Origin of the sequence: Hymenobacter psychrophilus, assembly GCF_900107135.1 — a bacterium.
Taxonomy (GTDB): Bacteria; Bacteroidota; Bacteroidia; order Cytophagales; family Hymenobacteraceae; genus Hymenobacter; species Hymenobacter psychrophilus.
Map to the genome: position 1 here is coordinate 126,619 of NZ_FNOV01000007.1, position 56,397 is coordinate 183,015.

Consider the following 56,397-nt stretch of genomic DNA (forward strand, 5'->3'; position numbering starts at 1 on the left):
ATAACGGCTGAAGGTTTCCAAACCCTGCCAGGTAGCAGCATAAAGGCCCTCTATATCCCTAAAAACTGCCAGACCAGTTCTGCTGAGTTCACGCAGTTGCTGGAACTACTGCAAGTACAGTGCATAAAGGAATTCACCCCCTTAATTGAAGGCGAAAAGCCTAACCCAACGCTTAAAAATAAATTACTGCAAACACTGCCTTATCTGGCGCTGGTTGTTCATAAACGGCAGTACAAGTCTGCCGAGGCTGAGTTCAACCGTATGCGTAAGCTAGTAGAGGCAACCTCTTTCTACTCTGCTACTGCTATATGTCTGTCCTTCGTTTACCGCGGCGAAACCGTTGCCGGCCAGCCCCTGCCTGTCTTGCGTGGTGCCGACAGTAGCTTCTATCTAAAAGGCGACTGGCGTAGCCCTCGTACTGCCTACCAGCTACTACGCGAGCTGGACAGCCTGCTGGGTGTAAAACACGTCGATAATGAGTTGCGGCTCCTATTAGAGCTGCCCATCGCTGAGGCGGCCCAATGGCTACTAGAGGACATTGGAGTTGCTGGTGCTGATTTAGCCGCGGCCCAAAACTGGTCGTCTGTAAGCGAGGTAATCTTAGATAGCAGTGCAGTGCCTAGCTTGATATCTGCCGCTGCTGAGCCTCTTTCACGTGTCGACGATAATGGGTTCGAAGAACTTTCCACTGGAGTAGATTGGGCAGACACTCCATTCGAACCTACAATTTCCGCCGATGCAATTAATCCAGCGGCTGTTTCGGTCAGCAGGCATCTCTCCAGTATACCAATTGCCACTGCTCCGCCGAGCAGTTATAGCACAATAGCTAATCTTGATACCCGACTCGACGTTGGCCGCTGGTGCGAGGAGCTAGTGTACAAACTTCTGTGTGCCGACTCTACCGAGTTCACCCAGGTACAATGGGTAAACCAACACGCGGAGAGCCGTCTGCCCTATGATTTTCAAGTAGTTCAAAATGGGCAAACACGCTTTTTAGAAGTTAAGGGAACCCCTTCGCGCACCAAGGATAGCATTTACCTTTCTCAAGCCGAATGGAAAGTCATGTTTGACCAGGGAGCCCAGTATTCCATATACCGAGTTTTAGGCGCCGGCAATACTGACCCTAGAGTCATAGTTACTGACCATCCTAGCAGTCAAATTCAACAAGGACTGTTATTGCCCAACCCAATTGAATTGATAATTTGATGAAAGGCAGTGCAGACCGTAATGCAATAGGTGCAGCGCTCATTGTGTCTACTTTTATTATCTTGTCCACATAAAGTAGACAAGCGGATAAAAGTAGACAAAAGATGATGGACGCTTCTGTAGTTAGAGAGGTCAAAGCTGCTTTAAAGAGGGCGTTAGGCAAACGCCTGCCCGTTCAAGTAATCGAGGGTACTCCACATCAGCACATCCTCACTATCGGCCAACAAGCGGTATTCACGGTCGAGATAAGAGACGTCTTCCTCAAAAAAGTTACTCCCTTGCTGGCCTTTGCGCTGCACCCTCCCGGCCGACCATTTATCGTGTTCCTGCCCTACGTAACTGAGGAAGCCGGGCGCGAGATGCGTCGGCAGGGGCTCTGCTACGCCGATACCGCCGGCAACACCTTTCTGCACCACCCCGCGGCCGACCTGTTTGTATTGGTGCAAGGGCAGCCCAAACCCAAAAAGGATAAGCCCACTGCCGACCCCGCTCATGGCCGCGCCTTCCGCAAAAGCGGCCTGCGCGTACTCTTTCACCTGCTTACAGAGCCTGAACTGGTCCGCCAACCCTATCGGGCCATTGCCCCGCGCACCGCAACGCCCGTAGCGACGGTGGGCCTCATCATGCGCGACCTTACTCAGCAGGGCTACTTGCTCGACGAAGAGCCGCGACAGTTGCTGCGCTTCGATGACTTAGTTCGGCGCTGGGTAGAAGGCTACGGCGACACGCTCCGCCCTGGGTTGCCGGCTCAGCGCTACCGCTGGACTGCGCCGGATACTGCCGTCGGCGGCTGGCAGAACCTACTCCTGGGGGCCAATACCTATTGGGGTGGGGAGCCCGCCGCGGCCCTGCTGCTCAATGGCTACCTGCTGCCCGAATACTTCACCCTTTACAGCACTGCCACCCGCCCCGGCCTCATGCGCCAGCTGCGGCTCGTGCCCGACCCCACCGGCAACATCGAGGTGCTGCCACCCTTCGACGACCGCCTCAACTTCACCCAACCTACCAGCAATTGCGTCCCCCCGCTGCTGGTGTATGCCGACCTGCTTCTGAGCGGCGACGCCCGTAACCGCGAAGTCGCCCAGCAACTCTATGCTCGATATATCCGCCATTCCGCCTGAGCGCCTTTTCCCCACCGGTCTCGACCAGGTATTGCCTGCTCTCACCCGGGGCATGCAGCATGCTGGCTTGGAGTTCTTCCTGGTTGGGGCCGTTGCCCGCGACTTGTGGCTCGATGCCGCCTTGGAGTCCGGACCGCGCCGCCGCACCCAGGATATTGACCTGGCCGTGCTGGTAGCCAGCGAAGCGGAGTACCAGCAGCTCCGTACCTGGCTCGTAGCGCACGAGCACTTCCACGCCCCCGCCAGCAGCGCCTTCTGCCTGATTCACGAACCCACCGGCGTCCAAGTCGACCTAATGCCCTTCGGTGGCATTGCCGATGCCGACGACCGCGTGCAGGTGGCCGGCCAAGGCTTAACTTGCATCTCGGTGATCGGCTTGGCGGAAGTATTAACTCAAGCCGAACCGGTTAAAATCACCGAGCATATTACCTGGCAGGCTGTCACCTTGCCTGGGCTAGTGGGCCTTAAACTGCTGGCTTGGTCCGACCGCCCCGAGCAGCGCGGTAAGGATGGCACCGACCTGCGCCTCATTCTGCAGCACTTCCACGAGCTGATTACCGACGACATCTTCGCCCGCCACTACGATTTGCTGGAATCCATGGACGCTATTGCCGGCGCCGACCTGATGCGCCTGGTGGGCATCCGCGTGCTCGGGCAGGAGTTAGGCGCCCTGGTAGCCTCGTCGGCGGAACTGCACCAGCGCCTGCAAACCATTCTTAGCACCGAACAGCAGCAGCATACGGCCAGCCGCCTGGCGCTGGCCATGGCTCAGCCCCTGAGCGCCGCCGACCGTACCGCCCCCACCGTCACGCAAATCCTACACTGGCTGCAAGCCTTACTGCAGGGGTTACAGCCAGCAGATTAAATCAAGGAAAAAGGCCTGAAGACAATCTGGAGGGATAAAACTTAGCGTGCCAGTAGAAACCGAAACGTGCTCAGTTCCTCAGCGCGCAGGCGTTCCATCCAGCGCAGAGCATATTAGAATTAAGGTAAAACACACACTAAAAATGGGCCCTTCACAAGCTCAGCACGGTAGATTTCTCAAATTATTTACAACCTCAATCTTAAGGAATGATTAGTAGTTAATAAGCCGAATAGGAATTGCTTCCATCTGCTGTTTAATTGGTTTTCCCACTAGGCTTGGATCAATTAGGTGCTGTCGCACCCGCACCCGGATAGTGAGAAAGCCCGTAAATTTTGCGTGGCAGACCCGGTGATTGCCGCTCTGACATAGAATATATTCCTCTCCGTATTGTTTAACAGTAATGGGGTCTAAACCCTCCGAGTGGTCAGGGTTGTCACGCACCATAGCCACATACTTCTCGTTCGTGCTTTTTTTAAATAAGGTGTCTCGCATCTTTATCCAGTTGTCGGTATTGAAGGTGCTGTGGTCTGTACCTACAATTTTGCCCAAGTCCACTTCGGCTATAAACATGGGTAAAGGTGACTGGTGATACAAGTGATAGTTTATTACTTCATCTTCACGCTTTATTTTTTCGAACTGCCAGCCTGCTTCAGGATACATAGTAAATTGGTTTGTGTTCAACAATGTAAATGATGAGTAAAAAATATTTTTGTCAGTAAAGAAAGATTGCTGACTGGTTGTCTGTTCACCGCTTCCGCCGCCGGCGACTCTCAAGTTGCTCTCAGCACGACACTGTCGGCTCAAAGGCCTTAGCCGTAAGCTGCACCACGGAATAACGAGCCCTGTCCCGCAAAATGAAGTCGTCCACAACATTCTGGTAACCAAGCCGGCGTAGCTTTGTTGCCTCGCCCGGTGCCAGCGCCCACCACGCCCCACCGGGTTTCCTACTGCTCCGGGCTGCCTGGTAGATGAGAGGATGGAAGAAGCGGCAGGAGGCGCGCTATGTGTATCAAGTAAAAGGATGTAAGTCGTAGTTACCGGATGGTAGCTAACAGGCAGAAAGAGTAACTACCAGCGGCTCTTACCCAATCAAGCTGCGGTGGGGGAGATAGGCTAATCATCTCACTCCTCCTGGTCAAGCGCCTCACTAAGAGCCGTCAGAATCAGTGCGTAAATCGTTTCCCATCCCAGCCGAATTCCTTCCTGCGGCATCTGGGTCAGGTACTGAGCCGTGACGTAGTCTGCCAGCGCCGGCGTTACCATGCCCTGGTCCATCTCCGCCGGTAGTGGCAGTTCCCACCGCTCTTTGCCGGGGCGCAGCAGCTCAATCAGGCGGCCGGTACCCGACCGGCCCCGAATCCGAACCTCCATCAAAAAACGCGCAGTAGCCATAACTGAATGCATAGGTTGAAGCAAGCCCCCGCCCAGCACCCGCGGGCCGCCAGATAGGGTAATGCTTGCCGCACCCGCCACCCGCCCCCGAGCCTATGCTGCTTCCACGGGAATTATGTTCCCCTGGAGAAGGCTAGCTCATGATGAGTTGTTGTCTTATAGGAGGATAAGAGCAGCTGAAGCCGCAGGCAATAAAATGAAAAGGAGTTGGCAATTATACGAACTTGCTAATCAAGTTAGTTACTATTTGGTTAAAATTATTAGTAAACAGGCCCCGGTTGTCTCCAAATGGCTTGCCTCTCTAGCACCCTAGCACACGCCAACTCACTACCCGTACTTGATGCTACCGGTACTTACCAAAAAAAGACCGGCTCACACCTCGAAGTGTGGCCGGTCCTTAAACTTGGGCCAGTAGCCGCCCCAGCGGATTGCGGGGTCGGCCAGTAGCATCAGCCGCGCGAAGCGCCCCAGCAACTCCGCCGACCAGCTTACCTGCCCGTTAGCCAGCAGCAAGGCTACGTCCAGCGCCCGCGCCGGCTGGGTATTGTGCTTCGACTCCCCACCCCGCTTATAGGTTACAATCAGCCCCGGCCGGGTGCGGCCCTGGGCATACAGTGCATCCTGCTCGGCGGCGCTCCGGTAGCCCTGTGTCACGATGGGCCGACCCAGTCGGGCTAGCTCCGGCGTATTGACCCACGCCAGCAGCGCCCGGGCAAAGGCCACCCGCAATGCCGGCCGTACCCCCGCCAGCCGGGTAGCTTGCCGACCAGCCTGGGCGCTACTGAGCCGAATCATCCGGCTCGGGCTTGGGTGCTTCCACCTGCATCAGCGGCAGTACCTCGGCCGGTACCCTTACCACCGTCTCCGGCCGTTGCAAAGCCTTGCGGATAGTGGCCCAGATAGTTACCACTGCCACCAGGGTCTGGATAATCAGATGCCCGTAGTTCTCAATGGTAGTTGGGTCCGGCGGCGTGAGCCCGTTGCCAACTGCCTGCCCCAACAGCGCCGTGGCAATGATGTGGGTGAAATGCCCTGTTTTCGTACTGCTGAACATGACAATAGTTTTTAGTTAATAAGTTTGATAAATATACGTTATTAAAATAAAATTGACTATTTGTTGTTCAATATGTGAGGATAAAAAATTGTTATATAAGAAGATGGACTTTTGGAATCATTCTCCAGCGAGCAAGAAGTTGCAGGAGAACTGACCGCTATGGTAGAGCCTTAGATGTATAAACAGCTTACTGCCAAGGCGACAAACTGGCCAGCTAAAGAAGGCAGGGATGATACCTATTCCTGACTGTAGCTGGTTCATCAATTCCAGTCAATGGCCAGCCGCATGGCCACAGAAAACAAAAGGAGAACCCCGACATCCAGCTCGCGCTCGGCTCCCGGCCCGCAAAGGCCTGAAAAAGGTCCTTTGCCGCCCGTCCGCGCCACCCCTGCCCGCCGCCCCGGTGCCAACGGCGGCCCATCTCCCGCACAAACTCTGCGCCGCGCCGCCGCCCGCACCTCTGCCCCCGCACCGATAAGGCCCGCTTCGCGGATAGTGTCATTGGGGAGTGCCCCAAACCCCCGCCATCATGCCCTGGCTGACGCCCGGTCATCAGCCTCGGGCTCCGCGGCCTCCCGCTGGTCGGCCGCTACTCCCTCACGAGGTGCCCTTCGGGCCGGTTTATTGGGGGCCTCAAGGCCAGCCCCCAAACCCCTGGCCAAGAGCATTCAAGTGGTTTGGCTAAGTCTTGCTGCCCGGTTAGCGGTTGGCCCAGGTAGCAACGAGTAGCCGGCAACTAGCCGGCTCCGTCCAGTGGTAGCAGCTCGCAGGGGCGGCCCAATCGTCGCGCGGCCCGCAGGGCGCTCAGCGTGCCCTTGCTACGCCCGTCCCATACTACCAGTACCAGGGTGGCCCGGCGCACTATTTCGGCATTGCGCACGTGGGGCGCGGCTGTGGGGCCGTGGGCCGCATAGTCGGGGCGTAGTTCCAGCAGCGGTACTCCATGCGCGCGGGCCCAAGCCGCCGCCAGCGCATCCACGCCCGCCGCACCCCCGCTTACCACCTGGGCCGGATGCAATTCGGCCAGCCGTCGGGCCAGGGCTGAGCAGGCTGTTACTGTCCGGCTACCCACTACGGCTACTACATAATTTTTGTACTTATCCATTGTTAAATATACGTAAAATATAGTTGATATACAAGTAAATTTATTTATCAAACATGTTTCTATAATGAAAATTAGTTTGTATATTTAGGTAGTAGTTCGGGAAAGGCCCGGACGCCACGCGCACCCCGGCGGGCCCCCGGCCGCGCACCCCACGGCTAACGTCTACAGCCATGTTCACTGCCTTACAATTCTCGCATCTAGCCGCTGCTGCCTGGTCTGGCCCCGCCGCCTGCATCTGGGCCACCGCCAGCTACTACCAGGCCCCCGGCGGCTACACTCAAACCCAGTATAGCACCTCCTACCACGTGGGCCAAGCCTGCTACTATGCCCAGGCTGCTTGTCCCTTTGAGGCCATAGCCGCCGCCGTGCGGGCCTTCGCCGCTGTCCAGCCCCAGCCCAGCCTGCCGGCGGTGCTGGCCGTGGCCCACGCCGCCCAGGTGTTGCGCGAGGCTGCCGCCGCGCTGGCCGGTCATCCACTGTCGCCCGCCCGCGCCGCCCGGCCCGGCTTTGCCGGCCGGGCCCGCGCCCGGCGCTGCTTCCCTCATTTCACGCCTTTGCGCCGTGCATAGCCCGGCTACCACCATAGCGCCGGCCCCAGCGGGGGCCGGCAGCTACAACCCGGCTCCTTTTACGGCCCGCATGGCAGAATTGCAGGCCCGTCTGGAGGCGCTGTGCGCCCGGCCATTACTCGATGAGCCATACATGAAGCCGTTTGCTGCCGTGTGCGCCGCCTTGGCAACCCCCGCCAAACCCTTATAACGGCCCGCCATGCAACGCCACATCAAAATAGAGCACCGCCACCGCCGCCGCGTGTATGGCTACGCCGCCACAGCCAAACTGCTGCTTTCCGGCCGCTGGCTGGAGGCCGCCGGCTTCGCCCCCGGCGCAGTAGCCCAGGTCGAGGTGCAGGCCGGCCGCCTCATCATCACGCCCGCCCTCCCAGTCCAGTAATCACCGGCCCGCGCCCTACCTCCGACGGCGCGGGCCCCTAGCTCCCCCAACTCATGCCCGCCACCGCTACCACGTACCAGCCCCAACTGCTCGACCCGCACAGCGCCGAGCCCCAGACTGTCAGCCCCGCCAACGGCCGTAGCTTCCGCCTGGCTGAACTCTACCAGCTACTCGACTGCCAGACCGTCGAAGTCGTGCGCCTCTCCGACGAGCTCATCCTCATTATCGACGAAGAGGGCAAGTTCCGCAACCCCGCCTACCTCAACCTGCTGGCCACCTACATCTGGTATCACCACCAGCCCCAGGCCCGCGGCCAGGATTCTATCGTTGGCCGCGCCCTACTCTGCCATGACAAGCAGTTCCGCTAACCCCCAAACGGCGACGGGGCCGGCCGCTCACGGGCCCCACTTTTTTCACCCTCTTACCCCTTTTCGTTATGGCTACTGCCACCAAAGCCCCTGCCACGCCGGCCGAACTCACTGCCGCCACCACCACCCCCAGCCGTGCCTACTTGACGGCCATGTTGGACGAGAACACCGGCGAAGTAACTGAAGCCAGCCGCTTCCGCTACCTGCCCGGCCACCCCCGCCAGATTCGTTTCGATGCCAAAGCCGGCCAGTTCAATATCAATGGCATCACCCAGCTGGGCCCCGCGCTGAGCTTCATTCCGCTGGCTTGGCGCATCTTCTCCGATGATATTCTCAACATGGGCCGCAAGCTCTGGGCCGAGCTATTCTACGCCGACGATAAAGGCGCCGTGTGCGCCGTGCTCTTCCACGGCTACTCGGTCGAGAACCTCTACCGCCTTATTGAGCCGCTGTTCTACGACGAGCTCACGCTGGCCGACGTAGTCGTGCACGTGCGGGCCATGAAGAAGGAAACGACCAAGGAAGGCAAGAAGGCCACTTACTACCTGGCCGAGTTCAGCTACGAGCCCGCCGAGCTATCCGAGATTCTAGCCCGCCGCGACTTTGCCCAGGACTTCCCCATCTGGCGCGAGGAAACCCACACCGGCGCAGCCGAAGTGCGCACCCACCACGGCTACAGCCCCCCATCGGCTCCCGCGCAGTTGGAGCCCGCCCCGGGAGATGCCGCCCCCGTCCCGCTGGCCGCCTGATGCCCACCGGCCCCCGACCTCACCAGGAAGGGGGCTGCTAAGGCCCCGTAGCGCTACCTCTTAGATGCAGTCCTTATGGTAATTTCCTTCGTCTCCCGCCCGCCCGCGCCAGACCTGTACCCGCCCCAGCTGCCCGAACTGGTAGTACACCAGCTGCCCACCGACGCGGCCGAAGCCGCCCGCCTTAACCAGCTCGCCCAACTGGTAACCGCCAGCTTGCCGCTGTCCGACTTGCGCGACCTGGCCCCGGCCATCCGTGGTCTGTTTCCGCCGCCGGCCTACCTGGTTGGTTGCGGCGGGGCCCACATCTGGCTCCACCGTACCGGCGAATCCCAACGCCTGGCTCTTGTCAGATGATAGTTCATCTGCCAGCCGGCAAGCTAACGACCATCCACTTCCGCAACTCCACCACTATGTTCCACCGCCTCACGACTCACCCCGGCCTCACCCAGCAGCAGCACCGCGACTTGCCCGGCCTCAGCAACACCGACCTATCCCAGCTCAAGGCCCAGGTACTGGGCCAGCTTCGCAACCTGAATCCCGCCGCCCTGGCCTACGGCACCGCCTTCCACGCCGCCACGCTGGAGCCGGCCACTTACCAGCGCACCGACGAGCGAGGCATTCGCTGGGCCGAGTTGGAGCAGCTGGCCCGTCAGGTGCGCCGCCAGCGCTTCTGCCGCGACCTGCTCTACCGTGGCACCCCCGAGCTCACCCACACCGCCTTGTACCTCGAAACGGGCTTGCTGGTCAAGGTGCGCCCCGACCTGCTCGTGCGCAGCCCCGCCGGCCGCCGCCTCACTTTGCTCGACTTCAAAACCACCAGCTGCCGCGACCAAACCCAGTTCCTGGCCGCCATCGAGCAGTACGACTACGACCGCCAGGCTGCCTTCTACCTCGACGTGCTCCAGGCCGACCGCTTCCTCATTGTTGGCGTCCAGAAGAAAGCGCCCCACGCCATCTGGGTATTCGAACTAACCACTGCCCCGCTGCTGCTCGAACAAGGCCGCAAGAAGTACCGCCGCCTATTACGGGCCCACGCGGCGCAATTACCTGCCCATCAGCCAGCTGCTTTGCCGCTGGCTGCTTAACTTCCCTCCACGCTTTCACCGCTTAACCCTCATCTTATGGCTGCCTTCCAGATTTTCCACAGCAGCAATCAGTACTGGTACCACCTGCGCGCCGGCAACGGCGAAATCGTCCAGTCGGGCGAGGGCTACACCACCAAGGCCAGTTGCCAGAACGGTATCCGCTCGGTGCAGGCGAATTGCCAGCCCCACCGCTTCGAATCCTATTTCGCCAGCAGCCAGTACGGCTTCAACCACGTCGCCGCCAACGGCGAAATCATCGGCCGCAGCGAGAAGTACACCACCGCCCAGTCCCGCGACCACGGCATCCAAGTAGTGCTGCGCGAGGCCCCCGAGGCCCCAGTTCAGGACCTAAGTTAATAATGATGTCGAGCGCAAAACGGCCCGTTGGTGAGCTGCCAGCGGGCTTTTTAGACTAAAAAATGTGGTGAGCTAATGAAAATTTTTATTGTTACCGAAGGAGCCGGAGTGTATGCTTAGCTTTTTTCTCTTCGCTTATAAGCTGAGACAAGTTTTTTGAAAGCGGTGTAATGAGGCTTTGCTTCGCTAATAATTTCCTCTATTAGCCTTGCTCGCTCCTCCTCACTATTCGCCATAATAAACAGCGTTTCAAGCGGCAAGGATTCAAAGGCAGTTGCTTTGATGAAATTCTTCCAGCCCAGCCACCAACCGTTATTCTTGAATTTTGGGTGTACTTCTTTTACAAGTGCAACAAAGGGTGCCAATGCTTTATCTCGGCAAATTTCTCTCATTTCACCTTTGCTGGCAGTAAAGCCGAAGTAGTTGTCTTGCTTTGAAAAAGTAATAGTGTATTTCTCAAGCGGACACAAGTCGCCCCTGAAGGCCCTATCCCATTTTTCATATAGTTCGCTGTTCAGTAATGCAACGGTTTCTGCTTTAACCTCTTGCAGCATCTCCGCTAAATAGGCGGCACTCTCGATGTTTGCTCGGTCATGTAATAACAAGCGCTTTACTTCCTCTTTCATAAAGTTGTCGGGCACGTTTCCAACTAAGCTGGAAATTAGATTCAAATATTGGCCAATCGTTTCGCGTACTGTTGGATAAGCGGCAGCTTCTTTATAACACTTCTCTAGCCACTGACTTATCTCAACCCGGTACGAGCAGACATTGTACTGCTCGGGCGCAAGTTGACCTAAACTCCAGTCGCTTGGCAAGTTTCCATCTAGTGTGAGATAAATGAGATGAGCCCGCGGCTCGTAATTATAATAGCGAGCCAGCTGATTTCGTTGGTCGCCAGCATAGATTTTGTTTTCAATGAAGATGAACTGGCCGTGTTGGCCTTTTAGATGAATGTCAATCCGTCCGCCCTCTAAGTAGTTATCATCGATTGGTCCAGCATACTTCTCAACTTGGACAGATGCAAGCTCCGCATGGAAATTCTCTATTCTTAGTGTTTCAAGGAATAGCTCTAGGAAACGACTTTTAAGACCATGGCAACCACGGGGATTGAGTAGCTCCCCAATAAAAGCTGAATGGGTACGAACTTCATTCGTTTGTAAGCCCAGTATTTTAAATACGTTGAATTCAGCTCCGCCCAGAAGATTTAACTTTTCTTGTGTTCGGTTTATAGCCGTGACTTGGTTCAATAATTTCCTAACAACTTGAATTTCCATACATGAGACAAATGTCCAAGCAAAGTAGGGCAAAAGCAGATAGGTAGTATGAGGGAGAACTGGAGAAGAAATAAAAAAGTCCGCCAGCAATTTGCTAGCGGACTTTTCTGCTTGATTCAACTGCTAAGTGCTCAGTCTGTTAGATGCAGTTGGTTCGATAGGTCCAACCATATCTGTTTCGGCAGCTAGTAGGTCATTCAGTACAGTGGACTCTTTCAGAGCCAATTCCTTTGCAGTCTGCACCGGGGGAATAATGGGCGGCCCCATCACCTCTTCCCCGAATAAAGGATTGGCTGGCAACTCCTGCCCACCGTTGCCGTCCGGTATCAGGTTGAACAGCTGCACTTCCTCGCCAGGCGTACTCTGGCCCAGCACGCCCGCGAGCTGCTCAGGTTGCAGCACGTCGAGCAAATCGTGCACGAGCAGCGTCTGGGTGCTCACGTCCACATTGTAGAGTTGGTTGAGCGTGTTCAGCTGGGCGGCCGCGTCCTGGCTGAGCCGAAGCGCGTCGGCCAGCAGCTGAGTGTAGCGCCGGGACTTCTGGTCCGACCGGGCCCGCTGACGGATGGCGCGCTTCATGCGGCGCTTGAATTGCAGTTGATAAGCCGAGAGTGCCATGGGTAGATAGAAAAGAGGTGTAAGAAATGAGATAGGAGGGGAGGTGCAAAGCGAAAGCGGTGAGCAGCGGGCGAGTATCGTAGCACGACACGCACTTCTCGCTGCTCACCGCTCGCTTCTTCCAATTACGCCACGTACTCGATGGCCAGTGGGTTGGTGCTGTTGTTGTTGAGCGGGTAGTTTTTGCCGTTCACCTGCTGGTAGAAATTGATGCCCACTACGCCCACTACCAACTCGGCCGAAGTCGGGGCCGTGGCAAACGTGGCTACCAGATTCTGCTCGGCCAGCGGCGTTGCATTGAGCGGCAGCACGCCCAGCGGAGCTGATACTGTGGCCCCCTTGAAGGTCAGCATTTCCATATCCAGCGCCGCCGCCGCGAAGACGACTTCGAAGTGCGTCGCGCCTTGCGGAGCGGCAATTTCGGCGGCCGGGTTCAGGCTGGCAATGCGCATCGTCACGTCCGCCCCATTGCCCGTTACTTCGAAGGGGAAGTACATGGTTTGGGCAATGCCCGCGCCGGCGTTGAAGTTGAAGCCCAGCAACGGGGCCGAATTGCCCGTGTCGAACACCCGCTGTCCCCGCTCGCTCGTGTCGTCAAGGCCGATAACCTCGCGCATCACTTTGGTGAGGCGGGCCGCTACCCGGCTGTCGCTGGCGGCCGCAATGGCCACTCGTAGCGAGTCGCGCAGCAGCTTGCCGTAGCTGGCGGCCAGGCCAAACTCGGCCGCGTTTTCTCGCGTCCGGGCCCGGCTCGGAGCCGAGGCAAACGCGGCTTTGTTGCTGGCCGGCTTTTGGGCCACCGAGCCGTCCTTGCGGAATACCAGCCCGCCCACTGTGCCCTGCAATCCCAGAATTCCAGTTTGTTGTGCCATGAGTGAAAATAAGTTGATGAAACGCTCCCAAATTGCCAGTAGTGGCTGACCCCGTCGCCGCGTTCAGGCAGCCAGCGCCATTGTGGAGGTGAAATACTTCAACTATATTTGACAAACCTAGCTCGGTGCCCCGTACCCGCCCCTTTGCGCCCACTATCCTTCATTATGCCGCGTATCTGCCTCTATCCTAAAGACGTGGCTGCTCTCACCGGCCGCAGCTACGACGCTGCCAAGCGGCTGCTACGTCAGGTGCGCCAAACCGCCGGCAAGCCCGCCGGGGCCCTCATCACGGTGCAGGATTTCTGCCGTTTCACCGGTCTCGATGCCAGCGAAGTTTCCGCTGCTCTTAACCACAAAGCCAAGTAAGCCCCAGCATACTCCGGGGCAGGACGAAGGCATCACCAACCCTACTCACTGCTTGGCCTATCTGCCCAGCCGGCCAGCTATCCGGCAGCCAGCTTTCCGAATGGAATGTCTCTAGCCCAGTAGAAGCCCCAGCCGGATATTTGACTGGGGCCTCAGCTTACGCGGCCATCACCGTGCAAACCGCCTCTTCTGGCGCCGGTCCAGCGTCGAGTCCACTCGGCCCGTCCCAGGCCGCTCGCATGGCTTGATGCTGCAGTTCCTCCACTACCTGAGCATAGCGCATAGTATTTTGAATTTTAGCGTGCCCCATCACCCGCTGCAACACCGTCACGGGCATCCCGCGTAGCAGGCTTTGCACGGCGAAGGTGTGGCGGGCCGTGTGCATGGTCACCAACTCGTGCAGCGGTACCGCCTGCTTTACCACCTGCCCCCCGGCAGTGCTCACCACTTCCACTAAGCGAGTGAGCCCTGCCAACTGCCCGATTTTCTTCAGGTATCGGTTCATGGGCTGATTAGCCAGCACCGGCAGGAGTCGGGCCCCGGCGTGCGCCCGCTCGGGTCCGGCGTAGCGGTCCAAAATCTGGGCTGCCAGCCGGCTCAGGTAGATGCTGACCGTGGCCCGCGTCTTGGTCTGCACCAGCCGCAGCACCCGTTCACCGGTGCCGTCCACCCCCAGCCCGTGCACATTTCCCGCGTGCAAAGCCGCCACATCGGAGTAGCGCAGGCCGGTGTAGCAGCAGAACAAAAACACGTCCCGCGCCGGCTCCAGCGTCTTCGGGAGCGACACCGCCACCAGCGCCGCTAAGTCAGCTCCGGTCAGGTAGGCTTTGGCTTGTTCGGTATAGCGTACTTCCAGCCGCGTCAGCTCCAGCCCCAAGGTCAGCCCCCGCTCATCTTGGGCGTGGCGCAGGAAGGTCTTTAAATCCTTGAGCATGGTGTACGCCCCGTTGGCCGATAAGCCGCAGGTGGTTCGCAGGTAGCGCACGAAATCGTCGTGCACTGCCGGCGTGTACCCCGCCAGTAACAACCCCTTGCGCCGCGTCTTTTCAAGGAAAGCTGTCAGGTGGTTGTACGCTGTTTTGTAGTGGCGCAGGGTGTGGAAAGCATAGCCCCGACCCACCAGCACCTCCCGAAACGCGGCGAATCGCGCCAACAGCGTAGGTTCTTCTGGCACCACTACCGCCGCCGGATTCACTACCTCCCGCAGCAGTGCTACGGTAGGGGCCACATTATCCGCCCGCAGGTCCCGGTATCGGTCCTCCAGCCGCCGCTCCAGCGCCTTCAGCCCCTCGTTGGCCGAATGGTACCCTGCAAAAGAGCGTCGGAACTCCTGGTCCCGCTCATTCCACTGCCGGGGCTCGCAACGCTCCTTGGTCGAGCAGCGCAGCCGCAGTCCATCAAAATACGCGGACACGTAAACCGGTACCGTGCCGGCCTTGTCCTGCTTGTCATGCCGCAACTCAAACAATACTTTCATAGGGCTTGAAAAAAGAGGTGGCGTAGGAGGTGGCGTAAAAGAGTCGGTAAGTCTGGGTATACCCATTGGTAAACCCGATTTGGCCAGAACGCAAAAAAGCCTCAAAAACTGCATCTGCGAACAGATTTACAGCTTTTGAGGCTTGCTCTAAGGGAGGAATCTAATCCTTCCTAGTACCCGGAGCCGGAATCGAACCGGCATATCTTTCGATATCGGTGTTTGAGACCGACGCGTCTACCAGTTCCGCCATCCGGGCGTTTCAAACCGTTCCGACAGGTAGCTTAAGAACGGGCTGCAAACTTAGTTAGAGATTCCCGAATGCGCAATAGGTAACGCTTTTTCAGGTAGTATGTCTGCACCTGCTGCAGGGCTGGTGGGCGGGCGTCGGTGGGCAGGCCTTCGTAGCCCGCCAGCACTGGCTCGATACCAGCATCGAGCGTGTCACTCAGCATATTGACTTCCGCTTCCACCTTGGATTCAGCCGCCGGATCGGGCTCAAATTCCAGCTCCATCAGCTGTTCATTCAGGTCCATTACCTCCATTAAAAAATCGGGTGGTAGTGCCTGTTTGCCCTCTTCCAGTAAGCCGTGGCGGCCCAGAATGTAGGCCATCCGCTGGTCGGGGTGGCTAAGGGTACGGTAGGCGTCGGTGTTGAGTGTGGCCAGGTGCAGGATTTCCTGCTGCTTCTCGGCGCTGGCCGTGGCATGGAAATCGGGGTGATACTCACGGCTCAGGGCGTAGTATTTGCGCTTGAGCCCTGCCTCGTCGGGGCGGAACGTTTCGGGCAGTTCGTAGAAGTCGAAGTAGTTGGGCGTTGCGGGCATGGGAGTAGGGAAGAAGGAGCGGGGTGGCTATCGTTGCCAGCCGGATGCAGCAGGGCTCCCGGGTTCAACCCGCGGCTGGCCCGTTAGGTTGCGGTGTCGGAGGCCAGGCTAGCTACCAACCGGGGCGGAAAGCGTAGCTGGCTGTACCGAAAATGCCAGGGGCGGGGCCGCAAACAGGGCCTTGGTAGCCGGCCAAACCTGCCCGAACAGGGCCGAGCGCCGATACGCGTTCAACGCCTCGGCCGATTCCCAGTGGCTGTGGGTGCAGTATACCCGCGGGTCGTCGGCGTCCTGCCACAGCTCCAGGTGGCGGCAGCCCGGCATCTGCCTGATATGGGCTTCGGAATCCTGGAAGATGCGCAGGAAGGCCGGTACGTGCTCGGGAGCGAAGGTGAGGCGAACAATCCGAATCAGCATCGGCTTAGCAATTGAAGGAGAGAATGGGTAGTTAGCCAAGCTGTCAAAGTGGCCGGAACGTGTTAACATAATATATGCACGAATTGAATTTTCGTGTCTAGAGAGCTATGAAGCCCTATTTTCCCTTAGCTGAGGTAGCGTACATCCACCTGCGAATCGAAATGCAGGCCTAGCAACTCGGAGGCATTGCCTTGGTTGATGCCGATGCAGAGACGGTCCTGGCTGTTGAAAATGCATACTGCCTCGCCGGGGTCGGCGGCCTGGAAGTGGGGCGCAATGGCCCGCACAGTTTCGCGGGCGAAGTGGATGGTGAAAGGCCGGTCGCGGCCAATAACTTCGAGGGCCGAGCGTGAGATGTCGGTAACCAGGTTGCCGTAGTGGTCGACGTGCACTACGTGGCCGGTCACGTGGTTGTCCTGCAGACGTAGCTGGCGGTTGAGCAGTTGGTATGGCTCGGCCAGTTCCGGCCCAAGGTCGGCCAGCGGCTTTCCCTGGGCCAGGTGCACGGCGGCGGGTACCAGCAGGTCGCGGGTAGGGGAGGCGGTGGGCTGCTGGCCGGGACTGAGGCGCACCAGATATTCGGGTTCTCCATCGCAGAGCAGCGGCAACAGGCCGTTGTCGGCGGCTACAAAATAGTGCCCCTGGTAGCGGGCCGCCAGCCAGGCGGCGTGGGGGGCGCCCAAATCATTCACCCCTATCAGGTGCACGGTGCCGGCCGGAAAATCGGCGTACACGGCCCCCAGCACATGCACGGCGTGAGCAATGTTGAAGGGCTCGATGCCGTGGGTAAGGTCGAGCACCGGCAACTCGGGGGCCAACTGTAGAATCCGGGCCTTCACGGCGGCCACATAATGGTCGCGGTAGCCGAAATCTGACAGAAACGTAATCAAGCCCATGACCGTAAATTCGGAGTTATTCGTACTATTGCTTTGTTCCCCGCAGGGGCGGCAAAAGTAGCCCTTTTGCCCGGAACCGGGAGGGGCAACGATAACCCGGGTTTTGCTGTTGTAAGCAGCAGAAGCCTTCATCCGTCGGGCGCTCAGCCCCTTATTTTTCTCTTCCCGCTTTTAAAATCTCCTAGTTTGGTCGAAAAAGTCATCACGTTGGAAAATGTGTCCCTGGTTGAGTTCCTGGGACCCGACAACCAGAATATCCGTCAGCTTGCGGCGGCTTTCCCGGGCAGTAAAGTTGTCTCCCGGGGCAACGAAATCAAGATTCAGGGCCAGCCGGCCGTCATCAGCCGCATCAACGACATCCTCTCGGCCCTGATTGAGCACTACCACGAATACGGTACTATCACCGACAAAACCGTGAGCCAGTACCTGTCTTCGGCCGATGAGGAAATTGAGGAGGCCCGTATGGCCGCCGCGCCCGACGTTATTCTGTTCGGGGCTAAGGGTGGCGTTATCAAGGCCCGCACGGCCAACCAGCAGCGTTTGGTAGAGGCCGTGATGAAGAACGATTTGGTGTTCGCGCTTGGGCCGGCCGGTACGGGCAAAACCTACATTTCGGTGGCGCTGGCCGTGCGGGCGCTTAAGAATAAGGAGGTCAAGAAAATCATCATCTCGCGCCCCGTGGTGGAAGCCGGCGAAAGCCTGGGCTTTTTGCCCGGCGACATGAAGGAGAAGGTCGACCCCTATTTGCGGCCGATTTATGACGCGCTGGAGGACATGCTGCCGCCCGAGAAGTTCAAGTTCTACATGGAGAACAAGACCATCGAAATTGCGCCCCTGGCGTACATGCGCGGCCGCACGCTCAACCACGCCTTCGTGCTGCTCGACGAGGCCCAGAACACCACGCCCTCGCAGCTGAAGATGTTTCTGACCCGCATGGGCCCCCACGCCAAGGTGATGGTGAACGGCGACCGGAGCCAGATTGACCTGCCCACCAAGCAGAAATCCGGCCTCAATCAGGCCCTCGACATCCTGCGCGACGTGCCTGGCATCGGGTTCGTAGAAATGACGGCCGACGACGTAGTGCGCCACCGCTTGGTGAAGGAAATCGTGCTGGCCTACGACCAGTTCGATACCGAGCAGGAGCAGGAGCGCGCCGACCAGGCCAACCGCCCCGTACGCCCCGCCCAGCGCCGCGGCGAGTAGAGTTTGCGTGCGCTGTCAGCCATTAGCCGACAGTTGTTAGCTTGGACCGCCTGTCATCCTGACGAAGGAAGGACCTTATCCCGGTAAAACGAGTCGTTGCTACGATTATCGTTTTACCGGGGCAAGGTCCTTCCTTCGTCAGGATGACAGGTGAGGTTTTTACTTTTGACTTTCTCCTTGAATTCAACTCCTTTGCAAGTCCACCGCATTACCACCGAAGCCGAACTGGAAGCGGCCTTGGCCATCCGCCACAACGTGTTTGTACTGGGCCAGAACGTGCCCGCCGGCCTCGAAAACGACGCCCACGACCGCACCGACGCTATCCACTACCTGGCCCTCACGGCCGATGGTCAGCCCTGCGGGGCGGCCCGCTGGCGCCTTACCGAAGCCGGCGTAAAGCTGGAGCGGTTCGCCGTGCTGGCCGAGTACCGCAACCAGCAGGCCGGCGCGGCCCTGCTCGCCGCCGTGCTCCGCGACGTGCAAGCGGCTCATCCGGCTGCCCTGGTGTACCTGAACGCCCAACTGCCCGCCGTGCGCTTCTACGAGCGTCATGGCTTCACGAAAGCGGGAGAGAAGTTCGTGGAGGCCGATATCGAGCACTACAAAATGAGTTGGCAGCGCTAAAAAGGTGTGGGTACCCAAAGAAACATAGGGCATCGTTTCTCTCAGCTGTTGCACGTCACTGAATTTTTCTACACCTTGATTACCAACTGCCTGCCTTAGCCAAACCATCCGGTCGAAAGCTGTCAGCTAAAAGCTCAGAAAACCGGTATGCAAGTCAAATGGGCTCCGAATGCCTTCGTGCGCCTCGTGCTGCCGCTAATGGCTGGCATCCTGACCTATTTGTACTATGGGCCGGCACTGCCCGTACTCTGGCCGTTACTGCTGGGACTAGGTGTGGTGTTTGCGGGCATGCAGTGGTGGGCGGCCCGACAGCCCCAACTAGGCCCAACCGATGCGGCGGGGCTGCTGGCCGTGCTGGTCCTGTACGTGGCTGGCCTCACGCTCACGCAGCAGGCCACCGAGAGCCGGGCGGCTGACCACCTGTACCACTTCGGCGGTGAAATAGAATTTTACCGGGCCGTGGTAGACGACTATACCGTGCGGCGGCCTGCCACCTACGCCACGACTGTGCGGGTGTCGGCGGTGCGGGTGGCGGGGCAGTGGCGGCCGGCGGTGGGCGGCATTCGCGTGTCCATCCCGCTCACCGATTCGCTGCCGGCCCCGCAGTACGGCGACGTTTGGCTGGTGCGCGGCGCGCCGGCTCCGAGCAAGGCCCCGCTCAATCCCGGCGAGTTCGACTACCGTCGCTACCTGCAGTACCACCAGATTTACCACCAGCAGTTTATCCATCCCGACCAGTACCAACGCATTGCTGTGGACCCGCCCAACCTGCTGCGGGCCGTGGCCATGCGGGCGGCGCGGGTGGTGGAGGGCGTATTCAAGCAGTACGTGGGGGCCAAGCGCGAATACGCGCTGGCGTCGGCGCTGGTGCTGGGCCTCAAAGACGATGTGGACCAGCAGACTAAGGAGGCCTACGCCAACACCGGCACCACCCACATCATGGCCGTGTCGGGCCTGCAGGTGGGGCTGCTGTTTGGGGCCGTCAGCTGGCTGCTGGGGTTGCTGCCGGGGCGCCGCGGGCCTGTTATGCGGCTGGTTACGGCGCTGGTGGGGCTGGCCGTCATCTGGAGCTATGCCTTCCTGACGGGACTGTCGGCTTCGGTGCTGCGGGCGGCCGTCATGTTCTCGTTTCTGATTGTGGCCCGCGCTTTTGGCCGGCAGACTTCCATGTACAACCTGCTGGCCGTAGCCGCCTTTTTTCTGCTCTGCTACGACCCGTATTTGCTCTGCGATGTAGGGTTTCAGCTCTCCTTTCTGGCTGTGCTCAGCATCGTGTATCTGCAGCCGCGCATTGCCGCCTGGCTGCAGCCCAAGGCCTGGTTCCTGGAACGGCAGCGGCCCTGGCAGCCGCCGGCGGTGCAGCGGCTCTGGCGCTGGGCAGGCGTAAGTACCGATTGGCTGTGGCGGGCTACGGCGCTGTCGTTGGCGGCGCAGGTAGCCACGTTTCCGCTGGGGCTGTTCTACTTTCATCAGTTCCCGCTCAGCTTCCTGCTTTCTAACTTGGTGGCCGTCCCTATTTCTAGCTTGGCCGTGTACGTAGGCCTGGCGTTGCTGGTGCTCAAGGGCGTGGGGTGGGGGCTGGGCCTGTTTTCAGCCTCTCTGGCCCACGGTTTCGATTACCTGACCAAAGGCGTGGCCTGCGTATTCGAGTGGATGATCTGGTTCTTCAACGAATATATCTTCCTGATTGGGCGGGCCCTGCCCGGGGCGCTGGTGTCAGGCATCCACATCACGGCCCCGCAGGCCTGGCTGATATTCGGGGTGATTCTGGCCCTGCTGGCTTTTTTCTCATTGAAGAAACTGCAATGGCTGGCGCTGGCCTGCTCCTTTATGGGCGTGTTTGCTGGTAGCCGGGTGTGGGCCGCCCGCCGCCTGGCTACCAACGAGCAGCTTGTTGTGTACAGCATCCCCCGCCGCTCGGTAGTGGGCTTCTGGCAGGGCGCCGCCGCCGACATTGTGCCCCTCGACTCGCTGCCGCTCACCGAAACCGAGCGCACCTACCGCATCGTGCCGGGCAGCATTGGGCGAAACGCCCGCCGCGTTAGCTACTGGCCCGGTTGGCAGCACGGCCCGGTGCCGGCCGTAGTGGCCGAGCCGGGGTTGGTACTAGCGGGTTGGCGGGGCCGGCAGCTGGCCTTTGTCAGCGGCCGGCTCAGCGGGAGCACCCGGCCGCTGCCGGGGCTGGTGGCCGTGGTGCTGCGCCGCAACGCCCGCGTGCAGCCCCCCGAGGTGGCCGCGCTGTTCGGCACCGCCCCGCGCATCGTCTTCGACTCAAGCTGCAAAAGCTGGTATGTGGCCCGCCAAGATTCGCTTTTCCGGGCTGCTGGTTTCCGCACGCATGATGTGGCGCTGGCCGGGGCCTTTACCGTGCAGATGGGGCAGTAGCGGGGGCGGGGCGCGCCCACTTACCGGAAACCAGCAACCGGGTTTTGGCTGTTGTTCGTATCATAGTAGCATCAATTTTGCTAGGTTTGAGTTTTCCGACCTTCTTTTGGCTCAGCCCGGCCCCGCTGTTTGCAGTTACCGGCCCCTTTGCTGGCTCCCATCATTGCCCCACCTACCCCGACTATGGAAGACGCCCTCACCCAGGAACTGGAAGAACTGCGCTATATCCGCTACGAAGCCCAGGACTCCATCGGCTACATTACGCTCAACCGGCCCGATAAGCGTAACGCACTCAATGCAAACGTAGTAACTGAACTAAAGCAGGCCTTTGCGTACGCCGAAGACGACGTCGACTGTAAAGTAATCGTGCTGCGGGCGGCGGGCGACGTATTCTGCGCCGGTGCCGATTTAGGCTATATCCAGGAGCTGCAGAACTTCGGCTACCAGGATAACCTGGCCGATTCCACCCACCTCATGCAGCTCTTCCACCAGATTTACACGCTTAACAAGGTGGTAATCGGGCAGGTGCATGGCCACGCGCTGGCCGGCGGCTGCGGGCTGGCAACCATTTGCGACTTTGCTTTCACGGTGCCAGAGGCCAAATTCGGTTATACGGAGGTGAAAATCGGGTTCCTGCCGGCCATTGTCAGTATTTTTCTGCTGCGCAAAATTGGCGAAACCCGTACCAAGCAGCTGCTGCTCACCGGCGACGTAATTACGGCCGATAAGGCCTTGGAGTATGGCCTCGTCAACTTCGTGGTGCCCCGCGAGGAGTTGGCCGACAGCGTGTACCGCTTCGCCCGCCGGCTGTGCGTCGAGAACTCGGCCCAGAGCATGGAAATCACAAAGGAAATGATGGCCCGCCTGCCCGAAATGCCCCTTGAAGACAGCCTGCGCTATGCCGCCCGCATGAATGCCGACGCCCGCAGCTCTGACGACTGCCGTCGCGGTATTGCCGCCTTCCTCAACAAAGAAAAGCTGACCTGGGATAATTAAATAGCGCGGGGAGCAAGAACGGCGTGCTGGGCTTGACGGAGCATCTTTACTGCGTCGTTGTAGGGCTATTATTTAGTCAGAAATAGCGGTGTTTCGACCATACACAGTGTGATGAAATTTTTCATTCCCATTGCATTACCCGCTAAACTTTCTCGCATTTTCGCTGGTTAGGGCTACTATGACAACCTTGGGTGCTGTGGCTGTAACGGCCGCTACTTTTCTGGGAATGGAGTTCGTGGCGTGGTTCATGCACCGCTTCGTGCTGCATGGGCCGCTGTGGTTTCTGCACCGCTCGCACCATGTGCGCCACCCGCACCGCTTTGAGCGCAACGACTTCTTCTTCCTCTTCTACGGGTCGCTTTCGATGCTGCTCATCGTGTTCGGCTCCGAAACCCATGATTTTCGGTTTTGGATGGGCGTGGGTATTGCCAGCTATGGTACACTGTATTTCTTTGTGCATGATGTGCTGATTCATGGCCGGCTGCGTTTCTGGCGCAAGTCGCGCAACACGTATCTGCGGGCCCTGAATATGGCGCACAAAATGCACCACAAAACTACCGGCCGCGATGGCAGCGAAGAGTTCGGTTTGTTGTGGGTGTCGCCCAGGTATTTCTGGCTGGCTCTGCGCCGCCCCGCACCTACCCGCGTGCTTAAAAGTAAAGCTGTTGGCTAAGCATTGAGGGTTTTCGAGCCCGATACCGCTAACAGCATCTGTTTCTCACTTCCCTAAAAAAAAGCTAATAGCCAGCCGCTAACAGCTATCAGCTTAAAACAATGGGCCACTTCTCCATTTCCGATTTAGAGCAGCTTTCGGGTGTAAAAGCCCACACGATTCGCGTGTGGGAGCAGCGCTACGGTATTTTGCGGCCCGCCCGCACCGCTACCAACATCCGCACGTATTGCGAAGACGATTTGCGCCGGCTGCTGAACGTAGCTTCCCTCTGCGACCGGGGCTACCGCATCTCCAAGGTGGCCGGCCTGAGCGAGCAGGAACTGTCTGCGGCCGTGCTCACGGGCAACGATGCGGCCCACAACTACTGCCAGCGCGTGAACGGGCTGCTGGCCGCTATGCTGGCCATGGATGAGTGCCAGCTCGTGTCCCTGATCAATCAGGCCATCCAACAGTTGGGTTTTGAAGATACGATACTGCGAGTGGCCTATCCATTTTTGCAGCGCATTGGTGTGATGTGGCAGGCTGGCACCGTAAATCCGGCGCAGGAGCACTTGATAACTAATTTGCTGCGCCAGAAGATGCTGGCGGCTACCGATGGGCTGCCACCGGTGGCGCCCAGTTCGGCTCAGCGCTGGGTATTGTTCCTGCCCGAGCGCGAAATGCACGAGCTGGCGTTGCTGTTTATGAACTACGTGCTACGGGCGCGCGGTCACCATGTGCTGTATCTGGGCCAGAATCTGCCCAGCGCCGAGTTGGAGGCTGTGTGCGCCTCCTACCAGCCCCACGCGCTGCTCACGGTGCTCACGGCCGTACCTGAGCGCGATGAGGTGGGCCGTTTTGTGGAGCAGCTCCGTCAGTACTGCCCGGGTACCCACCTTTACCTCTACGGCCCGCTGGCCCAGCTCGATTTTCCGCTGCCGTCAGAAACCACTCGCCTGACCCTGATTACCGACTTTATTGCTTTGGCCGATGGTGCTGCGGCAGAGCCGGAACTCAACAGTTCAATCCAATAGTTCAGGTTGGGCGTAACTACTTGGGCCGTTAGATAATAATTACTGTTGTCCTGTCGTTTGCTGGTTGTTTGGCAAGTCTGCTGATGAATTGGTACCCGTACTTATTTCTGTGCTGACTATCTGCGTTTAAGGGCAACACTAGCTGTTTTTAGACCTGATGCCATTGGGGGAAGCGAAATAAATGAGTGCATTCCCTTACTTTTTAGTGGTGGGTGCGTATATTTGTTTAACATTTGGCCACCAAAAGCTAAACAGTATGACCTCTCTAGAATTCACTGACCAAGTACAGAAGATTTCTTACTCGCTGAAGCCAGTGGCGATGAACCTTACCCGCGACGCCGACGACGCCAAAGACCTTGTGCAGGAAACGCTACTCAAGGCCATGCTCAACAAGGACAAGTTCAAGACGGGTACCAATCTGAAGGCATGGTTGTATACCATCATGCGCAACACCTTCATCAACAACTACAACAAAATAACCAAGCGTAACAGCAACATCGATAGCACAGAGTACTTTCAGTACTTTAATACCGATGAAAATTACATTACTCACAACGGAGCTAGCTCCGATTTCGTAGTAACGGACATCAACGCGGCCATTGCCGGCCTTTCGGCCGATTACCGAACCCCGTTCATGATGTACTACATTGGCTACAAGTACCTGGAAATTGCGGAAAAGCTGCAGATTCCGATTGGTACGGTTAAGAACCGAATCCACATCGCCCGCAAAGAGCTTAAGCAGGCGTTGAAGACATACGCCCCCGGCGTGTAGGGAATAGGGAGAGAGTACAGACCCGCCCCGGGCGTATCACGGGCCGCGGACTACGCTTCGCCTTTTGGGCGGCGTAGTTTGCGGCCCGTTGTCTTAACTGGTAAACCAAACTTCCGGGTCGGCTGTCGGTAGTATAGGGCAACTTAGCTTCGAAACCAGCAAAATCCCATCTTTGCGCCTGTGAGCAAACACGTCATAGTTATCGGGGCCGGCTTCGCGGGCCTATCGGCGGCCACCACGCTGGCCCAGCAGGGCTGCCGCGTTACGCTGCTGGAAAAAAACGAGGGTCCTGGTGGCCGGGCACGGCAGTTTCAGGCCGAAGGGTTCACCTTCGATATGGGCCCGAGCTGGTACTGGATGCCCGACATTTTCGAGCAGTACTTTGCTAAGTTTGGCCGCAAGGTGAGCGACTATTACGATTTGGTGCGGCTCGATCCTTCGTACCAAGTAATATTTAAGGGGCCCGAAGCGGTAGATATTCCGGCGGCCATGAGCGAACTACGGGCGTTGTTCGAGCGGTTCGAACCCGGCAGCGGTGCCCGGCTGGATGAGTTCCTGCGTCAGGCAGCCTATAAATACCAGGTGGGCATCGGCAAGTTTGTGCACATGCCCGGCCGCTCGCTGCTCGAGTTTGCCGACCCGCGCCTGCTGGTAGATGCCGTGCGCCTCGATTTGTTGCAGAGCATGCACAAGCATGTGCGCAAGTTCTTCAAAGACCCGCGCCTGCTGGAACTGGTGGAATTCCCGATTCTGTTTCTGGGCGCCACTTCCGAAAACACACCGGCCCTGTACTCGCTCATGAACTACGCCGACCTGGCGCTGGGCACTTGGTACCCGATGGGCGGCATGCACAAAATTGTGGAAGGCATGGTGGCCCTCGCCCGCGAGCAGGGCGTGGAAATCGAATACAACGCAGCCGTGGAGCAGATTGTGGTGGAAAACGGCCGCACCACCGGCGTGCAGACGGCCGCTGGCTTCCGGCCCGCCGACGCCGTGGTGGCCGGCGCCGACTACCACCACGCCGAGCAGCACCTGCTGGCCCCCGAGTGGCGTACCTATTCTGAGGATTACTGGGATAAGCGCACGATGGCCCCCTCGTCGCTGCTGTTTTACCTGGGCATAAACAAGCGCTTGCCCAACCTGCGCCACCACAACCTGTTTTTCGATGAGGACTTCGGCCTGCACGCCGAGGAAATCTATGAGAACCCGAAGTGGCCCAGCCGCCCATTGTTCTACGTGTCGGCTCCTTCGCAAACCGACCCTTCCGTAGCCCCCGAAGGCTCCGAAAACATGTTTTTGCTGGTCCCGGTGGCTCCTAACCTACCCGACCCCGAAACTACGCGTGAGCATTACTACAACTTCATCATGGAGCGGCTGGAGCGGCACTGCGGCACCAGCATCCGCGATGCGGTGGTATATAAGCGCAGCTACGCCCACCAGGATTTCATCGACGACTACCACAGCTACAAGGGCAACGCTTACGGCTTGGCTAACACCCTGCGTCAAACGGCCATCCTCAAGCCCAGCCTCAAAAGCAAAAAAGTCAGCAACCTTTATTTCACCGGCCAGCTCACCGTGCCCGGTCCCGGCGTGCCACCGTCCCTTATTTCGGGCCAAGTAGTGGCAGGGGAGGTGATGAAGGAAATGAAAAATTAAAAATGCTGTTTCATTCCACAACTATCAGTTGAGGTATAGTGGGTAGGGATATAAGTTGGGCGAGGAATATAGGAGCAGTGAGTCGCACTGTTTTTAATTTTTAATTTTTAACGGTTAATTCTCTCTTGGACCACGTTGCCCTTTTCACCGAAACCAGCCGGGCGTGCAGCAAGCTGATTACCCAGCGCTACAGCACGTCCTTCACGCTAGGTATCCGCACGCTCGACCAGCGGTTTCACCTGCCGGTTTACTCGGTGTATGGCTTCGTGCGCTGGGCCGATGAAATTGTGGACACATTCCACGAGCACGATAAGGCTGCGCTGTTTGCCGATTTTGAGCGCCAGACGTACGAGGCCCTGGATAAGCGCATAAGCCTCAACCCGGTGCTGCACGCTTTCCAGGATGTTGTGCACCAGTACGGCATCGACCGCGAGTTTATTGCGGCCTTCCTCTATAGTATGGAGATGGATCTTGACGACCGTAGTTACGACCAGTCGCTGTACAGCAAGTACATCTATGGCTCGGCCGAAGTGGTGGGGCTCATGTGCCTGCGCATTTTCTGCGAGGGCGACCAGCAGCAGTTCGATCAGTTGCGCGAGCCGGCCCGGCGGCTGGGTTCGGCCTTCCAGAAAATCAACTTCCTGCGCGATATTCGCTCTGATTACGAGGACCGGGGCCGGGTGTATTTTCCGGGCGTGGAGTACGCACATTTCACCGACGCCGTGAAGCGCGATATTGAGGCCGATATCCGGGCCGATTTTGAGGCTGGCTACGCGGGTATTGTTCAGTTGCCGCGGGCAGCCCGGCTGGGCGTATACTTGGCCTATGTGTACTACTTGAAACTGTTCCACAAAATCCGGCAACTGCCGGCGGCCCACATTCAGGGGGAGCGGGTGCGGGTGCCTACCAACACCAAGCTGCTACTGCTGCTGGGCTCGTGGCTACGTTACCGGATGGCTAAAATATAGCTGAGCTGATGCCGAATTGCGTCAAATTTCGCTATTTGGCGTCATAATTGAAGTCTGCTTGGCCGGAGCAGCTGGTTAAGCGGCTTCGATTTCTGCCCCGCCTTTCTTTCTGCCGTGCTTAAGTACCTGTTCCTTACTTTCTTCCTGACTTTTTTCACGCTCGTGTCAACCGAAGCCAACCCCTACGCCCTGCCCAAGCTTCGCCAGCAGTACCAGCAGGCTGCCGCTAGCAAGGAAGCCGGCGAGAAATTTCATAAGCTGATGAGTGCCTACACCCGGCAGGACGCCGTGGTGCTGGCCTATAAAGCTGCCGCCGAGGCCATCCGCGCCCGCGATGCCTCCATGCTCAGCAAGCTCACCTACGTGCAGCAGGCCAGCAAGCAGTTCGAGCAAGCCGTGCAGCACGACCCCGCCAACGCTGAAGTTCGGTTTCTGCGCCTGAGCGTGGAAAGCAACCTACCCGCTTTTCTGGGCCTAAGCCAGCACGTGGATGAAGACCGGCAGTTTCTGATTAAAACGCTGCTCAACCATCCCAACTCAGGCCTCGATGCCGAGTCGTTCGGGCTGGTGCGCGACTTCTTGGTCGGGCGCGGGCACGTATCGGAGGCCGATGCTCAGAAGCTGGCGCGACTATAGCGCCAGTGCCGCCATCCGGCGGTTTTGTTATCCGGCTCTGTAGTGCCTTCAGGAGGCCTGCGGAGCCTTTTTGCTTGTCTAATTCTTCCTTTATTCTATTGTCTATTTCGCCGCCCATGAAATCTGTTCTGTTGTTCTTGCTGATTTGTCTGCTGGGCGGGAGTGTTGCTCAGGCCCAGCAAGTCCTGCTCAAAGGCCGCGTACTCGACGAGAAAGACAAGCCGGTGCCCTATGCCGGCGTAGGGGTGGTAGGTTCGGAAGTGGGCACCGCCACCAACGAAGCCGGCGAGTTTCTGCTTCGGGTACCGCGCCTGCCTCAGCAGATAACCATCAACAGTCTGGGCTTTGAGCCAACGATACTCAATGTAGCAACGGCGGCCAAGTCGCTGGAAGTCCGCCTTAAAAGTAGCCTCGTAGCCCTGCCCGAAGTACGGGTGCGCAACCCCGGGCAAGTAGCCACCGAGTTGGTGCAGCGCGCCAGCGCCAAGCTGGCCCGGCACCAGCGCGAAGCCATGTATGGGCAGGCTTTCTACCGCCAGAAACAGCGCCATAATGGCCGTTACACCGAATTTATGGATGCCTTCTATGATGTTCGCTTTACAGCGGAAGGTGTTAGCGGCTGGCAGCTGACGCAGGCCCGCTACGGGCAGGTAAGCGAGGAAACGGGCGTGGACATGATGAATTTCTCGGCGGCCATGCGCTTGATTCCGGTGTATGATCCTAAGCCCAGCCCGCGCAAGGTAGCCGTGCCGCTGGGGCCGCGCGCCAGCAAGCAGTTCGTATTTCAACTGCGCGAAATAATGCGTGATGAGTCGGGCGAAGTAGCCGTTATCGACTTCCTGCCCCGGCCCGAGCTGGGCCAGTCGGCGCTGAGCGGTACCCTCTACCTCGATATGCAGACGGCCGCCCTGCGCCGCATGGAGAGCCTGGTGCCTATTGCCGACCTTATGTCGCTGCAGTTTGGCGAAGGCACCAGCCTCGACTCGCAGAACATGCGCCTGACAGCCGATTTTGTGCCCTACCAGGATTCACTCAGCCAGCTGCGGGCGGTGCGGGCCGAGCAGCGCATTGTGCTACGTTACCAGGGCCGCCCCGATACGACCACGTTGAGCGGCAATCTATTCTTCTACCGCTACACCAAGGGGAGCAACACGAAAGGCTATAAGAGTACGGGTGTCAACTACAACGACCTCAAGCAGGCCCGTAGAGGCCCCTACGAACCGGAATTCTGGCGTAACCGCGAAGTGTTGCGCGCCTCGCCGGCCGAAGAGCGCGTTATTCGCGATATGGAGCAGCAGCAGGCTTTCGGCACGTTTTAGCCAAGGGCCCACATGGGATGGGGATAGGGTTTTTTAGTGAATTCGCCCTATCTTCCGCTAGCCGTAACCTTCCGGACTCCTTTCGGGTTACTGCTTAGCTATGCCGCACCACCTAAGCGTACGAATCGACCCCAATTCCGGCTTTTGCTTTGGCGTCATCTATGCCATTCAGATGGCCGAAGACCTGCTCGACGAGCAGGGATACCTGTATTGCCTGGGCGATATTGTGCACAACGATGAGGAAGTGGAACGGCTGGAGCGCCGGGGCCTGCGCATCATCGACTACGACCAACTGGCTAATCTGCGCCGCGAGGCCGTGCTGATTAGGGCCCACGGCGAGCCGCCCAGCACGTATCAGATGGCCATGGAAAACGAGCTGACGCTGGTTGATGCCTCGTGCCCGGTAGTACTTAAGCTCCAGAACCGCATCAAAACCAGCTACGACAAGCAGGACCGCATTTTCATTTATGGCAAGCACGGCCACGCGGAAGTGCGCGGCCTGCTGGGCCAGACCAGCGGCCAGGCCGTGGTGTTCGAGAGCCTAGAAGAGCTGCTGAGCCACGAGTTGCCGCCCCGCCTCACCCTCTACAGCCAGACCACTAAAAGCACCGATTCCTTCTACCGCATCAAAAATGAGTTGGTTGAGCGCGGCTATGAGGTAAACGCCAACGACACCATCTGCCGGCAGGTGAGCAACCGCGATAAAGACCTGCGTCGTTTTGCGAATCAGTTCGATCAGGTGGTATTCGTTTCGGGTACTAAAAGCTCCAACGGTAAGGTGCTTTATCAGGTCTGCAAGGATACCAACCCGGCCACCCACTTCATCTCCAAGGTTGATGACCTCGACCATAACTGGTTTGCGCCGGGCCAGAGTGTGGGTATCTGCGGGGCCACCAGCACTCCAATGTGGCAGATGGAGCAGGTGCGCGACGCGCTGCTGGCGCTGTAAACGAGCGACTACCCCCATGAGTGAACTGACGTACTCTGTTGCCGAAGTTGTTTCTGCCAGCCCGGCATCCGGGCCGCGCGCACGGGTGCGGCCGGCGCCGTTGCAGGGGCGGGGCGTGTTGGCGGCGGGGCTGATTGTCGCCTGCTGGACTGGTTTACTGACGTTTCTATTGGCTTTTTACCAGCCCGATTGGCGCACCCCCTGGCCTTACCTGCTGGCGCTGCTGCAAACCCATCTCTACACCGGCCTTTTCATTACGGCCCACGATGCCATGCATGGCGTGGTGAGCCCGAATAAGCGCCTCAACAAGTACATTGGCACGTTGGCGGCGGGTTTGTTTGCCTTCAACTGGTTTCCGGGCATGCTGGCCAAGCACCATGCTCACCACCGCCACGTGGCTACCGAAGACGACCCCGATTTCCATAACGGCCGCCATCCGGGCTTTCTGCCCTGGTTCGTGCGCTTTGCCTGGAACTACGTAACGGTGTGGCAGGTGTTGCTGATGGCCGTTACCTACAATGTGCTCAAGCTATTTTTCCCGCAGGCCAACGTTATTGCTTTCTGGATGCTGCCGGCGGTGTTGGGTACGTTTCAGCTGTTTTATTTCGGGACCTACCTGCCGCACCGCGGCGAACACGCGGCCGACAACCTGCACAAGTCGCGCAGCCAGTTCCGCCACCACGTATGGGCCTTCGTGAGCTGCTACTTTTTCGGCTACCACTACGAGCACCACGACCAACCCTACTTGCCTTGGTGGCGGCTTTGGCAGGCGAAGGGTTGACCAGCAATTCCTGCCGCTTAATTCCTTCTAATGAGGGTGGTATTTACAATCTGCTCGGTTACCCGTTCGCGGTAGGTCTGGCCCAGCGGCAGGGCGTGGCCGGCCACTTTCACTTCTATCGAACTCATCGAGTCGATGCGGGCAGCATTAACGAGGTAGGAGCGGTGGGTGCGCACAAACAGGCCGGTAGGCAGTTGTTGCTCCAGGTTTTTGAGGTTGACCAGCGTCAGGTGCGAGCGGCCGTCGGCGGTATTGATTTTGGTGAAGTCCTTTAGTGCCTCAATGTAGAGCACCTCGCGGTAGTGCAGGCGCACAAACTGGGCATCGGTGCGAATAAAAAACGAGCCCCAGCCAGTGGCCGGGTCCGATGGCTGCTCCGCTAGGCCGGCCTGCCCGCGCAACAGGCTGGCAACTTTGTTCACGGCCTTCAGAAAGCGGTCGGGCGAAATAGGCTTGAGCAGGAAATCGATTACATCGAGGTTGAACCCCTCCATGGCGTACTGCGGATGCGCCGTCATGAGTACGACCAGCGGGGGTTGGTGCAGTGACTTCACTAGGTCGATGCCGCTGAGGTGAGGCATGGTAACGTCGGAAAAAAGCACTTGCACCGGGTGCTCCAGCAGGTAACGGTGGGCTTCGAGCGGGTCGGTGAAGGCCGCTTTGACTTCCAGCACATTCGTCATGCTTGCATAAGCCCGGAGCAGCTCCAGCACCAGTTGGTCGTCGTCGAGGAGCAGGCAGGTTATTTTCATGGAAGAAATACGGAACCTAAGGAGGTAGGTGAATATAGCCGGATGAAACCAGATTATTTCAATAGTAAGGAAAAATATGGCAAGTTCGTCTGGTATTCAAGGCGGTTGGTATACTATTTATTCTGATTGCTATACCATCTGTAGTTTTGGCAACCTGGATTTCGGACAGCGCAAAAACCCCGGCGGCCAGCAGTAAACCCTTGAGTAGGTTACTGCTGGCCGCCGAAGTTTTCGCGTTGGATTCTAGCCAACTGCTGGCCGAATCTGCCCGGAAAGTTTAGTGAACGTCGTTGGTTTTTTTGCAGCACTCCGGCAGCCGCTCGTAGGCCTTGTCGTCGGCCAACTGACCGTTGGCGTCGTAGCCGGTTTTCTGGATGGCTGCGCTGAGCGCACTGGGGTTGGTTTTATCGGGACGGTAAGTAACGGTCAGCATCTGGCTGGGCACGTCGAGCGTGGCCTGCTGCACGCCTTTTTCGTAGGCCATGGCCTTTTCGAGGCGGGCCTTACACATGTCACACACAGCCGAGGTCTTGATTTGCAGCGTTTCGGTAGTGGGGCCTTTGGCCTTGTTCTTGGTCTGAGCAAAAGCGCCGCTCGAAATCAACAGCAGGCAGGAGAGCAGGAAAGAAGGGAAGAATTTCATAGGTAGAAAACAGAAAGTGAGGGAAAAAAAGTGCGTTTACAGGTGAAAAAAGGCCGATATACTACGGCAGCGTGAAGCGCATGCCCAGGTAACTCATGCGCCCGTATACCGGGCCCCATGCCATGGCCGCATCGAAAGCCGGGCCAAACGGTGCCTCGGCTCCCTGAATGGGGTTGCGCTGGCGGTAATTGGTTAGGTTCTCGACGCCGGCGTACACCTCCCAGCGCTTGAAAGCCCGCGTGATCTGGGTGTTGAGCAGAGCGTAGCGGGGGCTAAGCGACCGGCCCAAGTCGGCTGTGCCAGGCTCGGGAGCCAAGGGCCGCCGGCCGTAGCCCTGCACTGTCAGGTCGGCGCGCCACTTATCGAAGGCCGTGGCGTAAGCCAGGTTGAGAAACAGGCGGTGGCGGGGCACCAGCACCCGCGGCAGTAACTCGCCGCTGTAGGTGGTCTGTACATCGAGGTATTTGTAGGCGGCCTTGGCTTCCAGGCCCTTCAGGGGCTGCACCTGCACTTCGGCCAGGAAACTGCGCGAGTAGCTGCGCCCGCCCGGCTCCAGATTACCAATCAGTAACTGGTCGGGGGCGGTATAGGAATCGACCACCACCTGGTTCTGAAATTCGGTGTGGTAGTAATCGGCCACGAGCGTGCCCTGGCGGCCGAAGGCGTTGAAGTACTGGGTGGCCGAGCCGCCCAGGCTCCAGGCCTTTTCGGGTTGCAGATCGGGGCTGATAACAAAGTCGCGCGAGCTGACAAACATACCCGAGTTTTCGGCCAGCGGATTGGCTACCCGCAGGCCCTTGCCGGCCGCAAAGCGCAACACCGTGTTCTTGGCCGGGTCGTACTTCACGTTCAGGCGGGGCGTAAGCAGCCAGCCGTAGAGGTTGTGCCGGTCGAGGCGCAGGCCCCCGACTACCGTCAGGTTGCTGGCGTTCTGGTAGGTGTACTCGCCGAACGCGCCCGGCACCTGCTCGCGGCGGTTGCGGGCCAGCAGTGCCGCGCTGGTAGTGCTGGGGTTGTAGGTTTCGCGGTAGTCGTCGTGCAGAAAGCTCAGGCCGGTGCGGTAGGTGTGGGCCGTGGTCCCGATGATGCTCTGAAACAGCAGCGTGGCCAGCCCCGTGCGCTGGCGGCCGTCGTAGTCGCGGCGGCCGTAGCGGGAGGTGAAGTCGTGGTCGGTACCGCTCAACAGCAGCCCCAGGCTCTGGTAGGGCCGGCCGGCCCAGGCGTAGCTGGCTTTGGCGTAGCCGGTGTAGCGGTTGGTTTCCTGCGTGATGCCGTAATAGGGGCCGGGCGCCTCTTCGCGGAAGCCCACTTGCCCGCCCTGGCGGGTTTCACGCAGCGCGCCCAGCCCGACTTCGGTCACGAAGCCATTGCCCGAGTTGTACTTCCACTTATTGAACGCGTTGAACTGGGTGGCCCGGGGCAGGTCCAAAAAGCCGTCGTCGTTGCGGTCGATGCGGCCGCCCAGGTGGTCGGTGTGCAGCAACAGGGCCGTGCTCAGCTTGGGCGTGAGCCGGGTGGCCAGGTTCAGGTTGAGGTCGAATTTGCCCATGTCGTTGACGTAGGCGTTGAAGTGCAGGCGGTCGGTTTTGGCGGGGTCTTTCAGGTGGATGTTCACCTGGCCGGCAATGCTCTCGTAGCCGTTCACTACCGAGCCCATGCCCTTAATAATGTCGATGCCCTCAATCCAGGGGCCGGCCAGGTAGCCCAGGCGGTAAGGCGTGGCCAGCCCGCGCAGGGCCGGCAGATTTTCCAGCGTCAGCAGCGTGTAAGCCCCATCGAGCCCCAACAGCTGAATCTGCTTGGCCCCCGACACGGCGTCGGAGGTCGATACTTCTACCGAGGCGTTGGTTTCGAAACTCTCGGCCAGGTTGCAGCAGGCCGATTTGGTGAGGTCGCGGCTGGTGATAACCTGGGTGTTGGTGGGCGTGAGGCCCGAGTAGGCCAGGGCCCGGGCCTGCACCTGCACTTCGCCAAGTTCGGCGGAGCGGCGGAGCGGCACGCGAAGGTAGCGGCTATCGGCCCGCACGGTGTCGGCCAGGTAACCCAGAAAATTGATGATGAGCCGGTTGTCGGTGCCGGCGGGGCGCACCAGCGAGAAGGCGCCCTGCTCGTCGGTAGTGGTGGCCCCGGCGGGGTTGCTCAGCCAGCGGACGACGGCGCCGGGCACGGGGGTGCTGGTGGTGGCATCGAGCACCTGCCCGCGCACGGGAGCCACGGAAGGGTCGGGCGTCTGGGCCCGGGCGGCACTGGCTGCCAGCACGAGGCCGGCCACTGCCAACGCCCGGCTATGCCGGATAGAGGAATTCATAAAAAGCAGGTATTTAGCGTTTTCCGAAATAAGCGCCGACCCAACCGGGCCCGGCAAAGCGGGCTGCCCAAACGGCAGCCTCCGGAAAAACGCTAAACGACCAGTATGCCCACCCGCACGAGCAACGCCCGCCCGCCCAGCGGCGGCGGCGACGAGTCGGCCGCGTACCAGTGCGCTGCGGCCCGGTGCAGGGCAGCAGCTTTAAAGGCCGGGAACGGGGCCGTGGGCCAGGCCGGCAGCAGGGCCGGTACCGACGTCTTCGCCCAGTTCAACTGCGCCGAAGCGGCATCGAGCTTATGAAAATGAGCACCGAACTCACAGCACGACTTAACCAGAGGAACCACTTCGGCCTGGTGGGGACTATCGGCCGTCTGCACTGGCGGGCAGCCATGCCGGGCGGGCCGGAAGATAACGTCGGTGCTGCGCTGTCCGCTTTGCAGGCACAGGTGCTGCTGCACCGCCAGGCCCACCGAGGAGGTGAGCACCAGCAGGGCCAGCCAGACACTGAAGAGCCGATGGAGAAGCGGACGTTTCATAAGCACCAGCAAAGATACAGCATGCAGCGCCGGGAGCTCGTTCGGGATGGAGGCCGGGTTGTTCAGGCTTCAGGGCTGCGGGCCGAAGCGCCCGCATAAACAGGCAGCGCATCGGGGCTGAGCCGCCTTTTTTCTCCAGACTCCTCGGCGGGAATGCTCCGGGTGGCTGGGCGGCAGAAAACAGGAAAGTCGGGTTGGCTTTGCCCGCCAGATGTGTACTTTTGACTTCCAACGAATTCAATAAGCAATACCGGCAGGCGTTAGCGTGCCGTTTTCCGGAGCCTGACGCAGGGGAAGCCCGACAGCCTGCCCGGCCCCCGAGTTTTAGCCCCGCCCCGCCGTGCCCGATTACAACAACGATACTGCCTACCACCGCCCGGTGATGCTGCGCGAGTGCCTCGATGCCCTCGACCTGCAGCCCGCGGGCCGCTACGTAGATGTTACGTTTGGCGGCGGCGGCCACTCGGCCCGCATGCTGGAGCGGCTGCAAAGCCCCGGCCACCTCTACAGCTTCGACCAGGATGCCGATGCCGAGGCCGAGGCCGCCCAGCTGGCCCGGCCCGAGTTTACGTTCATCCGCGCCAACTTCCGCCACCTGTTTCAGGAGCTTGGCCAGCGCGGAGCTCTGCCCGTCGATGGTCTGCTGGCCGATTTAGGCGTCTCGTCGCACCAGTTTGATACGCCGGAGCGCGGCTTCAGCACCCGCTTCGACGGGCCGCTGGATATGCGCATGGACCCCGACGGCCCCGACGCCTCGGCTGCCGACCTCATCAACGAATACTCCGAGGCCGAGCTACACCGCATTTTCGGCATGTACGGCGAGGTAACCAACGCCCGTACGCTGGCCGCCACGGTGGCCTCGGCGCGCCGCGGACAGTCCATTACCACCATTGCGGCCCTCAAGAAAGCCATTGCGCCCTGCACGCCGCGGGGCAAGGAAAACAAGTACCTGGCCCAGGTTTTCCAGGCCCTGCGCATCGAGGCCAACGACGAAATGGCCGCCCTGCGCGAGATGCTGGAGCAAACCGCCCGGGTGTTGCGCCCCGGTGGCCGGCTGGTGGTGATGAGCTACCACTCGCTCGAAGACCGGCTGGTAAAGAACTTCCTGGCCAAGGGGAAATTCTTTGGTGAAGCCGATAAGGACTTGTTTGGCCGCACCGATTTGCCCTTCGAGGTCGTTACCCGCAAGCCCCTGGAGGCTACGCCCGAAGAAATTGCCCTCAACAGCCGCGCGCGTTCGGCGAAGCTGCGCATCGCAATTAAAAAGTAAACAGATGTCCGCCAATACCGTTCGCCCTGCCAGCACCCCGCCCCGTGCCAACGTGGCCCGCGCCCCGGAGCCGGAGCGCCCGTCGGTGGCGGCTGGCCCGGAGCCGGAAGCTGCCCCCGAGCCTGCGCCCCGGCCCGTGCGGGCGGCCCGGTCGGTAGCTGCCAAGCGAAGCTCCTGGAGCGTGTTTACGCTGCTGGACCGCGCCACGCGCATGGACGGGCTGTTTCGGGAAGGGCTGCCGGTACGGTTGCTGCCGCACCTGCTGTTTATCATGTTCCTGGTGCTGCTTTACATCGGCAATACGCACTACGCCACGCGCATGAACCGGAGCATTCAGAAGATTAAGCTGGAAACTGAGGACCTGCGGGCCGATTACACCACGCTTAAATCTGACTATATGGAGGCCAGCAAACAGAGTGAGGTGGCCCGCCGGGTGGCCGCCTACGGGCTGGTGGAAAGCTCCTCGCCCCCCTTCCACATTGCCGTGCCCGCCGGTGGTCTCGACGAGGCCAAGCTGGACATGATGCCCGTGCTCACGGCCGACTCGGTAACGGCCATGACGGCCCGCGCCCGCGCCGACTCGTTGCGCCGGGCCGTGGGCCCGGCCCTGGGCGGCGATTCGGTGGAAGTGGGCGCTCCGCCTGTTCCCATCGGCACCGACCTCAACGGCGAGCCGGCCCCGGCCGCCGCTTCATCCAACCGAGCTACAACCCGCCGTCGATGAAAGGAAACGTTAAGAAGAGTATCGTTACCCGCGTGCGGCTGGCCTTTTTGGGGGTTTGCCTGTTTTCGGCGGCTATTGTGTGGCGCATCAGCCACATCCAGTTCACTGAAGGCGCCAAATGGAGCGCCCTGGAGCAGGAGCGGCGGGTCATCTACCAACCCGTTTTCGCTACCCGGGGCAACATTTACTCTGACAATGAGAGTATTATGGCGACCTCGCTGCCCTTCTACCGGGTGGCCTGGGACCCGAGCGTGGTGAATGAGGCCCTGTTTAATCAGAAGGTCGATTCGCTGGCCGGGCTGCTGGCCGGCTTCTTTGGCGACCGGAGCAAGCAGGAGTATTTTCGCAAGCTCAAGAACGCCCACGACCCCAAGCGGGGGGTGCGCTATATCCGGCTCAACTCGCGGCAAATCAACTTTCAGGAGAAGAAGGAGCTGGCTTCGTGGCCGATTTTCCGGGAGGGCAAGAACCGGGGCGGGGTCATTTTTGAGAAGATTGACAAGCGGTTCCGGCCCTTTGGGGGGCTGGCCCAGCGCACAATTGGCTTTCTGAACGAGGACAAGAACGGGGCGGGCCTGGAGTTTACCTTCAACCGCCACCTGGCCGGCCGCGACGGCGAGGCCCTGTTTGAGCGGCTGCCCGGCGGCAACAAGCCCATCTACGATGGCACCGAGGTGAAGGCCCAGCCGGGCTACGACGTGAAAACCACGCTCGATATCAACCTCCAGGACATGGCCGAAAATGCCCTGTACAAGTCGCTGGTGCAGAATAACGCCCAATACGGCACCGTGATTCTGATGGAGGTAGCCACCGGCCACATCAAGGCCGTGGCCAACCTGGGCAAGGTGGCCGACGGCGTGTACCGCGAAAACTACAACTACGCCATTGCCGACCAGGGCCGTACCGAGCCGGGCTCGACCTTCAAGCTAGCGTCGATGATGGCTGCCTTCGAGGAAAACCCCGATCTGCAGCTTACCGATACCATAAACACCGGCCGCTCGGGCGCCATGCGCATCGGTGGGGCCGTAAAAACCGATTCGCACCCTTACGGCCGGATTTCCATCCAACAGGTGTTCGAGAAATCGTCGAATATTGGGGTGGCACTGCTCACCGAGCGCACGTTCAGCAAGAACCCCGACGAGTACACCAACTACCTCAAGCGTTTCGGGCTCGATAAGCCGCTGGGCTTCCAGATGGCCGGCGAGGCGCGGCCCTACATCAAGGACCCCACGGACCGGAGCTGGAGCCGCACTTCCCTGAGCACGATGAGTATCGGCTACGAGCTGAAGCTGGCCCCGCTCCAGACGCTGGCCTTTTACAACGCCGTGGCTAACAATGGGGTGAAGATGCAGCCCATGATTGTGAGCGAAATCAAGCAGGCCGACAAGATAATTGAGCGGTTCGAGCCGGTGGTGCTCATCTCTAAAATCTGCTCCGAGGAGACCTTGCAGAAAGTGCGCACGATGATGGAGGGCGTGGTGGAGCACGGCACGGCCCGCGGCATCCGCACCAGCGACTACCTGATTGCGGGCAAAACCGGCACGGCCTGGAAGTTCAAGAACGGCGCCTACACCCGCACTTACTCCACTAGTTTCTGCGGCTATTTCCCGGCCGACAAGCCCAAGTACAGCTGCATTGTGGTGGTTGACTCGCCCAAAAACGGCCGCATTTATGGCGGCGACGTGGCCGCGCCGGTATTCCGCGAGCTGGCTGACAAAGCCATGGCCCGCGACGCGGCCTCGGAACGGCCGTTGCTGGCCCGCGCCCCGGTGCGCCGCTCGCCGGTGCCCCTGGTAAGGGCTGGCCTGCAGGACGAGTTGACGATGATGTTCGGCCAGCTGGGCGTGCGCCACGAGGGCGGCGGCGCCACCGACGATTGGGTGCGCACCTCCCGCGCCGACTCGCAGGCCGCTGATGTGCAGTTACGGCCCATGCCGCTGCGCCCCGGCCGCGTACCCAACGTGGAAGGCCTGACGTTGCGCGATGCGCTGTTTCTGCTCGAAAACCGCGGCCTGCGGGTGCGCACCAGCGGCTCGGGCCGGGTAACCAGTCAGTCGGTAGCCGCCGGTACCCCCGCCCAGCGCGGTACCACGGTGCTGCTGACGTTGGAGCCGATTGGTATGCAGTCGCGGCCGTTGGCGGTACAAGTGGCCGCTACGCCGTAACTATTTCCGTGAATGCCCCGGGGCTGAAGCCCTGGGCTAGTTAGCGACCTCCGGTTAGCGCGCTCCACAGCCCAGGGTTTCAACCCGGGGACGTTTGGGCTAGGGCCCGATGAACGATTTACCAGACGAATTTTGAATCAGACGACCACGCTTGCCCAACTCCTGACCGCTGTAGCCGTGCTCGACCAGCACGGTCCGACGGAAGTTTCTATTCGTTCCCTCACGCTGGATTCGCGCCAGGCAGGGCCGGGAGCCGTATTTTTCGCATTGCGCGGCACGGCTGCCGACGGCCACCAGTTCATTGCCAAAGCGGTGGAGCAGGATGCGGCTGTGGTGGTGTGCGAGGAGTTGCCGGCCGAGCTGAACCCGGCCACCAGCTACGTGCAAGTGGCCGATTCGGCGGCGGCAATGGCCCTGATGGCAGCCGGGTTCTACGGGCATCCATCCAGGCAGCTGCAGCTGGTGGGTATTACGGGCACCAACGGCAAAACTACCTGCGCCACCATGCTGCACAAGCTTTTTCGGGAGCTGGGCTACCATTGCGGGCTGCTGAGCACGGTGCAGAACCAGATTGATGAGCAGGTGATACCCAGTACCCATACGACGCCCGACGCCATTCGCCTCAATGCGCTGCTGGCCGAAATGCTGCGGGCCGGTTGCACCCACGTGTTTATGGAAGTCAGCTCGCACGCCGTGGTGCAGCACCGCGTTACGGGCCTGCACTTCGCGGGGGGCGTGTTCACCAACCTCAGCCACGACCACCTCGACTACCACGGCACTTTCGATAACTACTTAAAGGCCAAGAAGAAGTTCTTCGACAACCTGCCGAAGTCGGCCTTTGCGTTGAGCAATGCCGACGACAAGCGCGGGGCCGTGATGCTCCAGAACGTAGCCGGCCGCCGCGAAACGTACTCGTTGCGCGGCCACGGCGAGTTTCGGGCGCGGCTGCTGGAAAACGCCGTACATGGCCTGCACCTCGAACTAGCGGGTCGCGAGGTACAGTTTCGGCTGATTGGCGTGTTCAACGCCTACAACCTGCTGGCCATTTACGGCACGGCGGTGCTGCTGGGCGAAGACGCTACGGAAGTGCTCACGGTGCTGTCGGGCCTCACCTCGGCGCCCGGCCGCTTCGAGCCGGTGGTATCGGAGAAAGTGCATATTACGGGCATCGTAGATTACGCCCACACGCCCGACGCGCTGGAAAACGTGCTCCAGACCCTGGCCGACATCCGCCAGCCCAGCCAGCAGATTATTACGGTGGTGGGCTGCGGCGGCAACCGCGACGGGGCCAAGCGCCCCGAAATGGCCCGCCTGGCGGCCGTACTCTCCGACCGCGCCGTGCTGACCTCCGACAACCCCCGCTTCGAAGACCCCAACGACATTCTGGCCCAGATGCAGGCCGGCGTGCCGGTAACCGCGCTGGGCAACGTCCTCACCATTGCCGACCGGCGCGAAGCCATCAAAACCGCCGTAGCCCTGGCCCAGCCCGGCGACATTGTGCTGGTAGCCGGCAAAGGCCACGAAACTTACCAGGAAATCAAAGGCGTCAAAAACGACTTCGATGACAAGCAGGTGCTGAAGGAGATGTTCGAGCTGCTGGGGAAGTAGGGCTTTGGGCAGTGAAAGGCTGTCATCCTGAGCGCAGCGAAGGACCTTATCACGTTACAACTGGTCGTTACGATGTGATAAGGTCCTTCGCTGCGCTCAGGATGACAGGCGTTTTCATTAATGCATCCCCAAAAACTCACCCTTAACCGCTAATCCCTCCCCGCTAAAATTTACCTTTGCGCTTCAACCTGCCTGCCGAACACCGCGCCCATGCTGTACTACCTGTTTAATTACCTCTATAAAGTACACCACATTCCGGGCACCGGCGTGATGCAGTACAGCTCGTTTCGGGCGGCGCTGGCCATTGTGTCGTCGCTGATAATTGCGCAGTATTTTGGGGCCCCGCTGATCCGGCTGTTGCAGCGCCAGCAGATCGGCGAAACTATCCGCGACCTGGGCTTGCAGGGGCAGGCTGAGAAGAAGGGTACCCCCACCATGGGCGGCCTGATTATTCTGCTGGCCATTCTGGTACCGGTGCTGCTGTTTGCCAAGCTCGACAACATCTACATTATTCTGATGCTGCTGAGCACGGTTTGGCTGGGCTTGATTGGCTTTGTCGACGATTACATCAAGGTAGTAAAGAAAAACAAGGACGGGCTGGCCGGCCGGTTCAAGATTCTGGGCCAGGTGGGCCTGGGCCTCACGGTGGGCTGGGTGCTGTTCTTCAGCAACGACGTAACCGTGCGCCAGTACGTGCTGCCCAACGGCACGTTTTCGGCCGTAGATGCCAGCGGGGTGTATCAGGACGTGAAGCTGATGATTACCACCGTGCCGTTCATTAAGAACAACGAGCTCAACTACGGCGACCTGTTCGCCACGGCCGGCGACTTTTTCAACGAGTACTACGCCTTCTTCTACATTCCCATCGTCATCCTCATCATCACGGCCGTCAGCAACGGAGCCAACCTCACCGATGGCCTCGACGGGCTGGCGGCGGGTACTTCAGCCATTATCGGCACTACGCTGGCCGTTTTTGCCTTCGTGAGCGGCAACGCGCTGCTGGCCGATTACCTCGACATCATGTTCATCCCTAACTCGGGCGAGTTGGTTATCTTCTGTGCCGCTTTCGTAGGAGCCTGCGTGGGCTTTCTGTGGTACAACAGCTATCCGGCCCAGGTATTCATGGGCGATACCGGCTCGCTGGCCATCGGCGGAATCATTGCCGTGCTGGCCCTTATCGTGCGCAAGGAGCTGCTTATTCCGGTGCTGTGTGGGGTGTTTCTGATTGAAAGTCTCTCGGTGATGGCGCAGGTGAGCTACTTCAAATACACCCGGCGCAAGTACGGCGAAGGCCGGCGGCTGCTGCGGATGTCGCCGCTGCACCACCACTACCAGAAACTAGGCTATCATGAGTCCAAAATCGTGTCGCGCTTCTGGATTGTGAGCATCATGCTGGCCGTATTGACTTTGGTGACGTTGAAACTGCGCTAGAAAGAGTAGTGAGTAGTTGGTATTGAGTAATGAGACTTTGAAGCTGTTTAGCAAGTCGTCTTTTTTACGAGTGTGTCATCCTGAGCGCAGCGAAGCACCTTATCGCGACTGAGCCGCCATTATGCCGCCATGGTAAGGTCCTTTGCTGCGCTCAGGATGACAGACTTTTTGACTTTCTACACAGCTTCTTTGCCAATTCTTAACTAACCGGTTTTCTCATTACTCAATACCAACTACTCATTACTAAATAATGCATTACGTAATTCTAGGAGCCGGCGAGAGTGGGGTAGGGGCGGCGCTGCTGGCCCAGGCCAAAGGCCACACCGTGTTCGTATCCGACCAAAGCCCGATTCAGCCCAAGTACCAGCAGAAGCTGCGCAACGCCAATATCCGGTTCGAGGAAGGCGGGCACACGCTGGAAGAAATCCTGACGGCCGACGAGGTGGTGAAAAGCCCCGGCATCCCGGAAAAAGCCGCCGTCATTCAGGCGTTGCGCAAGCAGGGCACGCCTATTATTTCCGAAATCGAGCTGGCCGGGCGTTATACCCGCGCCCGGTGCATTGCCATTACGGGCACCAACGGCAAAACCACCACCACGCTGCTCACCTACCACCTGCTGAAGGAAAGCGGCCTGAACGTGGGGCTGGCCGGCAACGTGGGCTACTCGCTGGCCGAACAGGTGATTGCCGATGCCCACGACTACTATGTATTGGAGTTGAGCTCTTTTCAGCTCGACGACACCTATGACTTCCAGCCCTGGGTGGCCGTGCTGCTCAACATCACCCCCGACCACCTCGACCGTTACGACTACTCGCTGGAGAAGTACGCCCAGTCCAAGCTGCGCATTACCCAGCGCCAGGACAGCAGCAACTTCTTCCTCTACAACGCCGACGACGAAACCATCCAGCGCTACTTCCCCGGTGCGCTGCGGCCGGTGCGCCAGCTGCCCTTCAGCCTGCACCACCGCCCCGATTTCCACCTGGCGGGCTACTACCTGCAGGAGGAAGTTGCGCGCATAGATCTGCTGCCCGGCTTCTACAGCAAAGCCGAGGAAATCAGCACCGCCACTTCGCCCCTTATCGGCCAGCACAACCGCCAGAACACGCTGGCCGCCATTCTGTGCGCCCGGCTGGCTGGCCTGGAGGCCGCGCAGATTGAGGCCGCCCTGGCCTCGTTCCACAACGCCGACCACCGGCTGCAGCGGGTGGGCGAGTACAACGGCGTGCGCTTCATCAACGACAGCAAGGCCACCAACGTGGAGGCCGCCTGGTACGCCCTCGACGGCATCAGGGCCCCGATTGTGTGGATTGCGGGCGGCACCGACAAGGGCAACGACTACAGCAGCCTGCAGCCGCTGGCCGAAAACCGGGTAAAAGCGCTAATTTGCCTGGGGCTCGACAACGATAAGCTCCGCGCCAGCTTCGGCAGCGTAGTGCCGCACCTCGAAGAAACTCAAAGCATGGTTGCCGCTGTGCAGCGGGCCGCCGCCCTCGCCGCCCCCGGCGACGTGGTGCTGCTCTCGCCCGCCTGCGCCTCCTTCGACCTGTTCCAGAACTACGAGGACCGTGGCCGGCAATTCGCGGCGGCGGTGGCTGACCTAAGCGAATAGCGGTTGCCGCAGATGCACGCAGAGGTTTCCGCAGAGGTCCGCAGAACGTTCTGCGAGCCTCTGCGCCTCTTCTGCGGACCTCTGCGGCAACCGCCGAAAGAACATTTAACCGTAAAAACAGTGGTAAACAACTGGCTTCGTAAAAACCTGAAGGGCGACCCTATTCTGTGGGGCATCGTGCTGCTGTTTTCGCTGATTTCCATTGCCGTCGTGTACTCGGCAACGGGCACGCTGGCGTACAAAAGCCGGGGCGGCAACACCGAGTACTTCCTGTTCAAGCACACCAGCCTGATTGTGGTGGGCCTGCTGTTTATGTGGCTGGCGCACCGCATCGACTACCGGCACTACTCGCGCCTCTCGTTGTATGCGCTGCTGGCGTCGGTGCCACTACTCATCTTCACCTTCGTGATGGGCTCGACGCTCAACGAGGCCTCGCGCTGGCTCACTATTCCGGTCATCAACCAAACTTTCCAGCCCTCCGACCTGGCCAAGCTGGCCCTCATTACGCATTTGGCGTCCATGCTCAGCCGCCGCCAGCAAAACGTGGGCGACTTTAAAACGACGCTGCTGCCGGTGATGATTTGGGTGGGCGTCATCTGCGGCCTCATTATACTTTCCAATGCCTCTACGGCGCTGCTGCTGTTTGCTACCTGCCTGTTGCTGATGTTTGTTGGGCGGGTGCCACTCAAGCAGATGGCCGTGATGGTGGCCATCGGCGTGGTAGTGGGTGGCGTGGGTCTGGCTGCCGGGCAGCGCTGGAAAACGGTGCAGTCGCGCATCGAGAGCTTCACCGACAAGAGCAAGCCGGTGCCGTTTCAGCTCGAACACGCCTACATTGCCGAGGCCACCGGCGGACTGTTTGGCAAAGGGCCCGGCAAAAGCACCGAGCGCAACATCATGCCCCACCCCTATTCCGACTTCATCTACGCCATTATCATCGAAGAATATGGCCTGTTGGGGGGGGTAGTGGTGCTGTTTCTTTACTTAGCCTTTCTCTATCGAGGGCTGAAAACGGTGATGAACAGTTATGGCGCGTTCGGGGGGCTGCTATCGGCGGGGCTTACGTTTAGCTTGGTTTTGCAGGCCATGGTGAATATGGGCGTAGCCGTGGGCCTGGGCCCGATTACTGGCCTGCCGCTGCCGTTGCTGAGCATGGGCGGCACTTCGCTTATCTTCACCGGAATCAGCATCGGTATTATCCTGGCCGTAAGCCGGGGCGAGCGGGAAATCCGCCCCATGAGCGACCAGCCCGCCGATACCGCCCGCATTCCCAAGGTGTCGGTGAGCTATTAGCGGTTGACGACAGTGCTTAGCTGTTCGTGCCTGGTAATGGGGCCGTTCTAGTCTTTTGGCGGCGTCCAATAACCCAAGCACCAAGCATAAAATACGAAGCTCGAAACCATGAAACTCATCATCAGCGGCGGCGGAACCGGGGGGCACATTTTTCCGGCCGTAGCCATTGCCAACGAAGTCCGCCGCCGGTTTCCCGATGCCAACATACTGTTTGTGGGAGCCAATGGGCGCATGGAGATGACGCGGGTACCCGAGGCCGGCTACGAAATCATCGGCCTCGATATTGCCGGCCTGCAACGCAGCCTGACGCCCAAAAACCTGCTTTTTCCCATCAAAGTGATGCGGGCGGTGCGTAAGGCGGGCAAAATCATCGAAGATTTCCGCCCCGATGCGGTAGTAGGCGTGGGCGGCTACGCCTCGGCTCCGGTACTGCTGGCGGCCACTTCGCGGGGTATTCCGGCCCTTATTCAGGAGCAGAATTCCTATGCCGGCCTCGTAAACAAGCTGCTGGCCAAGCGGGTGCAGCGCATCTGCGTGGCCTACGAGGGCATGGATAAGTTCTTTCCCAACGACCGGCTGACGCTAACCGGCAACCCGGTGCGCGCCGAAATTGCCGCCGGCCAACGCGCCGCCGCCCGCGCCTTTTTCGGGCTCGATAACACCCGGCCGGTGCTGCTCGTTATCGGGGGCAGTTTGGGCGCCCGCACGCTCAACCAGACCACTGCCGCCGCCCTGCCTCGCCTGCAAGCGGCCGGCATGCAGCTGCTCTGGCAAACCGGTAAGCTTTACTTCCCTGAGGCCCAGCAGCAGGCTGCGCCCTACCAAGCCGACGGCCTGCAGGCCCTGGAGTTCATCCGCCGCATGGACCTGGCCTACGCCGCTGCCGACGTCGTCGTGAGCCGGGCCGGGGCGCTGTCGGTGTCGGAGCTGTGCCTGACGGGCAAGCCGAGCATCCTGGTGCCCTCGCCCAACGTGGCCGAAGATCATCAGACCAAAAATGCGCTGGCCCTCACCACCCAGGATGCGGCCTTGCTTGTGCGCGACACCGATGCCGCCGCCACGCTCTACGACGAGGCCTTGGCGCTGCTCCAGAACCCAGTGCAGCAGCAGCAGCTAAGCGCCAACATCCGGCAGTTGGCCCGTCCCCAGGCCACGGCCACGATTGTGGACGAGCTGCTGAAACTGATTCCGACGGGGTGAAGAATGGCACACACCCGACTGCCGCCCTTCGCAGGTTGCGGGTGATATACGACTTCTATTACTCAACTCAGTTTTCCATTTCCCAATGAAATCCAACGTCTTTTTCCTGGGAATCGGCGGCATCGGCATGTCGGCGCTGGCACGCTGGTTCCAAGCCAACGGGCACGTGGTGAGCGGCTACGACAAAACCCGCACGCCCCTGACGGCTGCCCTGACGGCTGAGGGCATCAGTATTCACTACGATGACGCGGTGGAGAGTATTCCGCTGACCGTACGCGAAAACCCCGCCGATACGCTGGTAGTGCTTACACCCGCTATTCCGAAGGACCATCGTGAGTGGGCCTGGCTGCGGGAGCAGGGCTACGACATTCGCAAGCGTAGCCAGGTGCTGGGCGTGCTCACCGAAGGCCGGCCCACCATTGCGGTGGCCGGCACCCACGGTAAAACCACCACCAGCAGTATGGTGGCCCACTTGCTTCACCACGCCGGCGTGCCTTGCGCGGCATTCCTGGGTGGTATCAGCGTGAATTTGGGCTCGAACCTACTGGTGCCGGAATCAATTAAAAACGAAAAATCAAAAATTAGAAATTCTCCGGAAGGAGTTGATAATGATACCAATAGTCAAGCGCCAGAAGCGAATAACGAACAACAAAAAACGAGCAACGAAAACGACCTGACCACTGACAACGGGCAACTGGTAACTCGAAATATTCCCGTTGTAGTGGAAGCCGATGAGTACGACCGGAGCTTCCTGACGCTGTTTCCGACGGTGGCTATTGTAACGAGTACCGATGCCGACCACCTCGATATTTATGGCGACGCCGACACGCTGCTCGAATCATTCCGGCAATTTGTGGGGCAGATTCAGCCGGGCGGTACGTTGCTTATCAACCATACGGCCGATGCCAGCGTGGCCGCCGCCGCGCCGGCTGGGGTACGGGTGCTGCGCTACGGCCTCTCGCCCGGCCAAGGCCCGGAGCTGTACGCCGCCAACATTACCGCCGATGGGCACTTGTTCCGGTTTGATATGCACGGGCCGGCCGGGCCAGTGCCAGGGCTGGAACTGGCCGTCCCGGGCTTCCACAATGTGGAGAATATGTTGGCCGCTGCCTGCGTGGCCCGCCTCTACGGCCTTACCGATGAGCAGCTGCGCGCCGCCGTGGCTGCTTATCGGGGGGTGAAGCGCCGCTTCGAGTTTATTGTAACGGCCGGCACGCCCGCGCAGCCCAAGGTGTACGTGGATGACTATGCTCACCATCCGCGCGAAATTGAGGCCTTCCTGCAGTCGTTGCGGGCCCTGTATCCGGGGCGGCGGCTGCGGGTGGTTTTCCAGCCGCATCTCTACAGCCGCACGCGCGATTTTGCCCCCGGATTTGCTGAGAGCCTGAGCCTTGCCGACGAAGTAGTGCTACTCGACATCTACCCGGCCCGCGAGCAGCCATTGCCGGGCGTTACGGCGGAATTGATTTTGTCCCAAATCACGGCGCCGGTGAAATCTCTGCAAACCAAGGCAGAAATTTTGCAAAATGCCGAAACCAATCCCAATTTTGACGTATTAGCCACCGTAGGCGCTGGCGACATAGACCAATTAGTGCCTCAATTAAGGAATATTTTGAATCTTCGCTGGCAGAATGGCTGAGTTGCTGGTCGTAACGCGTTGGGCCGGTACTGCCGCAAAGCCAGCGCAGCATTCCAGAGCCTCAAAACCGAGCCCCAAAACCCCAAATGAAGCGCAACGCCCATAATCTGCTGATTGCCACCGTATGCCTGCTGCTCCTGCTGGGGTTAGGGGCATTTGCGGCCGTGCGGCAGGCCAACCGTAAAGTGGGCGGCGTGATTGTGTCGGTCAGCAACGAGTTTAATAATTTCTTTATTGGTCAGCGGGAAGTGACGGGTCTGCTGACCCGCCAGGGACGTGACCGGCTGGAAGGCGCTGCGCCCACCGACATTGACTTAAAGGCGCTCGAATCCCGCCTGAAGGCCCATAGTTTCGTGAAGGAGGCCCAAGTGTACCGCGACCTGGCTGGCAACCTGCACGCCGATGTGCGCCAGAGCCGCCCCATTGCGCGCCTCGTGCACGCCGACTCGCGCCAAGACAGCTACCTTGATACTGATGGGCGCCGACTGCCGCTTTCCTCGCTGTTCACGGCCCGGGTAGTACCTATCTCGCGGCCCGGTGGCGTGCCGCTGGCCGCCGCCTTCTTTCAGGACAGCAGCGGCACACGTTACCTGGAGTTTCTGCGTTACATCGACGAAAAACCTTTCTGGCGGGCCCAAGTCGCGGAAATCTTTGTGGCGCCTAACGGAAAAATTTCTTTCACCCAGCAAGTGGGTGACCAACGAGTAGAATTTGGTTTTCCGGATAATATTTCGGAAAAATTCGCGAAACTAATGGTATTTTACCGGCAAATTCCGCCGGTACTTGGCTGGGACACGTACCACCGCGTCAACGTCGAATTCAAAGACCAGATCATCTGTGAATAAAATTATCCGTCTAAAACGCTACCTTAAAGCGGATTAAACGACTTTTTACTGCCTGCACCTGCCAACCTCTCGCCCTTCCCTCTCATGCAACACGATAAAATTGTAGTCGGCCTCGACATCGGTACCACCAAAATATGTGCCTTGGTGGGCCGCAAAAATGAATTTGGCAAGCTCGAAATTCTCGGCTTGGGCAAGGCCGTATCGGAGGGCGTAGTGCGGGGTATTGTATCGAACATCGACAAAACGGTGGACGCTATTAAGAAGGCTATCCGGCAGGCAGAGGAGCAGTCAGGCATCAACATTGGCGTGGTGAATGTGGGCATTGCGGGCCAGCACATCAAGAGCCTGCAGCACAATGGCAGTATCACTCGCACCTCGGCCGAAACCGAAATAACCCAGGCCGATGTGGAGCGCCTCACCAGCGACATGTATCGCCTCGTGACGCCGCCCGGTTCGCAGATTATCCACGTAATGCCCCAGGATTATAAGGTGGATTACGAGGAGGGCATCCTGGACCCGGTAGGCATGTCGGGTGTGCGGCTGGAGGGCAATTTCCACATCATTACGGCGCAGAGCACGGCCATCAACAACGTATACAAATGCGTTACAAAAGCCGGGCTGGAGATTGATAACCTGATTCTTGAGCCGCTGGCATCGAGCATGTCGGTGCTGAGCGACGAGGAGAAGGAAGCGGGCGTGGCCTTGGTTGACATTGGCGGAGGAACGACTGATTTGGCCATCTTCAAGGACGGCATCATCCGCCACGCGGCAGTACTGCCCTTCGGTGGCAATATCATCACCACCGACATCAAACAAGGCTGCCAGGTGATGCAGAACCAAGCCGAGCAGCTGAAAGTAAAGTTCGGCAAGGCTATTGCTGAGGAAGCCTCAGAGTACGAAATCGTGAGCATCCCCGGCTTGCGCGACCGGGCCCCGAAGGAAATCAGCCTGAAAAACCTGGCTTACATCATCGAAGCCCGCATGGAGGAAATCGTGGAGCTGGTGTACGCCGAAATCCAGCGCCTAGGCTTCCAGGACAAGTTGGCGGCCGGCATTGTAATGACCGGTGGCGGTTCGCAGCTCCAAAACTTAGTGCAGCTAACGGAGTTCATTACGGGCCTTGATACGCGCATCGGCTACCCCAACGAGCACTTGGGCAAGAGCAAAATTGAAGCCGTGAAATCGCCTATGTATGCCACCACGGTGGGCTTGGTGCTGGCTGGCTACCGCTCGCTCGACGACCGCTTGGCCCAGCGCGGCTACGAGGAGCCCGAAACCGAGCAGAACTACTACGTGTCTACCCCCGATACCCGCCCCGTTGCGGCGCCACAAGCGCAGCCCGCTCCGGCTACACCAGCTGCCGAGAAGGCCACTAAAAAACCGGGGCCCGGCGACTTTTTTCAGAGAATTATTAATCGCACTAAAGACTTGCTGATTAATGACTTCGATGATAAGCAATACTAGTGTTAATTATGAGTTTTAATTCATGGGTTTTGAATGGCAAAAACTGAAATGGTACGCTAATCGGCCATTCGGTTTTTCTAATTCAAAATCTGTAATTCAAAATCCATAATTCATAAGCGACCCTCAAACATGAATTATACTTTCGACATTCAACCGCAATCAACGTCCATCATCAAGGTGATTGGGGTGGGGGGCGGTGGCTCCAATGCGGTCAAGCACATGTATGCCCAGGGCATCAAGGACGTGGAGTTCGTTATCTGCAACACCGATAAGCAGGCTCTGGCATCGTCGCCGGTACCCAACCGCATGCAAATCGGCATCGACCTGACCGAGGGGCTGGGAGCGGGGGCAAACCCCGAGCGCGGCAAGCAGGCCGCCATCGAGAGCCGCGAACAAATCCGGGAGCTACTGAGCCAAGGCACCCGTATGGTGTTCATTACGGCCGGTATGGGCGGGGGCACCGGTACGGGTGCCGCGCCTGTAATTGCCAAAGTGGCCAAGGAACTTGGTATTTTGACGGTCGGCATCGTGACGGCCCCGTTTATGTTTGAGGGCCGCAAAAAGCGTCAGCAGGCTGAGCAGGGCATCAAGGAGCTGAGCGAAGACTGCGACACGGTACTGGTAATTCTCAACGATAAAATTCGTGAGATGTACGGCAACCTGCCCTTGAGCGCTGCTTTCGCTAAGGCTGATACCGTATTGACAACGGCTGCTAAGTCGATTGCCGAGATTATTACGGTGACCTCGGATGTGAACGTGGACTTCGAAGACGTGAAAACGGTGATGAAGGACTCGGGTGCTGCTGTAATGGGTAGCAGCGTAACGGAGGGCGAGAACCGCGCCGCCCGCGCTGCCGAGGAAGCCTTGGCCTCGCCTTTGCTCAACAATACCGACATCCACGGTGCCCAGCGCATCCTGCTCAGCATCATGTCGGGCGACCAGGCCGAACTGGAGATGGACGAGTTGACCGAAATTACGGAATATATCCAGGAGAAAGCCGGCCAGAATGCCGAGGTTATTTTCGGCCACGGTATCGACCCTTCGTTGGGCCAGAGCATCCGCGTAACCGTAATTGCCACTGGCTTTGCCCGCGATGCACACAACATTACAGCTGTGGTGCCCCGTGATGATGCCCGGGCCATGCCTATGGGGGCGTCTACGGAGGCCGCCGAAACGTCTGAGCCGGCGGCAGCAGCGCCTGCATCGGTAGTGCCTAGCTTCGGCAGCCCTGCGCCAGTCGAGCCGCCGGTGGTTGTTCGCAACCTCGATACCTCGCCCCCGCAGCATAGCGCCGGGCCGGTGGCCGCCCCGTCGATGCCTGCCCCAGAGCCGCAGCTGCAGTATCAGTATCCGCCGCAGACGCCCGTGGCCACTATACAGCACAGCTTGCCCCGGCCTTCGTTGGAGGCCCGGGCCGAAGAGCGCCGCCAGCGCCTGCAAGCCTTGAGCAACGGCCTAACCAACGATGCGCTTAAGGAGCAACTGGAGACGCCGGCTTACCTGCGTCGGCAAGTGAAGCTGGAAAACGTAGTGCCTTCTTCAGAGCAGAACGTGAGTCGTTTCAACCTCTCCGATGATAACGAGTTGCTGGGCGACAACCGCTTTTTGCACGACAACGTGGACTAGCGGGTCAATCAGTAGCATTATAGATGCAATAGGCCGCCCCGAATTGATCGGGGCGGCCTATTGCATCTATAGCTATTGTTAAGCCGCTAGCGCAGCGAATCGTTGAGTGGCAGAGACTGTGCTGAATCGGCCGGGAAGCGGTCTGGATCCATCATTTCGCGTTCGGGGGCAAGCTGGCCGCTCTTGCCCCGATGCGGTGTGAGTGTGCAAGCATTCAGCAGTATTAGGCTCAGCATTAGCAGTGAGTATTTCATTGGCAGAGAGTGGTTAGCGAATCAGCCCTTACGCAAGCGGCCAACTTTAGATCATTTGCTATAGTAGGAACGTGGCTGAAAGCCCCTGTATTGTGCCGCTAATGGGTGTGTCGCCTTTGTGTCTCTGTCCGTAAACCTGAAATTCGTGATAGTCGCTATGCCACGCTATTCCCTTGATCAGCATAGCAGCCGAGATGCAGCCCAGCGCCGGCTCATCGTGGTGTTTAGAATTTTAGTAGGTGCGCTACCTGCTCGCGTAAGAGCTGCTGGTAAAGCGGCTCCGTTAACTCGCCGTTGGCGCTTAGGTGGCGGTCGATGAAGGGTAGGCGCACGCGCTGGGGCAGCACGGCAGTGCTCAGATACATCAGAATGTCGGTGAGGTGGTTGAGGGCCAGCAGGCCACCCTGGCCACCGCTACTCAGCCCTACCAACGCTGCCTTCTTGTTTCCAAGTCCGGCAGGGTAGGGCAAGCCGTCGATAAAGGCCTTCAGCACCCCCGGAAACGAGCAGTTGTATTCAGGCACAATGAATACCAGCTTATCGGCGATACTGACTTGAGATGCCAAGCGGTTGAAGCCTTCATGGCTGCCGGCATTGTTGTAAAGGGCTGAAGTGGTAAAATCGGCGGGTAGTTCCAGCAGGTCCAGAATCTGGGCCTCGGCGCCGTGCTCGGCCAGCAAGCGGGCGTATAAATCGGCTACGCGACGGGCGCGGGAATCGGGGCGATTGGTGCCAGCAACAATAGTGAGCATTTAGTTTGGTAAAAAGGTGTCCAGCAAGAGTAATAGCCGCCGTGTGGCGAAAAAAAAGGCGAAACGGAAGCCCGTTTCGCCTTTTCAGGGAATCCTTACAGGATAACCGCCGAAGCTTACGCCAAGTTATTGGACGTTGCCTTGGCCGACAGGAATTCCTGGTTGAGGATGGCAATGTTTTCAAGCGAGATGCCCACCGGACACTCGGCAGCGCAGGAGCCAATGTTAGTGCAGGCCCCAAAGCCTTCCTTATCCATCTGGGCCACCATATTCTCGACGCGGGTTTTGCGCTCCACATGGCCCTGGGGCAGCAGTGCGAGCTGGCTTACCTTGGCCGATACGAATAGCATGGCCGAAGCGTTTTTGCAGGCTGCTACGCAGGCACCGCAACCAATGCAGGTTGCGGCCTCAAAAGCGCGGTCAGCAATATCCTTAGGAATCGGAATCTCGTTGGCATCAGGCGTACCGCCAGTGTTGATGCTAACGTAGCCGCCCGCCTGAATAATGCGGTCAAAAGCCGAACGGTCTACGCTCAGGTCTTTATTGATGGGGAAGGCCTCAGCGCGCCACGGCTCAATGGTGATAGTATCGCCATCGGAGAACTTGCGCATGTGCAACTGGCAGGTAGTGGTGCCCTGCTCGGGGCCATGGGCCCGGCCATTAATGAACAGGTTGCACGAGCCACAGATGCCTTCACGGCAGTCGTGGTCGAAAGCGACTGGCTCTTGGCCCTGGCGAAGCAGATCTTCGTTGAGCACGTCGAGCATTTCCAGAAAGGACATATCGGGCGAGATGTCCTTTACCTTATAATCGACAATGCCACCCTCGCTGATGCGGTTTTTCTGCCGCCACACCTTCAGGGTGAGGTTCATTGGTTTGGCGTTGGGGTTACTTCCGGCCATATTTTTGGCTATTAGCTGTTAGCTGAGAGCTGTTAGCTTGTCGGGCTGGAAACGCTATTGGCACGGAGCTAACAGCTAACAGCTAACGGCTAACAGCTAAAAAAATTATTTATAGCTGCGCTGGGTGAGTTTCACGTTTTCGAACGTCAGCTCCTCCTTGTTCAGCTTTTCGGGCTGGTTGTCGCCCTGGTATTCCCAGGCGGCCACGTAGGCATACTCGTCGTCGTTGCGCAGGGCCTCGCCCTCGGGCGTCTGATATTCCTCGCGGAAGTGACCACCGCAGCTTTCGTTACGGTCGAGGGCGTCGTCTACCATCAACTCGCCCAGCTCCAGGAAATCGGCCACGCGGCCGGCCTTCTCTAAGGCTTGGTTCATCTCCATTTCAGTGCCGGCCAGCTTCAGGTCGCTCCAGAATTCCTGACGTAGCTTCTGGATTTCCTGCTTGGCAAAGCGCAGACCCTCGGCATTGCGCGACATACCACAGTACTCCCACATCAGGTTGCCGAGTTTCTTGTGGAAATCGTCGGGGGTGCGGGTGCCGTTGATGCTCATCAACTGCTGCATGCGCGACTGCACGGCGGCCGTCGCCTCGGCGAAGGCCGGGTCTTCGGTCGTGACGGGCTTGGGCGGAGTAGAAGCCAGGTAGTCGCCGATGGTGTAGGGAATCACGAAGTAGCCGTCGGCCAGACCCTGCATGAGGGCCGAAGCGCCGAGACGGTTAGCGCCGTGGTCGGAGAAATTGCACTCGCCGGTGGCATAAAGCCCTTTCACTGTGGTCTGGAGGTTGTAATCAACCCAAAGGCCACCCATGGTGTAGTGAACAGCCGGATAGATGCGCATGGGCCGCTCGTAGGGGTTTTCGCCAGTGATTTTGGCGTACATGTCGAACAGGTTGCCATATTTCTGGCTCACAGCCTCGGCCGAAGTGCGCTTGATAACGTCGGCGAAGTCGAGGTACACTGCCAGGCCGGTTGAGCCTACACCTTTGCCCTCATCGCACATCAGCTTGGCGTTGCGCGAAGCTACGTCGCGGGGCACCAGGTTACCGAAAGCCGGGTACTTGCGCTCCAGGAAGTAGTCGCGGTCGGCCTCCTGAATGTCATTTACGTTGATTTCGCCCTTGCGCAGGCGTTCAGCCGTTTCTTTGGTAGCCGGCACCCATACGCGGCCATCGTTGCGCAACGACTCCGACATAAGCGTCAGCTTCGACTGGTAGTCGCCCGATACGGGAATGCAGGTGGGGTGAATCTGGGTGAAGCAGGGGTTGGCGAAGTACGCCCCCTTCTTGTGCGCCCGCCAAGCAGCGGTAGCGTTGCAGTACATAGCATTCGTGCTCAGGAAGAACACGTTGCCGTAGCCGCCGGTGGCCAGCACCACGGCGTGGGCCGCGTGCTGCTCAATCTCACCCGTCAGCAGGTTGCGGGTGATGATGCCCCGGGCCTGCCCGTCCACCGTCACCAGATCCAGCATTTCGGAGCGGGTGTACAGTTTTACTTTACCGTAAGCAACCTGGCGCGAAAGGGCCGAGTAGGCGCCCAACAGCAATTGCTGACCAGTCTGGCCGCGGGCATAGAACGTGCGGCTTACCTGAGCACCACCAAACGAGCGGTTGGCCAGCAGGCCACCGTACTCGCGGGCGAAGGGTACACCCTGGGCCACGCACTGGTCGATGATGTTGACCGATACCTGAGCCAGGCGGTACACGTTGGCCTCGCGGGAGCGGTAGTCGCCACCTTTTACCGTATCGTAAAACAAGCGGTAAATCGAGTCGCCGTCGTTCTGGTAGTTTTTGGCGGCGTTGATGCCGCCCTGAGCTGCAATGGAGTGAGCCCGGCGCGGCGAATCGTGGAAGGTAAATGCCTTCACGTTGTAGCCTAGTTCGGCCAGCGAGGCAGCGGCGGAAGCACCTGCCAGGCCGGTGCCTACCACAATGATATCGTACTTCCGTTTGTTGGACGGGTTGACGAGCTTGACGTTGAACTTATGCTTTTCCCACTTCTCGGCTATCGGGCCTTCGGGAAGTTTGGAATCGAGTACCATAAAGGGCAGAATAAGAAAGTGGGAAATTAGCGCAGTACCGCTGGCTCCTCGGTCAGGGACTGTTCAACCGTCTGACCGGTAGCAGGGCGAGGCTGGTACTGGTCGCCGAAGAACATAACAATCGGGACGAGGGCAAACAGCACTGCAATCACGACTGAGAAAACGTAGCCCGTGTAGTAAATGGCGGGCGTATACTTAGGGTGCTTGAGCCCCAACGTCTGGAACCCGCTGCGGAAGCCGTGCCAGAGGTGGTAGCCGAGCGCAATCTGCGCCAGCGCGTACAGGGCCACGTACCACGGAATTTTGAAGGAAGCGGCGGCTACCGAGTACAGGTCGCCAACCGGATGATCGAGGTTGGGCA

56 protein-coding genes and 1 tRNA gene (2 of these 57 cut by a window edge) are annotated in these 56,397 nt (G+C 59.2%); 36 read left to right on the plus strand and 21 right to left on the minus strand.

Going from position 1 to position 56,397, the window contains the following annotated elements:
* The 3 genes from BLW21_RS11975 to BLW21_RS11985 form a co-directional block, all read left to right on the plus strand.
* Positions 1–1,206, plus strand: the end of a protein-coding gene (locus tag BLW21_RS11975; RefSeq protein ID WP_092740303.1) for a sacsin N-terminal ATP-binding-like domain-containing protein. It extends 2,766 nt beyond the left edge of the window; the window shows 1,206 of its 3,972 coding nt (coding positions 2,767–3,972); its start codon lies beyond the left edge, outside the window; the stop codon is at positions 1,204–1,206.
* Positions 1,207–1,526: 320 nt separating this feature from the next.
* A complete protein-coding gene (locus tag BLW21_RS11980) occupies positions 1,527–2,327 on the plus strand; it encodes a type IV toxin-antitoxin system AbiEi family antitoxin (RefSeq protein WP_217633862.1) in 801 nt (266 codons plus the stop codon).
* Complete coding sequence (locus BLW21_RS11985) at positions 2,299–3,192, plus strand: nucleotidyl transferase AbiEii/AbiGii toxin family protein (protein ID WP_092740307.1); 894 nt, start codon at positions 2,299–2,301, stop codon at positions 3,190–3,192. The genes BLW21_RS11980 and BLW21_RS11985 overlap by 29 nt, the downstream gene beginning before the upstream one ends.
* 210 nt (positions 3,193–3,402) lie before the next feature.
* Here BLW21_RS11985 and BLW21_RS11990 read toward each other — a convergent pair whose 3' ends face one another.
* From BLW21_RS11990 to BLW21_RS12010, 5 genes are all read right to left on the minus strand, one after another.
* A complete protein-coding gene (locus BLW21_RS11990) occupies positions 3,403–3,852 on the minus strand; it encodes a hypothetical protein (protein WP_092740309.1) in 450 nt (149 codons plus the stop codon).
* Between the two features lie 462 nt (positions 3,853–4,314).
* Positions 4,315–4,584, minus strand: a complete 270-nt coding sequence (locus tag BLW21_RS11995; RefSeq protein ID WP_092740311.1) for a hypothetical protein — start codon at positions 4,582–4,584, stop codon at positions 4,315–4,317.
* A gap of 372 nt (positions 4,585–4,956) precedes the next feature.
* Positions 4,957–5,379, minus strand: coding sequence for a M15 family metallopeptidase (locus BLW21_RS12000; protein WP_092740313.1), 423 nt, complete (start codon positions 5,377–5,379; stop codon positions 4,957–4,959).
* Positions 5,363–5,638 (minus strand): hypothetical protein, encoded by a 276-nt coding sequence (locus tag BLW21_RS12005; protein ID WP_092740315.1) that lies wholly within the window; start codon positions 5,636–5,638, stop codon positions 5,363–5,365. Before BLW21_RS12005 ends, BLW21_RS12000 begins: the two co-directional genes overlap by 17 nt.
* 736 nt (positions 5,639–6,374) lie before the next feature.
* Positions 6,375–6,743, minus strand: coding sequence for an SLOG family protein (locus tag BLW21_RS12010; protein WP_092740317.1), 369 nt, complete (start codon positions 6,741–6,743; stop codon positions 6,375–6,377).
* Positions 6,744–6,913: 170 nt separating this feature from the next.
* Here BLW21_RS12010 and BLW21_RS12015 point away from each other — a divergent pair, with 170 nt between their 5' ends.
* The 7 genes from BLW21_RS12015 to BLW21_RS12045 all read left to right on the plus strand — a co-directional run bounded on the left by BLW21_RS12015 (position 6,914) and on the right by BLW21_RS12045 (position 10,256).
* Positions 6,914–7,312, plus strand: a complete 399-nt coding sequence (locus BLW21_RS12015; RefSeq protein ID WP_092740319.1) for a hypothetical protein — start codon at positions 6,914–6,916, stop codon at positions 7,310–7,312.
* 199 nt (positions 7,313–7,511) lie between these two features.
* A complete protein-coding gene (locus BLW21_RS12020) occupies positions 7,512–7,694 on the plus strand; it encodes a SymE family type I addiction module toxin (RefSeq protein ID WP_092740321.1) in 183 nt (60 codons plus the stop codon).
* Between the two features lie 53 nt (positions 7,695–7,747).
* The gene (locus tag BLW21_RS12025) at positions 7,748–8,062 is read left to right on the plus strand and encodes a DUF3846 domain-containing protein (protein WP_092740323.1); all 315 of its coding nucleotides are present in this window, start codon (positions 7,748–7,750) and stop codon (positions 8,060–8,062) included.
* Positions 8,063–8,130: 68 nt separating this feature from the next.
* Complete coding sequence (locus BLW21_RS12030; RefSeq protein WP_092740325.1) at positions 8,131–8,811, plus strand: hypothetical protein; 681 nt, start codon at positions 8,131–8,133, stop codon at positions 8,809–8,811.
* Positions 8,812–8,886: 75 nt separating this feature from the next.
* Positions 8,887–9,168: a hypothetical protein gene (locus BLW21_RS12035; protein WP_245711880.1), complete on the plus strand. Its 282-nt coding sequence runs from the start codon at positions 8,887–8,889 to the stop codon at positions 9,166–9,168.
* A complete protein-coding gene (locus BLW21_RS12040) occupies positions 9,165–9,899 on the plus strand; it encodes a PD-(D/E)XK nuclease-like domain-containing protein (protein WP_245711881.1) in 735 nt (244 codons plus the stop codon). Before BLW21_RS12035 ends, BLW21_RS12040 begins: the two co-directional genes overlap by 4 nt.
* Before the next feature lie 36 nt (positions 9,900–9,935).
* Complete coding sequence (locus BLW21_RS12045; protein ID WP_092740327.1) at positions 9,936–10,256, plus strand: YegP family protein; 321 nt, start codon at positions 9,936–9,938, stop codon at positions 10,254–10,256.
* Positions 10,257–10,372: 116 nt separating this feature from the next.
* On the opposite strand, the gene BLW21_RS12050 is transcribed toward BLW21_RS12045, so the two are convergent.
* The 3 genes from BLW21_RS12050 to BLW21_RS12060 all read right to left on the minus strand — a co-directional run bounded on the left by BLW21_RS12050 (position 10,373) and on the right by BLW21_RS12060 (position 13,020).
* Positions 10,373–11,530 (minus strand): PDDEXK-like family protein, encoded by a 1,158-nt coding sequence (locus tag BLW21_RS12050; RefSeq protein WP_092740329.1) that lies wholly within the window; start codon positions 11,528–11,530, stop codon positions 10,373–10,375.
* A gap of 123 nt (positions 11,531–11,653) precedes the next feature.
* Entirely contained in the window at positions 11,654–12,148 is a 495-nt protein-coding gene (locus BLW21_RS12055; protein WP_245711882.1) for a hypothetical protein, read from the minus strand.
* 125 nt (positions 12,149–12,273) lie between these two features.
* Positions 12,274–13,020, minus strand: a complete 747-nt coding sequence (locus BLW21_RS12060; RefSeq protein WP_139255196.1) for a hypothetical protein — start codon at positions 13,018–13,020, stop codon at positions 12,274–12,276.
* Positions 13,021–13,185: 165 nt separating this feature from the next.
* On the opposite strand from BLW21_RS12060, the gene BLW21_RS12065 reads away from it, so the two are divergent.
* Complete coding sequence (locus BLW21_RS12065) at positions 13,186–13,386, plus strand: hypothetical protein (RefSeq protein ID WP_092740333.1); 201 nt, start codon at positions 13,186–13,188, stop codon at positions 13,384–13,386.
* 157 nt (positions 13,387–13,543) lie between these two features.
* Here the strand turns inward: BLW21_RS12065 and BLW21_RS12070 are convergent, their stop codons facing one another.
* The 5 genes from BLW21_RS12070 to BLW21_RS12090 all read right to left on the minus strand — a co-directional run bounded on the left by BLW21_RS12070 (position 13,544) and on the right by BLW21_RS12090 (position 17,000).
* Complete coding sequence (locus BLW21_RS12070) at positions 13,544–14,863, minus strand: site-specific integrase (protein ID WP_092740335.1); 1,320 nt, start codon at positions 14,861–14,863, stop codon at positions 13,544–13,546.
* A 174-nt stretch (positions 14,864–15,037) separates the two neighbouring features.
* Positions 15,038–15,119: transfer RNA gene (locus BLW21_RS12075), tRNA-Leu, on the minus strand.
* A 25-nt stretch (positions 15,120–15,144) separates the two neighbouring features.
* A complete protein-coding gene (locus BLW21_RS12080) occupies positions 15,145–15,687 on the minus strand; it encodes an iron-sulfur cluster co-chaperone HscB C-terminal domain-containing protein (protein ID WP_092740337.1) in 543 nt (180 codons plus the stop codon).
* A 108-nt stretch (positions 15,688–15,795) separates the two neighbouring features.
* Complete coding sequence (locus tag BLW21_RS12085; RefSeq protein WP_092740339.1) at positions 15,796–16,104, minus strand: putative quinol monooxygenase; 309 nt, start codon at positions 16,102–16,104, stop codon at positions 15,796–15,798.
* Between the two features lie 125 nt (positions 16,105–16,229).
* Positions 16,230–17,000 carry an SAM hydrolase/SAM-dependent halogenase family protein gene (locus BLW21_RS12090; protein WP_092740341.1) on the minus strand — a complete coding sequence of 257 codons (771 nt, stop codon included), beginning with the start codon at positions 16,998–17,000 and terminating at the stop codon, positions 16,230–16,232.
* Positions 17,001–17,186: 186 nt separating this feature from the next.
* Between BLW21_RS12090 and BLW21_RS12095 the strand changes: the two genes are divergently transcribed.
* The 13 genes from BLW21_RS12095 to BLW21_RS12155 all read left to right on the plus strand — a co-directional run bounded on the left by BLW21_RS12095 (position 17,187) and on the right by BLW21_RS12155 (position 30,975).
* Positions 17,187–18,203 (plus strand): PhoH family protein, encoded by a 1,017-nt coding sequence (locus tag BLW21_RS12095; protein WP_092740343.1) that lies wholly within the window; start codon positions 17,187–17,189, stop codon positions 18,201–18,203.
* 177 nt (positions 18,204–18,380) lie between these two features.
* Positions 18,381–18,827, plus strand: a complete 447-nt coding sequence (locus BLW21_RS12100; protein ID WP_245711883.1) for a GNAT family N-acetyltransferase — start codon at positions 18,381–18,383, stop codon at positions 18,825–18,827.
* A gap of 147 nt (positions 18,828–18,974) precedes the next feature.
* A complete protein-coding gene (locus BLW21_RS12105) occupies positions 18,975–21,212 on the plus strand; it encodes a ComEC/Rec2 family competence protein (protein WP_092740347.1) in 2,238 nt (745 codons plus the stop codon).
* Positions 21,213–21,395: 183 nt separating this feature from the next.
* Positions 21,396–22,208, plus strand: a complete 813-nt coding sequence (locus BLW21_RS12110; protein WP_092740349.1) for an enoyl-CoA hydratase/isomerase family protein — start codon at positions 21,396–21,398, stop codon at positions 22,206–22,208.
* A gap of 178 nt (positions 22,209–22,386) precedes the next feature.
* Positions 22,387–22,881 carry a sterol desaturase family protein gene (locus BLW21_RS12115; protein WP_092740351.1) on the plus strand — a complete coding sequence of 165 codons (495 nt, stop codon included), beginning with the start codon at positions 22,387–22,389 and terminating at the stop codon, positions 22,879–22,881.
* 101 nt (positions 22,882–22,982) lie between these two features.
* The gene (locus BLW21_RS12120; protein ID WP_092740353.1) at positions 22,983–23,894 is read left to right on the plus strand and encodes a MerR family transcriptional regulator; all 912 of its coding nucleotides are present in this window, start codon (positions 22,983–22,985) and stop codon (positions 23,892–23,894) included.
* Between the two features lie 256 nt (positions 23,895–24,150).
* On the plus strand, positions 24,151–24,666 hold the full coding sequence (locus BLW21_RS12125) for a sigma-70 family RNA polymerase sigma factor (protein WP_019947844.1): 516 nt from the start codon (positions 24,151–24,153) through the stop codon (positions 24,664–24,666).
* Between the two features lie 180 nt (positions 24,667–24,846).
* Positions 24,847–26,322 (plus strand): phytoene desaturase family protein, encoded by a 1,476-nt coding sequence (locus BLW21_RS12130; RefSeq protein ID WP_092740355.1) that lies wholly within the window; start codon positions 24,847–24,849, stop codon positions 26,320–26,322.
* Between the two features lie 125 nt (positions 26,323–26,447).
* Complete coding sequence (locus tag BLW21_RS12135; protein ID WP_092740357.1) at positions 26,448–27,290, plus strand: phytoene/squalene synthase family protein; 843 nt, start codon at positions 26,448–26,450, stop codon at positions 27,288–27,290.
* A gap of 114 nt (positions 27,291–27,404) precedes the next feature.
* Positions 27,405–27,926, plus strand: a complete 522-nt coding sequence (locus BLW21_RS12140) for a hypothetical protein (protein WP_092740359.1) — start codon at positions 27,405–27,407, stop codon at positions 27,924–27,926.
* A gap of 116 nt (positions 27,927–28,042) precedes the next feature.
* Positions 28,043–29,245 carry a carboxypeptidase-like regulatory domain-containing protein gene (locus BLW21_RS12145; RefSeq protein ID WP_092740361.1) on the plus strand — a complete coding sequence of 401 codons (1,203 nt, stop codon included), beginning with the start codon at positions 28,043–28,045 and terminating at the stop codon, positions 29,243–29,245.
* Between the two features lie 100 nt (positions 29,246–29,345).
* Positions 29,346–30,194: a 4-hydroxy-3-methylbut-2-enyl diphosphate reductase gene (locus tag BLW21_RS12150; protein ID WP_092740363.1), complete on the plus strand. Its 849-nt coding sequence runs from the start codon at positions 29,346–29,348 to the stop codon at positions 30,192–30,194.
* Between the two features lie 16 nt (positions 30,195–30,210).
* Positions 30,211–30,975: a fatty acid desaturase gene (locus BLW21_RS12155; RefSeq protein WP_394331650.1), complete on the plus strand. Its 765-nt coding sequence runs from the start codon at positions 30,211–30,213 to the stop codon at positions 30,973–30,975.
* A 17-nt stretch (positions 30,976–30,992) separates the two neighbouring features.
* Here BLW21_RS12155 and BLW21_RS12160 read toward each other — a convergent pair whose 3' ends face one another.
* The 4 genes from BLW21_RS12160 to BLW21_RS12175 all read right to left on the minus strand — a co-directional run bounded on the left by BLW21_RS12160 (position 30,993) and on the right by BLW21_RS12175 (position 35,214).
* Complete coding sequence (locus BLW21_RS12160; protein ID WP_092740367.1) at positions 30,993–31,727, minus strand: LytR/AlgR family response regulator transcription factor; 735 nt, start codon at positions 31,725–31,727, stop codon at positions 30,993–30,995.
* A 277-nt stretch (positions 31,728–32,004) separates the two neighbouring features.
* Positions 32,005–32,370: a heavy-metal-associated domain-containing protein gene (locus tag BLW21_RS12165; RefSeq protein ID WP_092740369.1), complete on the minus strand. Its 366-nt coding sequence runs from the start codon at positions 32,368–32,370 to the stop codon at positions 32,005–32,007.
* A 61-nt stretch (positions 32,371–32,431) separates the two neighbouring features.
* Entirely contained in the window at positions 32,432–34,678 is a 2,247-nt protein-coding gene (locus tag BLW21_RS12170; protein ID WP_092740595.1) for a TonB-dependent receptor, read from the minus strand.
* Positions 34,679–34,770: 92 nt separating this feature from the next.
* The gene (locus BLW21_RS12175; protein WP_092740371.1) at positions 34,771–35,214 is read right to left on the minus strand and encodes an HYC_CC_PP family protein; all 444 of its coding nucleotides are present in this window, start codon (positions 35,212–35,214) and stop codon (positions 34,771–34,773) included.
* A 340-nt stretch (positions 35,215–35,554) separates the two neighbouring features.
* On the opposite strand from BLW21_RS12175, the gene rsmH reads away from it, so the two are divergent.
* The 12 genes from rsmH (at position 35,555) to ftsZ (ending at position 52,088) form a co-directional block, all read left to right on the plus strand.
* On the plus strand, positions 35,555–36,484 hold the full coding sequence (gene rsmH, locus BLW21_RS12180; RefSeq protein ID WP_092740373.1) for a 16S rRNA (cytosine(1402)-N(4))-methyltransferase RsmH: 930 nt from the start codon (positions 35,555–35,557) through the stop codon (positions 36,482–36,484).
* A gap of 4 nt (positions 36,485–36,488) precedes the next feature.
* Complete coding sequence (locus BLW21_RS21535) at positions 36,489–37,208, plus strand: FtsL-like putative cell division protein (protein ID WP_175470951.1); 720 nt, start codon at positions 36,489–36,491, stop codon at positions 37,206–37,208.
* Positions 37,205–39,373 (plus strand): penicillin-binding protein, encoded by a 2,169-nt coding sequence (locus tag BLW21_RS12190; protein WP_092740375.1) that lies wholly within the window; start codon positions 37,205–37,207, stop codon positions 39,371–39,373. Before BLW21_RS21535 ends, BLW21_RS12190 begins: the two co-directional genes overlap by 4 nt.
* Before the next feature lie 132 nt (positions 39,374–39,505).
* On the plus strand, positions 39,506–40,981 hold the full coding sequence (locus BLW21_RS12195) for a UDP-N-acetylmuramoyl-L-alanyl-D-glutamate--2,6-diaminopimelate ligase (RefSeq protein ID WP_217633863.1): 1,476 nt from the start codon (positions 39,506–39,508) through the stop codon (positions 40,979–40,981).
* A 210-nt stretch (positions 40,982–41,191) separates the two neighbouring features.
* Positions 41,192–42,412 carry a phospho-N-acetylmuramoyl-pentapeptide-transferase gene (gene mraY, locus BLW21_RS12200; protein WP_092740379.1) on the plus strand — a complete coding sequence of 407 codons (1,221 nt, stop codon included), beginning with the start codon at positions 41,192–41,194 and terminating at the stop codon, positions 42,410–42,412.
* A 250-nt stretch (positions 42,413–42,662) separates the two neighbouring features.
* Positions 42,663–44,021, plus strand: a complete 1,359-nt coding sequence (gene murD / locus BLW21_RS12205) for a UDP-N-acetylmuramoyl-L-alanine--D-glutamate ligase (protein WP_092740381.1) — start codon at positions 42,663–42,665, stop codon at positions 44,019–44,021.
* Between the two features lie 120 nt (positions 44,022–44,141).
* The gene (locus BLW21_RS12210) at positions 44,142–45,314 is read left to right on the plus strand and encodes an FtsW/RodA/SpoVE family cell cycle protein (protein WP_092740383.1); all 1,173 of its coding nucleotides are present in this window, start codon (positions 44,142–44,144) and stop codon (positions 45,312–45,314) included.
* Positions 45,315–45,422: 108 nt separating this feature from the next.
* A complete protein-coding gene (gene murG, locus BLW21_RS12215; protein ID WP_092740385.1) occupies positions 45,423–46,514 on the plus strand; it encodes an undecaprenyldiphospho-muramoylpentapeptide beta-N-acetylglucosaminyltransferase in 1,092 nt (363 codons plus the stop codon).
* Positions 46,515–46,599: 85 nt separating this feature from the next.
* Entirely contained in the window at positions 46,600–48,153 is a 1,554-nt protein-coding gene (locus tag BLW21_RS12220; protein ID WP_092740387.1) for a UDP-N-acetylmuramate--L-alanine ligase, read from the plus strand.
* A gap of 86 nt (positions 48,154–48,239) precedes the next feature.
* Complete coding sequence (locus tag BLW21_RS12225) at positions 48,240–48,998, plus strand: cell division protein FtsQ/DivIB (RefSeq protein WP_092740389.1); 759 nt, start codon at positions 48,240–48,242, stop codon at positions 48,996–48,998.
* Between the two features lie 84 nt (positions 48,999–49,082).
* Complete coding sequence (ftsA, locus tag BLW21_RS12230; protein ID WP_092740391.1) at positions 49,083–50,462, plus strand: cell division protein FtsA; 1,380 nt, start codon at positions 49,083–49,085, stop codon at positions 50,460–50,462.
* 129 nt (positions 50,463–50,591) lie between these two features.
* Positions 50,592–52,088 carry a cell division protein FtsZ gene (gene ftsZ / locus BLW21_RS12235; protein ID WP_092740393.1) on the plus strand — a complete coding sequence of 499 codons (1,497 nt, stop codon included), beginning with the start codon at positions 50,592–50,594 and terminating at the stop codon, positions 52,086–52,088.
* Positions 52,089–52,566: 478 nt separating this feature from the next.
* On the opposite strand, the gene BLW21_RS12240 is transcribed toward ftsZ, so the two are convergent.
* From BLW21_RS12240 to BLW21_RS12255, 4 genes are all read right to left on the minus strand, one after another.
* Complete coding sequence (locus BLW21_RS12240; protein WP_092740395.1) at positions 52,567–53,094, minus strand: NADPH-dependent FMN reductase; 528 nt, start codon at positions 53,092–53,094, stop codon at positions 52,567–52,569.
* 116 nt (positions 53,095–53,210) lie between these two features.
* Positions 53,211–53,966 (minus strand): succinate dehydrogenase/fumarate reductase iron-sulfur subunit, encoded by a 756-nt coding sequence (locus tag BLW21_RS12245; protein ID WP_092740397.1) that lies wholly within the window; start codon positions 53,964–53,966, stop codon positions 53,211–53,213.
* Positions 53,967–54,101: 135 nt separating this feature from the next.
* Positions 54,102–56,036 (minus strand): fumarate reductase/succinate dehydrogenase flavoprotein subunit, encoded by a 1,935-nt coding sequence (locus BLW21_RS12250; protein ID WP_092740399.1) that lies wholly within the window; start codon positions 56,034–56,036, stop codon positions 54,102–54,104.
* A 26-nt stretch (positions 56,037–56,062) separates the two neighbouring features.
* On the minus strand, positions 56,063–56,397 hold the final stretch of the coding sequence (locus tag BLW21_RS12255) for a succinate dehydrogenase cytochrome b subunit (protein WP_092740401.1). It continues 436 nt past the right edge of the window; only the last 335 of its 771 coding nucleotides appear in the window; its start codon lies off the right edge, out of view; the stop codon is at positions 56,063–56,065.

Bases quoted from the DNA above. Each gene is read 5' to 3' on its own strand.
- BLW21_RS11985 (WP_092740307.1), top strand. From the start codon at position 2,299: ATGCTCGATATATCCGCCATTCCGCCTGAGCGCCTTTTCCCCACCGGT.
- BLW21_RS11990 (WP_092740309.1), bottom strand. From the start codon at position 3,852: ATGTATCCTGAAGCAGGCTGGCAGTTCGAAAAAATAAAGCGTGAAGAT.
- BLW21_RS11995 (WP_092740311.1), bottom strand. From the start codon at position 4,584: ATGGCTACTGCGCGTTTTTTGATGGAGGTTCGGATTCGGGGCCGGTCG.
- BLW21_RS12000 (WP_092740313.1), bottom strand. From the start codon at position 5,379: ATGATTCGGCTCAGTAGCGCCCAGGCTGGTCGGCAAGCTACCCGGCTG.
- BLW21_RS12005 (WP_092740315.1), bottom strand. From the start codon at position 5,638: ATGTTCAGCAGTACGAAAACAGGGCATTTCACCCACATCATTGCCACG.
- BLW21_RS12010 (WP_092740317.1), bottom strand. From the start codon at position 6,743: ATGGATAAGTACAAAAATTATGTAGTAGCCGTAGTGGGTAGCCGGACA.
- BLW21_RS12015 (WP_092740319.1), top strand. From the start codon at position 6,914: ATGTTCACTGCCTTACAATTCTCGCATCTAGCCGCTGCTGCCTGGTCT.
- BLW21_RS12020 (WP_092740321.1), top strand. From the start codon at position 7,512: ATGCAACGCCACATCAAAATAGAGCACCGCCACCGCCGCCGCGTGTAT.
- BLW21_RS12025 (WP_092740323.1), top strand. From the start codon at position 7,748: ATGCCCGCCACCGCTACCACGTACCAGCCCCAACTGCTCGACCCGCAC.
- BLW21_RS12030 (WP_092740325.1), top strand. From the start codon at position 8,131: ATGGCTACTGCCACCAAAGCCCCTGCCACGCCGGCCGAACTCACTGCC.
- BLW21_RS12035 (WP_245711880.1), top strand. From the start codon at position 8,887: ATGGTAATTTCCTTCGTCTCCCGCCCGCCCGCGCCAGACCTGTACCCG.
- BLW21_RS12040 (WP_245711881.1), top strand. From the start codon at position 9,165: ATGATAGTTCATCTGCCAGCCGGCAAGCTAACGACCATCCACTTCCGC.
- BLW21_RS12045 (WP_092740327.1), top strand. From the start codon at position 9,936: ATGGCTGCCTTCCAGATTTTCCACAGCAGCAATCAGTACTGGTACCAC.
- BLW21_RS12050 (WP_092740329.1), bottom strand. From the start codon at position 11,530: ATGGAAATTCAAGTTGTTAGGAAATTATTGAACCAAGTCACGGCTATA.
- BLW21_RS12055 (WP_245711882.1), bottom strand. From the start codon at position 12,148: ATGGCACTCTCGGCTTATCAACTGCAATTCAAGCGCCGCATGAAGCGC.
- BLW21_RS12060 (WP_139255196.1), bottom strand. From the start codon at position 13,020: ATGGCACAACAAACTGGAATTCTGGGATTGCAGGGCACAGTGGGCGGG.
- BLW21_RS12065 (WP_092740333.1), top strand. From the start codon at position 13,186: ATGCCGCGTATCTGCCTCTATCCTAAAGACGTGGCTGCTCTCACCGGC.
- BLW21_RS12070 (WP_092740335.1), bottom strand. From the start codon at position 14,863: ATGAAAGTATTGTTTGAGTTGCGGCATGACAAGCAGGACAAGGCCGGC.
- BLW21_RS12080 (WP_092740337.1), bottom strand. From the start codon at position 15,687: ATGCCCGCAACGCCCAACTACTTCGACTTCTACGAACTGCCCGAAACG.
- BLW21_RS12085 (WP_092740339.1), bottom strand. From the start codon at position 16,104: ATGCTGATTCGGATTGTTCGCCTCACCTTCGCTCCCGAGCACGTACCG.
- BLW21_RS12090 (WP_092740341.1), bottom strand. From the start codon at position 17,000: ATGGGCTTGATTACGTTTCTGTCAGATTTCGGCTACCGCGACCATTAT.
- BLW21_RS12105 (WP_092740347.1), top strand. From the start codon at position 18,975: ATGCAAGTCAAATGGGCTCCGAATGCCTTCGTGCGCCTCGTGCTGCCG.
- BLW21_RS12110 (WP_092740349.1), top strand. From the start codon at position 21,396: ATGGAAGACGCCCTCACCCAGGAACTGGAAGAACTGCGCTATATCCGC.
- BLW21_RS12115 (WP_092740351.1), top strand. From the start codon at position 22,387: ATGACAACCTTGGGTGCTGTGGCTGTAACGGCCGCTACTTTTCTGGGA.
- BLW21_RS12120 (WP_092740353.1), top strand. From the start codon at position 22,983: ATGGGCCACTTCTCCATTTCCGATTTAGAGCAGCTTTCGGGTGTAAAA.
- BLW21_RS12125 (WP_019947844.1), top strand. From the start codon at position 24,151: ATGACCTCTCTAGAATTCACTGACCAAGTACAGAAGATTTCTTACTCG.
- BLW21_RS12145 (WP_092740361.1), top strand. From the start codon at position 28,043: ATGAAATCTGTTCTGTTGTTCTTGCTGATTTGTCTGCTGGGCGGGAGT.
- BLW21_RS12150 (WP_092740363.1), top strand. From the start codon at position 29,346: ATGCCGCACCACCTAAGCGTACGAATCGACCCCAATTCCGGCTTTTGC.
- BLW21_RS12155 (WP_394331650.1), top strand. From the start codon at position 30,211: ATGAGTGAACTGACGTACTCTGTTGCCGAAGTTGTTTCTGCCAGCCCG.
- BLW21_RS12160 (WP_092740367.1), bottom strand. From the start codon at position 31,727: ATGAAAATAACCTGCCTGCTCCTCGACGACGACCAACTGGTGCTGGAG.
- BLW21_RS12165 (WP_092740369.1), bottom strand. From the start codon at position 32,370: ATGAAATTCTTCCCTTCTTTCCTGCTCTCCTGCCTGCTGTTGATTTCG.
- BLW21_RS12170 (WP_092740595.1), bottom strand. From the start codon at position 34,678: ATGAATTCCTCTATCCGGCATAGCCGGGCGTTGGCAGTGGCCGGCCTC.
- BLW21_RS12175 (WP_092740371.1), bottom strand. From the start codon at position 35,214: ATGAAACGTCCGCTTCTCCATCGGCTCTTCAGTGTCTGGCTGGCCCTG.
- BLW21_RS21535 (WP_175470951.1), top strand. From the start codon at position 36,489: ATGTCCGCCAATACCGTTCGCCCTGCCAGCACCCCGCCCCGTGCCAAC.
- BLW21_RS12190 (WP_092740375.1), top strand. From the start codon at position 37,205: ATGAAAGGAAACGTTAAGAAGAGTATCGTTACCCGCGTGCGGCTGGCC.
- mraY (WP_092740379.1), top strand. From the start codon at position 41,192: ATGCTGTACTACCTGTTTAATTACCTCTATAAAGTACACCACATTCCG.
- murD (WP_092740381.1), top strand. From the start codon at position 42,663: ATGCATTACGTAATTCTAGGAGCCGGCGAGAGTGGGGTAGGGGCGGCG.
- murG (WP_092740385.1), top strand. From the start codon at position 45,423: ATGAAACTCATCATCAGCGGCGGCGGAACCGGGGGGCACATTTTTCCG.
- BLW21_RS12220 (WP_092740387.1), top strand. From the start codon at position 46,600: ATGAAATCCAACGTCTTTTTCCTGGGAATCGGCGGCATCGGCATGTCG.
- BLW21_RS12225 (WP_092740389.1), top strand. From the start codon at position 48,240: ATGAAGCGCAACGCCCATAATCTGCTGATTGCCACCGTATGCCTGCTG.
- ftsA (WP_092740391.1), top strand. From the start codon at position 49,083: ATGCAACACGATAAAATTGTAGTCGGCCTCGACATCGGTACCACCAAA.
- ftsZ (WP_092740393.1), top strand. From the start codon at position 50,592: ATGAATTATACTTTCGACATTCAACCGCAATCAACGTCCATCATCAAG.
- BLW21_RS12240 (WP_092740395.1), bottom strand. From the start codon at position 53,094: ATGCTCACTATTGTTGCTGGCACCAATCGCCCCGATTCCCGCGCCCGT.
- BLW21_RS12245 (WP_092740397.1), bottom strand. From the start codon at position 53,966: ATGAACCTCACCCTGAAGGTGTGGCGGCAGAAAAACCGCATCAGCGAG.
- BLW21_RS12250 (WP_092740399.1), bottom strand. From the start codon at position 56,036: ATGGTACTCGATTCCAAACTTCCCGAAGGCCCGATAGCCGAGAAGTGG.